The following is a 57,671-nucleotide window of genomic DNA, read 5'->3' on the forward strand; positions in this document are numbered from 1 at the left end:
GAATAGTATCCGTTGACTGATCTGGATAAGTAATCGTCACATTCCCTTTGTCATCAACTGTTACATCAGTATTGTTCGGGAAGGTTGGATTTGAAGCCTTAACCGCATCTGCCACCTTAGCTTTTTCGTCCTCTGTCAGCTTATTGAGGTCAGACACTGGTGTTTTAGCTGGGGCTTCAGGGTTAATCTCATCTGTAATTGGCTTACCAACAACCGTCCGATCCGCTGGAATAGTATCCGTTGACTTATCTGGATAAGTGACAGTGACTGCACCATCGTTACCAACCTCAACTGTTGTTCTCTCTGGGAAGTCAGGGTTTGCTTTCTTAACAGCTTCAGAAACCTTACCTTTTTCTTCTTCTGTCAATTTAGTCTTATCTGCAACAACGGTCTTGACAGGATCTTTTGGAGTGAAGCCATCAGTAATTGGTGCTTTTTGCTCAACTGTCTGGTCAGCTGGAATAGTATCCGTTGACTGATCTGGATAAGTAATCGTCACATTCCCTTTGTCATCAACTGTTACATCAGTATTGTTCGGGAAGGTTGGATTTGAGGCCTTAACCGCATCTGCCACCTTAGCTTTTTCGTCTTCTGTCAGCTTATTGAGGTCAGAGACTGGTGTTTTAGCTGGGGCTTTAGGGTTAATCTCATCTGTAATTGGCTTACCAACAACCGTCCGATCCGCTGGAATAGTATCAGTTGACTGATCTGGATAAGTGACAGTGACTGCACCATCGTTACCAACCTCAACTGTTGTTCTCTCTGGGAAGTCAGGGTTTGCTTTCTTAACAGCTTCAGAAACCTTACCTTTTTCTTCTTCTGTCAATTTAGTCTTATCTGAAACAACGGTCTTGACAGGATCTTTTGGAGTGAAGCCATCAGTAATTGGTACTTTTTTCTCAACTGTCTGGTCAGCTGGAATAGTATCCGTTGACTGATCTGGATAAGTGACAGTGACTGTACCATCGTTACCAACCTCAACTGTTGTTCTCTCTGGGAAGTCAGGGTTTGCTTTCTTAACCGCATCTGCCACCTTAGCTTTTTCGTCTTCTGTTAGCTTATTGAGGTCAGACACTGGTGTTTTGGCTGGGGCTTTAGGGGTAGTTTTTTCAGCAGTTGTCTGATCTAGTTCGTAGTTAACTGTTACAATAACTTGCTTAGTATGGCCATCCTTTGTTGTTAGATTAACCAAAACTTTATTGTCAACACCTGATATAGGGAGTGTTTGACCTTCTGCAAGCTTTGCTACAACATCTGTCTCTTTATTAAAGTGGTAGATATTGACAGCATCAGCCCCTGATCGTACAGTTGCTTTAGCATTAGCTAGAATACGCTCCTCTGTAACAGAAGCTTCTCCTTTGGTCACGTTTTTAATATCGATAACACTATCAGCCGCAACAAGTCCCACATAAGCAGATTTATCTGTCGTTGATGTTTTACGATTAGCATCATCAACTACAGTGACTTCACGTGACCACTCACCTGGTTCTGTACGCCCCTGAGCAAGAGTTCCTCTGATTTTTACCTTATCATTTTCCAAGGTCATTACCAAACCGTCTAAACCTTGACGCGCACCTGTAGACGTGGAAAAATATGCTTCTTTAATTGTGGTATCCGCATCTACGTTAAGAGTTTGGTCAATTTTATCATTATTATTAACCCAGAAAACATAAGGTTTCGCAAGATCAACTCGAGGCGGTTGTTCCGGGAAATTTATCGTCACAGTAACTTCACGTCTATGAACAGACTGAGGAGTTAAATTCTTAAAATAGGCGGTTAAATCAGCTCGCTGAGTCTCTGTTAACTCAGCATTTTCAAGTAGATCTTTAACTGTCTCATAATCCGAATGAGTTTTAACAGTAACATTAATTTTTTTATCACGACCTGATGTTGGCCAAGTTGATTGTTCATCAGGTTGGGCAATCAGATAATCTAGAGCTTTATAAGCTTCTGGATTATTCTTATCACTTACAACGGAAGCATTAACTCGCTCAAGCATAGCTAGAACCGCCTGATTAATCATGCTCCGAGTTAACTTTTCCCCTTCCGGTACATTAATAACTGCTGAATTGTCTGCATTTAGTACATAGTAACGGCTCGTATTTGGAGTTATTGTACTATTATAGTTTTCTGCATAGTAAGTTGACCATGTTGCTGGTCCAGAGTGAGCCAACAAACCATCAACATGCGGTACACCAGTACTGTCTACACTGGGGGTTAAGTAAGATTCGCTGTTAGTTGTTGAACGTCCTGGGTACGACTGACCTCCTTCTGATTGAACAAAAACAAGATTCGTTGGCTGACGTCCTTCAGCTTTTTCTAATACCTGGTGTATAGCATCACCATTCCAAGCAACATAAGTAGTAGGTTGAACGAAAGGCAATGAACGCTTAAGCGGAATAGTAACCGTCTTACCAAAACGGCTACCACCAGAATAACTTACTCTACCATCATAGTTGCTTCTTTCTACAGCATCATACCCTAAAGTAGTTGCGGTAGCACCTTGTGCAACAGAGACGGTTGCCATTTTAAGGCTATAATCAGCAGGAGTTAGTCCCTTATAAATAGCTTCCCATCTGATTTCTTTTGATGGGGTTAGGGGAGCGCTATAAACAACGGCTTGTGTGCTGTCACCCGTTCCTCCCCAAGTTTTTGCTAATACATCTGTACCTGTTGAATTAACAGGTGAACCATTAGCTGTCACTGTAGTTGGAGTTATAAGTGAATTCCCGTTATATAGGGCATATCCAATGTGCTGATCTCGAACGTCAGACTTACTACCAGCTTTTGTTGTTGTCGTAATAACCATTTCAAAGGTTCCGTCAGTATTTTCTTTGGTACGAACGACAACATCTCCCATGGTTTTCGTGTCATTTTTTCCCCCACGAACGCTATCTGCTTCATTAAGCGTATAAGTGACCTCACCTTGAAGATACTTACTATTATCTACAGTTGCCCGAAAACTTGCTCCCTCAGGAAGATTAACTTGTGCATCAGATTTCGTAACACTGAAGGTTAGAAGTTTACTACTACGCTGTCCATAAATAACATCTTGAGTAATGGTTTCTGCTTGACCTTCAGCAAGTTGGTAGCCTGAAGGTAATTCAGCCACTTCAGTTACTGTCGCACGAGGAACCTCCCCATCATAGACATCAGCAGTAGCGACTTTAGCAGGACTAGTTGCAACTAACAGTCCTGTATTAATATCAACATATTGTACCTTATAGCTAATCGCTTTTTGACCTTGAACGGGTTTAGCTTCGGCAAACTCAATAGAGGTATCGGTCTCTTCAGCTTTGTCATTCCCAACAAGCGGTTTCGCATTAGATACTGTAAAAACAAAATATCCGACTTCACCTTCTTTCAAGTCCTTTGTTTGATTCCTTGCTGAAATAACATCATATGACTCAGACTCTTTTGCTGTTTCCGTAATCGTAATACTTGCGATATCTTCTGCAGTCGTAACCTGCACTGACTTCTCTTCACTAGCAATTAATTGACCGTTTGTGTCACGATATTCTATAACATAATTAAACGTTGCTTCTCTATCTGCCTCACGCGCAGTTACTAAGGTTGAATATTGACTTGACTCACCTTGAGTAGCAATCTCCTCGGCAGACGCACTGGCGCCGCCAAATATCCAAAAAGCAGCAATTGCGATTGAAGCCACACCAGCCTTAAATTTGCGGATAGAAAAACGCAACTCCTTAGTCTGATTGTTGTTAAATGTTTTATTCTGTTGCATAAAAACAACTCCTTTAAATACTTATTTTCTATGTGTAAAGTATGTGCAGAGCACAATACGAAGAAAACAGATTAATTGTACTCCTTCCTCCCCCAAAAGTCAAGGTGAAAAGGCAACGAACCACGCCGTACGCATGAAGAAACCATCGTTTTTAACATCTTTCACAAATTACTTTCCCTCTTTGTTAGCTATAATAGTTAGAGGAGGTATTTTTATGCCAGAGATTGTCAAGTTCTTAATGTCTGTTCACGACCTGAGTGACCATCGCAAAGTCCATCACCTGTTGTCTGATATTATCCTCCTCATCTTCTTTGCTCGTCTAGCTAGGGCCGAGTACTGGGAGGAAATCGAAGATTTCGGTAAGGCCTATGAGTCTTCCTTGCGTGCCCTTCTTAAACTGGATAATGGGATTCCCTCTCATGACACCCTGCAGCGTGTTTTCGCAACCTTGGATCCTCAAGTCTTGGTAACCGTCACGTTAATATGGTCAAACCTACTTGAAGAGGCTAGACTGTCTGCGACCACTTTTCCGACCTTTGCCAAAAATCTTCTGGCTATTGATGGGAAAACAATTAGGGGCAATGGCAGTGCCACTCAAAAATCCCTTCACATGGTGTCTGCCTATGCGACAGAGCAGGGCATCTGTTACGGTCAAGTCGCAACCGATGAAAAAAGTAATGAAATCACAGCTATTCCAGCCCTATTAGACAACATTTCTGTTAAAGGTTGTCTGATTAGTATGGATGCTATGGGAACCCAAAGTGATCAAGGGGGGCTCTGCCAATAAACAGAAGTGCCGTCGCATCAAGAAACTTCGCAACCAATTGAAGAAAGATTACCTCCCTCGCAAACAGCGTTATGAGGAAGCTAGAGCAATCCTCCAAGAACGTCATTCCTTTTCCAAAACAGACCATGATGCCACTTTTATGCGAATGAAAGAAGATCATATGCAAAATGGTCAGCTCAAACCTGGATACAATGTCCAAGCAGCTACCAATGCTCAATATGTTCTTGCCTACTCCACTTCGCATTCTTCTTTCTAGGCTCAGGCTAAAACAGTCCACTGGACTGTTTTACTCCCAAACCCAACAGATACTAGAACGTTAAAGCCTTTCCTCGAATCCATCCAAACTCTAGACTTGTTTCAAAACATTGTAGCTGATGCAGGGTATGGGAGTGAAGAGAATTATAGTTTTATCATTGATGAGTTGGAGAAAACACCTCTGATTCCATACAGCATGTATCAGAAGGAACGGACTAAGAAATATAAAAACAGTCCTCAAAACCAAAACAACTGGACTTACCTTGAAGAAACGGATCAGTTTGTGAAACCAGACGGGGTTGTGTATTCCTTTAAACACTATTCTCGTCGAACGGACAAGTATGGCTTTAAACGTGACTTTAAAATTTATGAGGCGGATAAGGTTCAAGACACACCAGGGTTGGAACAACTAGCTAAAACCGAGTGTGGTCGTCAGAAACAAATCCATTACAATCCGACTTGGCATTACTTTAAAGAACTTATCAAGGAAAAATTACATAGCAAAGAAGGCTCTCATATCTACGCCGAACGGAAAATCAATGTCGAACCCGTTTTTGGCCGATTGAAGAGTGTTTTTGGCGTACGCAGGGTTCACGTTAGAGGTCACCAAGCTGTCCAAACAGAGATTGGCTTGCTCTTCATGAGCATGAATCTCACAAAATTGGCTAAGAATTTGGCTGCTAAAACAGCTAAACATCAAAAACCACACTATGATTCTTACTTCTTGATTGTTTCCAAGACAGAATTCACTGTGTGGTTTAATTTTGAAACTAGTTTTTGCCCAGCTTCGTCTGTCCCAGACTCTTCTTCTTTTTCGTTTTTACGTCAACTTAACCGCTGTGCCGCTGCAGGTCACCATGAGCATGCCGTTGTCGGCGCCAAGAACTTCATAGTCCATTTTGACAGCAATAACGGCATCAGCTCCCAGACTCCTAGCGCGCTCTTCCATTTCTTTTAAAGCGGTCTCTCTAGCTTCTGTTAACTCCCCTTCATAGCTTCCTGATCGCCCGCCAAAAATATTGCGCAAACCCGCCCCGATATCCTTGAACATATTGATACCAGTGATTACTTCACCAAAAACAATACCCTTATAGGCTGTTACCTGATGGCCATCTATGCTTTGTGACGTTGTGATCATCATAACGATATACCTCTTTCTAATGACTGACAAATAAAGTCAGCGTTTTCTTTTATTATACCTTAATGCGCTTCGATTTTCCAACCAAAGCAGTACACCTCCATGTTAGATTTTATGACATGGTTTTCCAAAAAATTTGCCTTTAGCTTCAGAATTTGCTATAATAGACCACATCTTCACAAAAAGGAGTTCACTATGAAGAAAAAAATACTAGCAATTATGCTAACCTTATTCCCTATATGGAGCCTATTTTTAGGTCAATCCGCTAAGGCAGACGATACCATTGATATCGTTTTCGACTCTACTTATGCCCCTTTTGAATTTCAAGATACTAACGGAGACTATAAAGGGATTGACGTTGCTATTATCCAAGAGATTGCCAAACGCTCTGGTTGGAAGTCCAAGAACACCTATCCTGGATTCGATGCTGCAGTCAATGCTGTTCAAGCAGGCCAGGCAGATGCCATTATGGCAGGGATGACGATTACCGAAGCCCGTAAGGACGTCTTTAGCTTTTCTGACCCTTACTTTGAGACTTCTATCGTTATTGCAACTCTATCTAAGAATAAAATCAGTCACTATTCAGACCTCAAAGATAAGACCATCGGGGTCAAAAATGGGACTGTAGCGCAAAGTTTTTTGGAAGACTTAAAGGACGAACATGGATTTACCATTAAGGCCTTTGATACTGGAACAGAAATGTATAACAGCCTCAGCGCAGGCGCTATTGATGCTGTGATGGATGACACTCCTGTTATTCAGTACGCCATTAGCCAAGGGCAAGATTTAGCCATCAATATGGAATCCGAATCCGTTGGTTCTTTTGGTTTCGCCGTCAAAAAAGGGAGCGCCAATGAAAGCTTGGTTACAGATTTCAATAAAGCCTTAAAGGCAATGAAGGCCGACGGCACTTATGATAAAATCCTAGCAGAATACATTGGAGAAAACGACAACAGCACAGAGACAAGTGCATCGTCATCACTTACCTTGACCGGCAACGTCCTCAACAAGGCAACCCCACTCAAAACTACCTATACCATTGTCAGTGATTCCTCCTTCGCCCCCTTTGAATTCCAAGACGATTCCAATACCTATGTCGGAATTGATATGGACATCATCAAAGCGATCGCTGAACACCAAGGTTTTGACCTTGAGATTCAAAATCCTGGATTTGATGCTGCACTAAATGCCATCCAGTCAGGCCAAGCTGATGGGATGATCGCAGGGATGTCTATTACAGATGAGCGCAAGAAAACCTTTGATTTTTCAGACGCCTACTATACTGCAAATGCCATTCTAGCGGTTCCTAAAGACAGTGACATTAAAACCTATGAAGATCTCAAAGGCAAAACAGTCGGGGTAAAAAACGGAACTGCTTCTCAGAGTTTTCTAGAAGAATACAAAGACCAGTATGGCTATAGCATCAAGACCTTCTCAGAAGCATCAGCCATGTACGATTCCCTCAATACTGGAGCCTTGGCAGCTGTCATGGATGATGAACCTATTGTTAAATACGCCATCAACCAAGGGCAAAATTTAGCAACGCCAATTGCAGGAACACCAATTGGACAATATGGGTTTGCTGTCAAAAAAGGAAGCAATCCTGAACTGATTGAGATGTTTAACAATGGTCTTGCAGCCCTTGTTGAATCCGGTGAATACGACAAGATCCTAGCCAAATATTTCTCTGAGACAGAGGAAAGCACTAATCAAGGCGTCGATGAAACAACCATTTCAGGCCTCCTTAAAAACAATTGGCAACAACTGCTAAAAGGCCTCGGTATCACACTTTCATTAGCTTTAATTTCCTTTGCCATCGCCATCCTGATTGGAATCCTTTTTGGCCTCATGGCTGCTAGTCCCTTTAAAATACTTCGTTTGATTGCCTCTTTCTTCGTGGATGTTGTCCGTGGGATTCCACTAATGATTGTCGCCGCCTTCATCTTCTGGGGCATTCCAAACCTGATTGAAAGCTTAACGGGTCAACAAAGTCCCATCAATGATTTTGTTGCAGGTGTCATTGCCTTATCCCTCAACTCCGGTGCTTACATTGCAGAAATCGTCCGCGGCGGAATCGAAGCCGTCCCTGTCGGTCAGATGGAAGCTAGCCGAAGCTTAGGTATCTCTTACAGCAAGACCATGAAACGGATCATCTTGCCACAAGCCACTAAGATCATGTTACCAAACTTTATCAACCAGTTTGTCATTACTTTAAAAGACACCACCATCATCTCAGCCATCGGCTTGGTGGAACTCTTCCAAACCGGAAAAATTATCATTGCTCGAAATTACCAATCTTTCCGCATGTATGCTATACTAGCAGTATTGTATCTCATCATCATTACCCTACTAACACGTTTAGCCAAAGGCTTAGAAAAGAGGAATAAGTAATGTCAAAATTAAAAATTGATGTTCAAGATTTACATAAATACTATGGTGAAAACGAGGTTTTGAAAGGCATTACTGCCCAGTTCTACGAAGGTGACGTGGTTTGCATCATCGGACCTTCTGGATCTGGAAAATCCACCTTTTTACGCAGTCTCAATCTACTGGAAACAGCTACTAGCGGCCATATCATTGTCAATGGTTATGACTTGACTGATAAAAAAACGAAGGTCGATGAAGTTCGGGAAAATATCGGTATGGTTTTCCAACACTTCAACCTCTTTCCCCATATGACCGTCTTAGATAATATCACTTTCGCTCCCAGAGAACACAAGCTCATGACCAAAAAAGAGGCTGAAGCATATGCCTTGGAGCTCCTAGAGAAAGTCGGACTCTCAGACAAGCGCGACGCCATGCCAGAAAGCCTCTCTGGTGGCCAAAAACAACGTGTCGCTATTGCTCGTGCCTTAGCCATGAAACCAGATATCATGCTCTTTGATGAGCCGACATCAGCCCTTGATCCCGAAATGGTTGGTGATGTGCTCAATGTCATGAAAGACCTCGCTCAGCAAGGGATGACCATGCTGATCGTAACCCATGAAATGGGCTTTGCTAGAAAGGTGGCCAACCGTGTCATCTTTACAGACGGTGGCGAATTCCTAGAGGATAACTCGCCAGATCAGATTTTTGATCATCCGCAACATCCGCGTTTGAAGGATTTCTTGGACAAGGTCCTCAACGTCTAACATTCAACATCTCCTGCTCTTACTTCCGTTTTTCTGAAGAAGAGGGGGGATTTTTCTATTATCCAGAACACATTTCGATAACCTATGAGATGTATTGCTAACTCCCCTTTAATCAAAAATAGTTCACTCTATAACACTTTTCTTAGAGTGTATAAACGTTTGCAAGGGAATCGTCACGAACTCTGAGCAGCCAATCTAGACCTAAAACCGACAATTGAATTGAGTCTGGGACAAACCTCCTAACCTCTCAAGTGATTTTTAATTTTTAAACAAGGCGCAGTGGTTGAGTGGCTCCTAATTCGCTGATTTTATCAGCTTTTGCAGCCCTAACGAATGAGGGAAATATCTTTCCCAAATTTCCAACCTCAAACAGTCACTTCCCTGACTGTTTGAGCTATGCGGAGGTGGGCTAACGACTCATCGAATTCTGGCGAATTGCCGACTTTTTTATACGAAAACTAAAAAACATGCAAAAAATCCTCCCCTATGATATACTCAAAGTGAAAAAATTTATATGGATTGTTAGCTCGTCTCTAACAATCTTTTTTGGTGTAGATATTCTTCGTAAGTTAAGTTGTTGGCAATTAGGAAATAAGCAAGTTTTAATAGCTGGTGTGCGGTGGCGATGGTTGCTTTCTGCGGACCTCGTCTGGCTTGTAACTGATAAAATCGTTGAGAAATCGGACTCCCTTTCTGTCGCCTGGCCGCATAAACAGCTTGGCAGAGACATTTCTTCAAGTAGGCATTCCCGTGTCGAATCTTGGTGTTTCGCTTTTTACCAGCACTCTCATTGTTTCCTGGACAAAGCCCTGCCCAAGAAGCAAGATGGCCCGCTGTTTTGAATTGACTCATCTCTACTCCGACCTCAGCTATAAAGACGGAAGCTGTAATGACATCAATGCCTGGGATGGAATCCAATAGTTCTACTTGGTCTTCATATTGCATTAAATAATAATTGATTCGATTTTCTAGTATCTCAATCTGTTTCTGATAGAAATCATAAAACTCCAAAGACTGAGTTAACATAAAGCGGTGATGGTCAGAGAAATAACCGTCCAAGGCTTCCAGAAGCTGCGGCACTTTCTTCTTCAAGCTGGTATAAACGGATTGATGAACAATGCGAGCTGTAATAGGCGTCCCATCAACCAGTAGCTGAAGGAGATTACGACCAGAGAGTCCCATAATATCTTCGATATAGGTCGTTAGCTTAATACCGCCTGACTGAAGAATTTTATGGATACGGTTGGTTTCTCGATGACGACTTTCCACATAATGTTTTCGTTGTCTGGTCAACTCCCTCAATTCTTGAATGGTTTCATCGGGAACGAAACTCCGAGGAAGCAGACCAATCCGTGTTAATTTGGCAATCCAGTGAGAATCCTTCTTGTCGGTTTTCTGACCTAGAATAGCCTTCATATGGTCCGGATGAGCCAATATCAGCTCAAAGTCGTTCACAAGGGCATGCCATACAGGTTTCCAGTAAACACCTGTACTCTCCATGCCAACAGCTTGAACGTGGAGGGACAGAAGAAATTCTCGACATTCTTTCAAACCAGCGGTTGTTGTGTCGAATCGTTTTTCCTCACGTTTTGGACGAGTTGAAGTGAGGGGACCGTGCAAGACACAGACTGCAATCATCGCTTGATGAACATCGATACCAGCACAAGATTCATAGAGAATATCCATGATAGAGACCTCCTTATACATAATGAGAGGACTTGTCTACCTAATAAAAATCGTAATTTTATACTCATGCCTCATAATGGCGATATTTCTGGGTGCTCGTAGGTAGAGTGGATTAGTTTGTCCCTCGATTGGCAAGTAGCCATCAGTAAATCATCAACCACAAAGCCCTCACTAGGATTATACACCTAATGAGGGCTTTGCGCTTAGTTTTCATTGTTTGTGGGTGAGGACGAAGTCGTCATGGACGTCTGTCCCACTCTCATCTGTTTTGCCCACTACTGCTTGTTTGAACTGTTCTAACGTAGGACGCCTAGGTCAAGAAAGAAAGTCAAACATTCCAAGCCCCTCCACAACAAACATTGGCTAAATCACCTGTCTTCACACTACTAAGGGTTGCAGACTCCCTAAACCAACGATTTACTCAGCATAAAACCACCACACGATGCGCCAATCTGATAATGCACATCATGTAGTGGTTTGTTTTCTATCTATAGCGGAGTGTTTAAGTCATTATCATTGATATCTTCTGCTTCAATCACATCCACTAATGGTTTGCTGGTATCTTTTTTCAAGAAACGATCAAGTAATTGCTTCCCCTTTTGCTGGAGCGCCTGTTTGTCTTCCTTGCTCAGGGAATTGTAGGCAATACCCGCCATGGTTGCCATTGTTAAAATCTTTTGAAGCCCGTTAGCTCCTTTTTTGACGCCTTTTGCCATAAACATTACTTCCTTTCTCTCTTGTCCGCCTTATAATCTTGAATCATGCCTCTAACAACCTGAATGGCCGGAAGTACAATGGTCACAATTTGGATTAAACGTGTTAATTTACTTGTTCTTGGTACTCTTTTTCCCATGGATTTCCTTTCTTATTACATCTCTTTAGGGAGTGGTGACATTTTTTGTGTCAATTGTCCCACCAAATGCTTTAACTTATCCAAGTCGGATTCCTGTTGATGGATCATGCCAGAAATTTCGTTATAAATAGCTCTGATTTCTGTTTGTTGCTGAAAATCGTCCAAGAAAGCTCTTGCGCTCTCTCTAGAAAGTACAATCACCCCTCTACCATGCTGAAGAGAGATAACATCGCCATCAGCCAACAACTTCAAGCCATTCCTTACCGTCTCTCGTGAGACACCAAACTGTTTTCCGAGTTTGACCATTGGCGCTAACTTCTCACCAACCTTGATTTCTTCACGGTGAATCGAGCATGCAATCGCCACTGCTATTGTCTCATAACTTGAAACTCTAACCCTATCATACAGAATAACCACCACCTTGACTTTATTTTGACTAGTTAACTAGAAAGAAATTGTTCCTCCTAATCCTAACAGATGTTGATTACATTCTAATATCCTTAGCGAGATCTTCCAAGCAAGAAAGAGACAACGGAAACAACGATAACCGCTCCTAAAATAGATGGCACCAAAGCCATACCAGCCAGACTAGGTCCCCATGTTCCAAAAAGCGAATGACCAACTGACGATCCAATCAGACCAGCTAGAATGTTCGCAATCCAACCCATTGAGCCACCTTTTTTAGTAAGCGCCCCTGCAATGGCACCGATAAGTGCTCCGACAATAATTGACCACAACATAATGATTCCCCTTTGCCACCAAACAACATCTTTTATAAGAAGTGTAGTCTTCTAAATGTGACAACTTTCTTTTTTATTTATATTGTCATTATAGAATAATTCCCATCTCTCGTCAACTACTTTGCTTAGTTGACAACATATTTTTTTATCCTTGTTGTCTTTTATGGTGTTTATTTCATTTTTTACCTTTTCTAAAACACCTGTAATATGGGATGATTTTATTCCTAAAACATGCTACAATAGGAGAAAGATTACTTTACCGCATAAAACTAATGATAAAGGGAGCCAAAATGCCCAATCGTAAAATTATAAAAACGTCAAAGTTTCAACAAATTGCTATTGAAGTCGCTAAAAAGATTGCCATTGGTGATTACCCTGTTGGAGAAAAAATAAAAGCTCGCTCAACGTTAGCAGCCAGCTTTGGTGTCTCCCCTGAAACGACACGACGAGCATTGAATATCTTATCGGACTTGCATATTGTAAATCTTAAACATGGCAGTGGCGCCGTAGTTCTGTCCAAAGAGAAAGCCATCGAGTTTATTGAGGATTTCGAGAGCACTAACGATATAGAAACCCAAAAAAAGCGTATCTTGGAAAAAATTGATGAACAAGAATTGCAACTCAAAGAATTAAAAGGCCTTGTCTCTGTCTATGTTGAGCAAACCAAACTTGTCAATAAAAAATACCCACTGGATCCCTACGGCCTCAAACTCTCCAATGACTCTGATTTAATCGGCATACCGCTGCAAGAAGCCCAAATCTGGCATAAAACAGGGGCGACTATTGTCGCTATTGAGCGCAAGAATGAGTTAATTCTCTCACCAAGTCCCTACCAATCTTTACAGAAGGATGATATTGTCTATTTTATCGGTGATGAACCTAGCTATGCTAGGATGACTAATATTTTTAACCTGAAATAAGCTAAAGCCACTGAACTAATTACAGTGGCTTTTTGACTGTTAGAGTTAGAACAATCCTACTCCGAATGAGTGACAACTATTTTTCAAAAAAGAGCTGTCTTTTGATAGTTTTGCATTGACAATTCCTAAAATTTCGATATAATGACACTATAAATAATATTTCAAGTTGTCACTGAGGTCATTTTAATCACGGAGACAACCCCTAAAATGGAGGACAAGCTATGTCAGCAGAAAATATTTCCGAACAACTTGATCAGGTCATCCCTGATATCACCGAAACAGTTCCTTCTCAAGCTAAGGAGGTCATAACTCCTGCTACTCATTTGGATGAGCAAATTCTCAACGAGGTTAGCTCCCGTTCTAAAGAAAATTCAGACAGCGATCTCGTTAGTAGTGAAAACGCCAATCGCTAAGTAACCTCAATAGCAGTGAACGGATTTAGTTCTGTATTGCACAGGATTAAGTCCTTTTATTTTTGTCTTTATGCGTTTGTAAGTGTCGTAAAAATAGAGTCGCTAATGGCTTGTTCGCGTTCGTCCAGAGATTGGCAACATTCTCAACATCATAAAACATCTTAGACTTGAGAATACCAAAAAAGAATTCCATTCCCCCTTTATCAGGACTAGTGCTCTTTCGACGCATCCTAGGCAGTCCCGCTCTCACTTTCTCAAGAATAGTCTCCCCGTTTTTTCTTGTATTGCGCTATCCAATTGGAAAGCGCAATAGGATTTGACATGACCTCCTGCTTTCTCAAGCAATCATCCCCTAGGACTCTATCAAGTATTTCTTCTTTTAATTTTGGCAAGTGGTAGAGATTCTTAGCTATTTAGCCACCTCACAACCACACTTGTTTATGAGTTTGAACAGGTAATTGATACTGAAGCTGTTGACTGCATACTGTTCACTAAGGGGGCATGTCACCCCATTTTTCTCAGCCTATAACTCTTTTGTCTCTCTTCATGGCTTAATGGCATAAGAAAAGCACCTCAGCGTTAGACTGTTTCTGCCTGACTTTTGGGGTGCAGTTAACAAACAGGGCAGGGTTCTTTAATTATCTAGAGACAGTAACCGCATAGCACGCGCAAAATAACTATCATCCTCCTGGATATCTTCTTTTTCTGCTTTAAAAAGAGCCAAGTCGTCGGTAATAATGCCATTAACAGGACTCTGGAGATAATTGGTCATCGTTGAGCGTTCATTGATCGTCCAAACATAGACTTCCTTGCCTTCTTGTTCCGCTTGCCACATGCTGAGATCATTATAGGAAAAATCTTCAATCACATAGAAGTCCACTTTATGTTGGTCAAATACGCCAAATTGCAAAGGAATCACATAACCTGTCTCAATTTCAGGTGCTTTACGCTCCAACTCTTCCATAACAGCTAGATTCAAGGACATGACTTTGTCACCTGGTCTTAGACCTAGAGCTCTTAAGCGTTTAATCACTAGGTCCACATAATCTTCAGGCTCATGCCCGTATGGTTTTAGCTCGATTAACAAGGGTTGATTGAGAGCTTTGGCCTTCTGGAAATAGGTCTCAAAACGATCAATTTTGCTGCGGAACTTCCCTTGATGGATTGGAAGGCCTTCCAAATCAGCCAACTGGCTCTCAGATACTTTCCAGTCAACACCTGCTAACCGTCCTAAGTCATTATCATGAATGACTACCAGCTCTTGATCAGCTGTCATGACCACATCCATCTCCACCAAGTCTGCTCCTTTCTGACGAGCTGACTCTAAGGCTTCGATCGAATTTTCAACACCTGCTGTTACATCTCCCCGATGGGCAATCATCAGGGTATGCGGATTCAAACTTGTAAGATAAAGCTGCAAACCATTGCCCACTAAAAAGGCAAGCAAAGCGAATCCTAAAACTAGCCTGGTCCACTTAGGGTAGATCATAGGAGTAGCTTCCTTAGCCTCTAAGCCAACATAGGGATAATCTGCTTCTTCTTCATCCTTCTTAAACAAGAAAACGAGTAACACCTCAATGATGATCAATTTATTAGCAAAGATTAGCACATAGCGGCTCAACCTAATCAGTGAATAAAACAGCGTTTGCAACGCAATGTTACTCCATGTACTATCTAGCCAGTTAAAGATAAGGGTTACTGGTAGAAAGAACAAGGCGCCACCTAACAGTAAAATCACGGTTAAACTAAAAATGGCAAGCATCCAATAGCGTTTATCCTGTCTAGTCAAACGCCAGCTTTCCTTCATGTTTTGCCAAGGCGTTCGAGCATTGACCACTGACAGAGGCAAAACATAGATAAGACGAATATTGAGATAGAATACAAGCGCCATAACCCCATAATAGAGCAAACTCCCTTGAGTCGATTTGGTCAATTCACCTGTAATAAAAGCTGGTATCCTAAAACGGTCTAAAAGACTTGACGTCAATCCCAAGTTCCCTAAAGGAATCATCAGAATCAAATAAGCTAAAAAGAGAAACAGCTGTGGGCCACTCAACCATTTGAGTTTGATCAAACTGGTATACATCATCTGCTTAAGGGGGAAATAACGGTAAGACCGCGTCACCATATAAATCAAGCAGATAAATTCAAAAAAGATAAAACCGGCTAGCAACAACAGGTAAAACAGCAAAATAAAGAAAGGACCGGTTTGGCCAAGAATATCCAAAATATTATCCTTGGTCAAATTGGTCACGCCAGCCATCCGTAGAGCCAGTCGAAACACGGCTGCTAGGCTATATCTCCCCACCGTCGCCAAAAAGACTTGGAGAAAAAAGATGGTTACCAGATAAAAATATTTGTTTTGCGAAAGATTTTTTAGAGAGGACTTGATTAGTCCTGACACAGAATACAACATAAAACCCTTTCTAAACAGTCGTCTCAAGAATTAACAATTCTTGCAAAACCTGCCTTCAATTCTTCATTGGCTGTTTCTTTCATGTAATACTTATCATCTGGCATGCCACCTTGATTCTGAGCGCTATAAAGTACAATCGGCGCACCATCTGCTCGGATAGTAAAATAATAGGTATGAACCTGATTGCCGTTGTAGTGGTAACGGTAAATGGCAAGAACCTGGTAATCGGAATTCCCTGTTCCATCTTGAGAAAACTCTGTTGTAACATCCTGTACCTGATTTAAACGGACACGATTTTCTAAAACAAAACCGGTTTCTTGATTCGTGATTTCTTGATAACCTGGTTGGTTCATGGCATTCCCCCAAGTAACCATGAAAGAAGCTAGCTGATCTGCTTTCTGACTAGACCAGAGGACTAACGGTTGGCGTTTTTCAGCCAACTTTGCCAAAAGCCCTTCAACCTTGGCGGTATCCTCTGCATTTAAGGCCAAGCTGACATTGTCTAAGTCAGAAGCCCTGGTCTGACTAGGCTTCGTCTCAAACACTTGGTCTTTAACCTTGAACGTTGCCTTAACCTCTAAATTTTCCCAGTCAAAAGTTTCGATTTCAGCTTCTAGGCCACGAGCAACCTCATTCCCATTGATATAAAGACGGATTTCTGCCAGATCAGCGGTATCAAATGGCAAATGAGCCACTACGGTCTGACGGCTTAATTCAAGTGGCAAGTCCAGCTGATTATGGCTTGCCTGATCTAAATCAAGAGAAATCTCCGTCTTGACAGGGCCATGAGCTGTCTCACCCTCTACGGTCACCGTTTGAGGGATAAACGGTAGACTGGCTACCGGAACCATTTCTCCTTGTTCAATTGTCTTTCCAGCGATGCGTAGTGTCTCTAAATCACTGGTCGCTGTTAGCTCTAGTGGGTAGGTCACAAATTGATAGTCCGGGAATACTAACCACTTCTTCCCCTGTTCCAGTAAGCCCAATAGCTTATTGCCCTTAGCATCATTATAAGGTGTTTTAAAGTGGTCTGTTGCCATACTATCCAAGATTTCTGGCAGGGTTTGTTCTTGTTCCTCTAAATAAGCAATAAAACGCTTAGCATCCTTTTCTGTCCAAGTTTGGCCCGATGCTGACAATAAATCTGCTACCGTTTCATAGTTGTTGTTATTTACTGCTTCTACTAGTGCCTCTGCTTTTACTTCTGGCTTAGTCTGGGATTGCCCGTAAAAATAACCAGCCAAAGCCACAAGAGCTAGTAAACCGAAGCCAAGTCTTACAAAAGTGGTGGTTTTGCTTGTCGATTTTGCTTTATTGGGCTTAACCGAAGTCTGTTCCAATTTCGCCTCTTCAGAGCGGACTGGCTCAGGATTCAACAGCGGAGCAGCAACTTCCTGTTCTAACTCCATAGCTCCTTGTCCTGCGATAGCCCTGATCTGTGTAAAATCAAACCCACTAGCCTTGCCCTTTTGAAATTCTTCTGGACTAGGATTTCGTCCGACAACCTCTTTAAATAAAGCTACCCATCTCGCTTGCTTAGGCATTGTTTACTCCTCGTTTCGTTATTTCTTGTCCTTATTATACCAGATATCGTTTAAACACTCTATCTCTTTTTAAAAGTTAGGAATGTGCACAAAAAAGGCTTGGAGAAATCTCTCAAGCACTTTTAGCCGTTCTCCCCTCTTTAAACACGCTCGTTAAACTCAGCTCGCTCTTTTATTTTTCCACTTTTAACAATCGTTCTCTTTCTAGGCGCAGAACACGCTTAGGATTCAATCGGTTGAAAAGTTCTTCTAGCTTCTCAGCGTTCCACACGTCAGCTGCCGAGACAAAGTTTCCGTCCTTGTCCTTGAAGGATATCGGTTTATCGCCCATGGTTCACCTCCTGTTTTTATGGTAAATGGCTGAGCAGGTCATCGATTTCTTGACTGCCGATGTTCTCACCTGCTTCTTCAAACAAGGCCTTAGCCTTGATTAAGTGCTCAGCACTAGACTGAATTTCTCCTAATCCTCGATAAGCACAGGCCTGAGCAATCAAATCGTCTGTTTTTAAGGCATGTTCTAAACTTCTGCCCATATCTGATACAGCTTTATCGTGATCGCCCAGCAAATGCGACACATAACCAACCTCGTAAAGATGTACCGCCCAGACCAAGTCATCATCCATAAAGTGCTGACTAATAATGGCTCTCTCCTTATCTAACTCTGCCATTGCTGCCCCAAAATCCCCCTGCTCCCGATAGACCATACAGAGTTGATGATGGGCACGGTGCTGGTGAAGCCTATCTCCCTCAGCCACAGCCTTGTTCAGATAGGCTTCGTAGGCTTGGACAGCTAAAATATAGTCTTTCCTAGCCGCATGCACATAACCGTAGGTGGACAGGTAGTCATAATAAACAGAATCAGCTTCTGGCACCACCAAACTGTCCAATAAGGCCAAAGCAGCATCCAGTCGCCCTTGCTCCATCAGGTCAAAAGCGCTATAAATGTGATCTAACATAGATATCTCCTTAACCTAATGCTCCCCTTGTATCCAACCATGTTTTGTCCGATTCACCCGTAGGCTCTCGAGCATTATCCAGCACAAATCAGCGTAACCGAATCGTCACTAGCTAACGTCTAGGCTCGCCCCTAAAACTCCCCACTGGACTCCGTACCTCGCTTTTTCGTTTTCAGGCTCGGGTTGATAAGATCCCCTAGACCTTCCTAGCTTTCTTATTGTCAGACTCGGGTTGATAAGGGCATCTGGACCTTCCTCGCTTTTTCGTTTTCAGGCTCGGGTTGATAAGGTCCCCCAGACCTTCCTAGCTTTCTTATTGTCAGGCTCGGGTTGATAAGGTCCCCCAGACCTTCCTCGCTTTCTTATTTTCAGGCTCAGGTTGATAAGGTCCCCCGGACCTTATCAATCCACAAACTCAAATTCGAAGTTGCCGATGCGGACGGTATCACCATCTTTGGCACCACATTCTCGGAGGGCTTCATCAACACCCATACCACGCAACTGGCGGGCAAATTTCATGATGGACTCGTCGCGCTCCATGTTGGTCATGACAAAGAGGCGTTCCAGTTTTTCACCAGACAGCACCCAAGCGGCATCGTCATCACGGCTGATGTCAAATGGTCGCTGGTCCTCGGTGAAGCCGTAGTAGGCTTCCTCGTCCAACATCTCCTCCTCGTTGTAAAGGAGGAACTCGTCTGTCTTGGCCAATAAGTCAGCGGTAGCCTCTAATAGAGCATCCAAACCTTGGTGGGCAATCCCTGAAATAGGAAAAATCTGTGGCAAGTCATCAAATTCATCGTAGTTGGCAGCGAGTTGCTCTTTGAAGAGGGCTAGATTGTCCTCAGCCTCTGGCATGTCCATCTTGTTGGCCACAATAATCTGAGGCCGCTCCATGAGGCGCAGGTTGTAGGTCTCTAGCTCCTTGTTGATGGCAAGGTAGTCTTCATAAGGGTCGCGTCCCTCGCTAGCAGACATGTCAATGACATGAAGGATGACCCGTGTCCGCTCGATGTGACGGAGAAACTGGGTACCCAAGCCCACACCCTGACTAGCACCTTCAATCAGGCCTGGCAGATCGGCCATGGCAAAGCTGTCGCCAGACTTGGTTCTGACCATGCCAAGGTTAGGCACGATGGTGGTAAAGTGATACGCTCCAATTTTAGGTTTGGCGGCAGAAACAACGCTGAGGAGGGTTGATTTACCGACAGATGGGAAACCTACCAGACCAACATCAGCCAAAATCTTCAATTCCAATTGTAGCTCTCGTTCCTCACCAGGCTCCCCATTTTCGGCAATCTCAGGAGCAGGATTTTTGGGAGTTGCAAAGCGAATATTCCCTCGACCACCGCGCCCCCCTCTGGCAACAACGAACTCCTGCCCATGCTCAACTAGGTCCGTCAAAACTTTTCCTGTCTCTGCGTCTCTAACAGTTGTCCCCTGTGGCACACGAATCACTAAGTCTTGTGCCCCTCTGCCATGCATGCCCTTTGTCATGCCTTTTTCTCCAGCTTGAGCCTTAAATTTACGGTTATAGCGGAAATCCATCAAGGTTCGAAGGCCTTCATCAACCTGAAACACAACTGAACCGCCTTTACCACCATCACCGCCCCAAGGACCGCCATCTGGCACATATTTCTCACGGCGAAAAGCCACCATACCATCGCCACCCTTACCTGCCTTGACCGAAATCTTGGCTGTATCTAAAAACATACTCATTATATTCTATTTCCCTTCTGTCAGAAAGCCTGCAATAAGCCTTCTATTCTGAAAAAACAGGCTGATCCATCTTTAGATTGCTCTTTGGCTGATCTACAACTGGCTCGCCTGTTTTTTCTATATGATCCCTAAAATAGGGTATTGATTGCTGACACAACCAAACTAAAAATGGTCACAAACACCATGACTACGACAACCGCCATTGTCAATTTCTCAAACGCTGTTTTTTTCTTCTTTTGCTCACCAAAAGCCATAGTTTTTTTATTCTCCTCTAATTTCATCAGGCACCCAAAACCACTGACTACTTTTTAATGATTAGTAGCTAGTAAGTATTTCCCGAACCTTTACAATAGCCTTATTTTATCATGTTTTTAGCGATTGTTCAATCATTTTTCTTAAAAGTTAAGGGCAGGAGCTCCCTAGTTTAGGTCATCATCCTGCCCATTTTTTAATCCAGTCCGATTTCTTGTTTGACCACAGCTGCAATGGTATCCACATAATAGTCCACTTGAGCATCTGTAGGAGCTTCTGCCATAATACGAAGAAGAGGTTCTGTACCACTTGGACGAACTAAAATTCGTCCATTTCCATCCATTTCTGCCTCCATTTTCTCAATGATGGCCGCAATAGCTGGAACTTCCATGGCCTTATCCTTCATGCTGTTTTCCACGCGGATATTGACTAACTTTTGAGGGTAGATAGTGACTTGCGCAGCTAGTTCTGACAGCTTAGCCCCTGTCTCCTTCATGATTTTGGTCAATTGCACAGCAGTTAACTGGCCATCTCCTGTCGTATTGTAATCCATAAGGATAACATGTCCAGACTGTTCCCCACCAAGATTGAAGCCTGATTTTCGCATTTCTTCAACGACATAACGGTCGCCAACAGCTGTCACAGCTTTAGAAATTCCTTTCTCATCCAGAGCCTTATGAAATCCCAAATTAGACATCACAGTTGTCACAATCGTATTCTGGGCTAAAAGGCCTTTTTCAGATAGGTATTTCCCGATGATAAACATAATCTTATCCCCATCGACCAACTCCCCATTTTCATCTACCGCAATCAAGCGATCGGCATCTCCGTCAAAGGCCAGTCCCAAATCAGCGCCTTTTTCTTTGACCAGCTCTTGAAGGGCTTCCGGGTGTGTTGAACCAACACCGTCATTAATGTTAAGCCCATCCGGTTTATCGCCAATCCCTGAAATATCAGCCCCTAAATCGGCAAAAACCTGACGCGCACTAGTTGATGCAGCCCCATGAGCTGCATCTAGCGCAACTTTCATACCCTCCAGATTCTGACCTGTAGAGACCAAAAACTGTTGGTATTTGCGTAAGCCTTCTGGGTAGTCCACCAAGGTCCCTAAACCTTGAGCGCTCGGACGAGGCAAGTGGTCCTCATCGGCTTCAAGAAGTGCTTCAATCTCTGCCTCCTTCTCATCGTCCAATTTAAAACCATCATTGCCAAAAAACTTAATCCCATTATCCTGAGCAGGATTATGGCTAGCTGAAATCATGACACCAGCACTAGCCTTCTCTGTCCTGACCAAATGAGCTACACCTGGTGTTGCGATAATCCCTAAGGTATATACTTCAATTCCGACAGATAAAAGACCTGCAATCAGAGCAGATTCTAGCATCTCACCAGAAATACGAGTATCACGTCCCACAAAAACACGGGGCCGATTTACTTCGTGCTGACTGAGCACATAGCCCCCAAAACGGCCCAATTTAAACGCTAATTCCGGTGTTAACTCACGATTTGCCTCACCCCGAACGCCATCTGTTCCGAAATATTTCCCCATTATTAAATCATCCTTTTTCTTGATAGTATTGTACTGATAATATTATATTAATCAATTCATCATAACATAGCTTTATCTCATCACCTGTTACATTTTAAGACAATTTAGTGACAAAATAACAGATTAATTACTTGCTTTTTTGACCTTAATCACCATAGTAGTCTCTTCTGGTGATATTATGGCTGGCAAAAGATTCCCCTCAGCGTCAACAGCTTTTAACGTGACTGTACTCGTGATATTTTCAGAAACAGTCTGGTCACTTGGCAGGGTCGCTAAAATATGATCAATCTTGGCCATCGTTGACTCATCGGTCGTCACTTCAGCTTCAGTTACCTTGGTCGCTAAACTTGAGATAGTAACGCCTTCTTCAATTTGTTCTGCCGCAATTTCAGCTCGAATCGGAAGGGTACTTGTCACACGTTTCCCAATCTTAGCTGTAATTGAAGCAGGAATGACCGTTGCATTAACCCCAGTTGGGAGGTTCTCAATTCTTAGAGGAATATCATGACTCCCTGACTCAAAGTCATTCAAGTCTGCTGTAACGATAAAACTACGCGTCGCTTCTTGACTTTCCTTTTGGAGGGTCACACGATTAGATGACGTCAGCTGGACGGTAACATCGGATGTAAAGCCTGAGATAAAGTAAGCCTCATTGTTATAACTCAAATTAATCGGAACATTATAAATGGTATTAGTAAAGGTTTCCGAACTAGAGGTTTTTGCTAATGATGTCGTCTGAAAATTACTGAGTGAAGCATATACGAAAAGAAAGAGTGCCAAGACAAATGAAACAGCCCAGTAATAGCCACGTTGTCGCTTGCTAATCATTTACTTCCCCCTTTCCAAAACGGAGTCCAACGGGTTGAGCGGCCAGAAGACTCTTCAGAACCAAAAACACGCTCCAACTCCAGCTTAAACTCATCTCTAGTCAAATCATGCTTGAAGATCCCTTGATGAGTGACCGATATATTTCCTGTTTCTTCCGAAACGATAAAGGTAAATGCATCTGTCTGCTCAGAAAGGCCGATGGCCGCCCGGTGGCGTGTCCCAAATTCTTTTGAAATCTGACTACTATCTGAGAGAGGCAGATAAGCACTCGCTGCTGCTATCTTATTATTTTTAATGATCACTGCGCCGTCATGGAGCGGGGTATTGGGAATGAAAATGTTTATCAAGAGTTCACTCGATATATCCGCATCTAGTGAAATGCCGGTATTGATAAACTCGGCCAGAGGCTTTGTCCCTTCTACAGAAACCAAAGCGCCAATTTTACGAGGTGCCATGTAATCCGTCGCTTTCACAAAGGCTTGAATCAATTTTTCCTCGTCCGTCAAACTGTTGCTTGAAGAGAAGACCGTCGCGGTCCGTCCTAATTTTTCCAAAGCGGCGCGAATCTCTGGTGCAAAAATAACCACTGCTGCGATAATTCCGTAGGTAAAGATTTGGCTGAGCAAGAATGAAATAGTTTGCAGACCAAAGATACTAGCAATAATTTGGGCAAGGATAAACAAACCTACCCCACGAACCAGAGTCACCACACGACTTCCTGCTAAAGTCTTGATAAAAAAATACAAAATGGCCGTCACTAGGGCAATGTCCACAATATTCATCAACAAGCGCCAAGGACTGTCTACTAAGGTCTGCCAAAATTGTCCATTATTTTGCCATAATTGACTAAAACTCATTAACCGCTCCTCTCTAACTCATCTCTTCATCTGAAAAGTGTCCTTCTCCATTATATCATTTTTTCTAGATGATGGATATGAGAAATTGTGGTAAAATAAGATTATGAAATTACAAACATTATTTGGTCTTTTAGCTGGTAAAACCAGTCAATTTTTATTGCAAAAAATGGGGCGCGGCTCTACTTTCCCAGGAAAAATAGCCCTGAAATACGACCCTAAAATCCTAGAAACCCTTTCTAAAGACTATGAAATCATTGTTGTGACCGGGACCAACGGCAAAACCTTGACCACTGCTCTGACGGTTGGTATTCTTCAAGAGGCTTACGGCCAGGTCCTGACTAATCCTTCTGGAGCCAATATGATCACAGGAATCACCGCCGCTTTTTTATCTGCCAAAACAGGAAAATCTGGCAAGAAGGTCGCAGTCCTCGAAATTGATGAAGCTAGTCTTCCTAAAGTAACGGAATTTTTAAAACCCAGCCTTTTTGTGTTTACCAATATTTTCCGTGATCAGATGGACCGCTTTGGAGAGATTTATACCACCTACCAGTTTATTTTAGATGGCGCTGCCAAGGCTCCGGAAGCTACTGTTTTGCTCAATGGCGATAGCCCCTTGTTCAACTCCAATCCCATGGTTAATCCTGTTAAATACTACGGATTTGCAACGGCAGAAACCGATCCAAAACTGGCTCATTATAACACCGAAGGTGTCCTCTGCCCGCATTGCCATCACATTATCCAATTCAAAATGAATACCTACGCCAACCTTGGCAGCTACCTTTGCCCCAACTGTGACTTTAAACGGCCACAGCTGGACTATGCCTTGACAGAGCTGAGTGAATTAACGCATACTAGCAGCAGTTTCAGCATTGACGGCCAAAATTATCGCATCAATGTAGGTGGTCTCTACAATATTTACAACGCCTTAGCTGCAGTTGCTGTTGCTGAATATTTGGGAATCGCTCCGGAAACGATTAAAAAAGGCTTTGAGAAAAGCAAGGCTGTCTTTGGCCGTCAGGAAACCTTCCAAATCGGTGATAAATCTTGTACACTGGTACTCATTAAAAACCCTGTCGGCGCTAGCCAAGCCTTAGAAACGATAGCACTCGCTCCTTATGACTTTAGTTTGTCTGTCATTTTAAATGCCAACTATGCTGACGGCATTGATACGAGCTGGATTTGGGATGCTAATTTTGAACGCGTCTGCGATTTGCCAATCACAGAAATCTACTCAGCAGGTGACCGAGAATCTGAAATCGCCCGTCGTCTAAGAGTAGCTGGTTTTGATGAAACCAAGATGACCAGCTGTCAGTCTCTAGAGGATTTACTCAACCAGATTGAGCAGAGCACGACGCCTAACGCCTATATTCTTGCAACCTACACGGCCATGCTCCAACTCAGAGAACTTTTGGCTCAGAGACAAGCGGTCAGAAAGGAGATGATTTAATGGTTTATACTTCTTTGCAAAGTCCTGAAGGTAACTATCCTTACCGTCTCCGAATCGCCCATCTTTATGGGGATTTGATGAACACCTATGGAGATAACGGCAATATCCTTATGCTCAAATATGTAGCAGAAAAACTTGGGGCTTATGTGACAGTTGACATTGTCTCCATACAAGACAATTTCCAGCCGGAAGATTATCAAATTGTCTTTTTCGGTGGTGGCCAGGACTACGAACAAGCCATTATCGCTACGGACCTCCCTTCTAAAAAGGAAACCCTTAGCCACTATATTGAAAACGATGGTGTTCTTTTAGCCATCTGTGGTGGTTTTCAGTTTCTTGGCCAATACTACATCGAAGCCAGTGGAAAGCGTATTGAGGGCTTAGGGATATTAGGGCACTATACCCTTAACCAAACCAATAATCGCTTTATCGGGGACATCAAGATTCATAATCCCGAATTCAACGAAACCTACTACGGCTTTGAAAACCATCAAGGACGCACCTTTCTTTCAGACGATGAAAAACCGCTTGGTCAAATTATTTATGGTAAGGGAAATAATGGCGAAGATGGTACAGAGGGATTGCACTACAAGAATGTCTTTGGCTCCTATTTTCATGGTCCTATCTTATCGCGCAACGCGAATTTAGCCTATCGTTTAGTAACTACAGCACTTTACAAAACCTATGGGCCTGAGATTAGCTTAGCGCCATATGAGCAGATTCTCCGTAAGGAGATGCCTGAAGAATATGCAGATGTCAAATCTAAGGCAGAGTTTGATGCCTGAGTCCTCCACCTAAGGTCAATACTTGAAAAAATAGTGAAATCTTGCTATAATTTTTCAGAAATAACCGTTTGAGGTAAGTAAGATGAGAGACGACATCAAAATCAATGACCGCGCTGCTAAGATTAGTGCTAAACTAATTGAAAAACTAGAGGCTATTTACGACCCTGACATCGAGCTAGATATCTATAACCTCGGACTGATCTATGAAATCACGCTAGATGAGGAAGGGACCTGCCATCTCATCATGACCTTTACCGATGTCGGTTGCTCGTGTGCGGACACCTTACCGGATGAGATTATCGCCTCCCTTTCAGAAATCGACGGCATTAAAAAGGTTCGGGTAGAAATCGTCTGGTCACCAGCCTGGAAAGTCACCCGCATCAGCCGTTATGGGCGAATCGCGTTAGGAATTAGTCCTAAATAAGCTCCATTGAGTTTGAATTTAAAAATGCCTCTGTACCGCTGAAATCATGGGAGTGAGTGAAATTCTTCTTTACTTAGTTGAGTTTTTCTCACTCCTTTTCAGTATCCCAATTCCTCTATTGGCAGTCATAATATTCTATCAGGAGGGGCCATGCCTAATCAATCCCTTAAATCGGTGGCGATCAACTGGAAAATGCTCAGCCTCGTTCAGTTTTCCTTAGCCATTCTCGTCATACTGCTCCACGCTGGCCGGATCTTTCCCCAAGACAGTCTCCACTTTATCCAAAAAAGCCTTTTTAGCCGAGTCGCAGTCCCCTTTTTTGCCATCAGTTCCAGCTTCTTCTACCAGTATCAACTGGCGCAAGGGTATTGTCGGCTCAAAGATCTCATCCTCTCTCTCAGGAAAACCTACCTCTTTTGGTCATTGATCTTCCTCCCCTTTGCCCTAGTCTATCTAGCACAGAAGTCTATTCCCTTAGACCAAGTACCTCTGGCACTCCTCATCGCTCTTTTCTACACTGGAACCTGTTACCACCTTTGGTACATTCCAGCTTTTTTAACCGGATATAGTTTGATTCACTTCTTTCGAAGGTTTCTGTCACTCAAGACTTGCCTCTTCATCAGTCTTATCCTCTATAGTTTTGGACTTCTTGAGACCTACTCTGCCTATACAGCAGGTACTCTCATTGGGCATTTCTATCAAACTTATCAACATATTTTCTGGACAGCTCGCAATGGTATCTTTTACATGCCAGTCTTTGTTTGTCTTGGTGAGCTAGCTTATCAATTTCATTTAAAGAAGTTAAAGTACAGTCAGTTAAAAACTGGCCTCTGCCTCTCTCTCTTAACTTTTGCCCTTGAAGGATGGATCGTTTTCCGACATCAAGGGATAGATAAGAATTTTTTTCTAGGCCTCCTTCCTTTATCCTTGTTTCTCTTTACTTGGACCATCCAAACACCCCTTCTCAGTTCAAAAAATGATCAGACACTTAGAGTTCTCAAGTCACTCAGCCGTTACTATTATTTCATCCATCCAATTTTCATCGAAATAGGCTTTCTCTGCTTTCCATCTAACCATCGACAAGATTGGCAACAAGGGATCAAAGTCTTTGTCCTGACCTTAATCCTGACGCATGTGGTGAGTTGGCGAATGGTCAAGTACCTTTCCAAAAAAACTCTAGACTCGTAATCCAAACCTAGACGGTTATAGCCCTGTTATCGTAAAAACGATCTTTAAGATAGCCTGTGGCTAAACTTGGTCAAAACAAGTCGCGTCGAGAACAATCGAACACTTATACCTAAGCCATCACTGATAAAAACGCCCAAAATCAAGATTTTGGACGTTTTTTAAGTAACATCTTTGACAGATCTAAGTTCATACTTCCCTTTTTCTCGCCTGAGGACTTTTGGCATGAACGAGATCTTCCATAAACATTTTAAGCTTTTCCAGTTTTATCCAGACGCCAGAAATCTGTAACTGCCCCCTTAGCTGCTGAAGAAACCGTGTGAGCGTATTTCCCGAGAACACCACGTGAGTACAGAGGTGGCAAGACTGTCTCAGCCTTACGGCGCTTAATTTCCTCGTCTGAGACATGCATGGTGATTTCTTTTGTATCTTGATCGACCGTCACGAGATCTCCCGTATGGAGGTAAGCAATAGGACCGCCGTCTTGTGCTTCAGGCGCAATATGCCCAACCACAAGACCATAGGTTCCGCCAGAGAAGCGCCCATCAGTCAGAAGAGCTACCTTATCGCCTTGCCCCTTCCCAACAATCATGGAAGATAAGGAGAGCATCTCAGGCATACCTGGACCTCCTTTAGGTCCCACAAAGCGTACCACAACCACATCGCCATCAACGATATCATCATTCAGAACCGCCTCAATAGCCTCTTCTTCCGAATCAAAGACCTTAGCAGGTCCGGTATGACTACGGACCTTAACCCCAGAGACTTTTGCAACGGCTCCATCCGGTGCCAAGTTCCCTTTGAGGATGATAAGCGGCCCATCCGCTCGTTTTGGATTATCTAAAGGCATAATGACTTTTTGACCAGGTGTCAGATCTGGAAAATCAGCCAAATTTTCAGCAACAGTCTTACCCGTACAAGTGATACGATCGCCATGCAAGAAGCCATTGGCCAATAAATACTTCATGACAGCTGGCACACCTCCGACTTCATAGAGGTCTTGGAAGACGTACTGACCAGATGGCTTCAAATCAGCCAAGTGAGGCACGCGCTCTTGGAAATCATTAAAATCTTCCAAGGTCAAATCAACATTCGCCGCATGAGCCATGGCCAAAAGGTGAAGGGTTGCATTGGTAGAACCACCGAGAGCCATTGTCACTGTAATAGCATCTTCAAAGGCTTCACGCGTCATGATATCTGACGGCTTGATCCCAAGTTTCAACATCCGAACAACTGCACGGCCTGCTTCTTCTATGTCAGCTTGTTTATCTGCAGATTCCGCTGGATTAGAAGATGACCCTGGAAGGCTAAGGCCGATTACCTCAATCGCTGTTGCCATGGTATTGGCAGTGTACATCCCACCACAACCACCAGGTCCAGGACAGGCACTACACTCAATAGCCCGAACTTCTTCTTCGGTGATATCGCCGTTATTCCACTTACCGATCCCTTCAAAAACCGATACCAGGTCAATATTCTTCCCATTTAGATTTCCTGGCGCAATAGTGCCACCGTAAGCAAAAATCGCTGGAATATCCATATTCGCCATGGCAATAGCAGAGCCGGGCATGTTTTTGTCACAGCCACCAATTGCAATAAAAGCATCCACATTGTGACCACCCATAGCCGCCTCAATCGAATCAGCAATGATATCCCTCGAAGTCAGCGAGAAACGCATCCCTTGTGTTCCCATGGCAATCCCATCTGCAACTGTAATCGTTCCAAACTGAACTGGCCATCCGCCTGCCTCTCTCACACCTTCTTTGGCCAACTGACCAAAGTCATGGAGGTGAATATTACAGGGTGTATTTTCTGCCCAAGTCGAGATCACACCAACAATCGGTTTGTTAAAATCCTCATCAGTCATACCTGTTGCACGAAGCATCGCTCGGTTAGGCGACTTGACCATCCCATTATAAATATGACTTCTAATCTTCAACTCTTCTGACATCTGACTCTCCTCTATAAAGTCTTATTTCCTCTCTATTATAGCAAAATTTCCTGAGTTTAAGAAGTATTTTGGAAAATTATTTTCTGAATTTTACAAAACATTCAGACATTAATACAACAAAAAGAGAGCAGGTCCTCTGCGCGAAACCTAAAACTAGCACCGTATAGACTTGACTGCGCTGCTCTGAACATCACTATGACATCCTATAACTCTATCCTAAAGATGAACTCTCTGAAATATCCTCAAATGCCATCAATGTCTAAAAAAGTGACCCTCTTCTATCAAACAACATCGTAAGATCAAAAAAAGAAAACGGTGATTGCTCAACGTTTTCTTAGCTTATCGGAAGCAATGATGGAACCTAGGGGGATCGAACCCCTGACCTTTTGGCTGCCAGCCAAACGCTCTCCCAGCTGAGCTAAGGCCCCGTAAATACTATAGAAACATATCGCACAACGCTATCGCCTCACCATTTCAGTGAACTGGCGCTGCCCCTGTCGTGCAGTCACGTTGTGACTTTCGACAAAGCTCGACTAAAGCCTCGCTTAGCTGAGCTAAGGCCCCTATACAATGTCTCACCACCCTAAAATAGGATTACCACTGGTGATTGATAATCCTATTCTACCTAAACGACCTTAAGTTGTCAATACCTTTATTACAGTTTAGGACCTCATCGATAAGAAAGTTTCACTCGGATACCATCTGGATCAACGATAAAGGTCTCCTGCTGCTCCAATTCAATCTCCCAACCAACCTTTTTAGCTCTTAAAAGACATAACCTATAGTCTGTTTCCCTATCAAAATAAATACTGTAGTAGGCAAGCCCTCTCATTCCCACTCGGCGCTTCAGCAGTTTAGGCCCTGCCCACTCATTGACTGCCAAATGATGATGGTAAGTGCCTGACGCCAACCAAGCACCAGATGGAATAGAGAACTTGTCTGCTACTCCAAACACCTCTTGGAATTGGTGGGAAGACTTCTGACTGGATGGACTTTGAAGGTGAATATGACCCATCCGAGCTTCTTTGGGCATCCGATACGGTCCTGAAAAATCGGTCAGCTCAAAAAGCCCTTGTTCATCTAAAGCTTCTGTCTTGCCGATGATTTTTCCATCAGGACGAATATCCCAAGTTTCCTGAGGCAGGTCTCGATAAATTTCCAGACCATTGCCTTCAGGATCTTGCAGATACAGAGCTTCGCTATAACCGTGATCAGCCCCTCCTATCAGAGCAACCTTATTGACTAAAAAATGGCGAAAAATCTGGGATAAAGCTTCTCGGCTAGGCATCAGAATCGCTAAATGATACAAGCCTGAAGTCTCAGCTGACAAGGTCTGATCCCCCGTTTTTATCAAGCGTACCAGTTCGTGATTCTCTACTCCTAAGCTGACCCCTGTCTCGCTCTTAGCTAAGACAGTCATTCCAAGTGCCTCTTGATAAAATAAGACTTGGCGGTCTATATCAAACACGTTCAACGCCACATAACCTAATTCAAAATCTGATTGGTACAGCATAGTAACCCCTCTTTCTATGCTGTTAATTTATCACTAATTAGTAAATAAAGCAAGAAAAAGAACTTATGAATCATCCACAGAATAATCTTTCTCTGACGAAGTTGCCTTTTGCTGCAATACCGGCTATAGAGAAAAGTAGCGAAGTAGGTCCTAAACCTTAGACAAGTACTTCTTACTGTAAAGCAGGCTTAAAAGGGCAAACCCTGCAATACCTAGTCCCAGATAGAGAAAACTAGATAGGGCCACACTGTAGGGAAGTAGGGTCATTGTCAATGTTCCCACAGGCATGAGCAAAATAGCTAGCGTAAATATGGTACTGAAAACGCGCCCCAAATACTGATTAGGCACACGGATTTGAACCTGACTGAAAAAATGAATATTAAAAATCGTCAAAAAAGCCTCAAAGAAAAAGTTGGCAGTCTGAGCCAGATAACTGGAGACAGGCAGATCAAAGAGCACTAAGCTGAGCCCACACAAGGCTAAACTCAACAGTAACGTTTCCATATTAGATGGTATTTTGGGGGCTAATAAAGCTCCAATAATCGCCCCAACAGCCCCTAAACTTAAAATGCTTGCATAAGTCCCTGGTCGCTGGTAAAGCTGATCTGTAAAAGGGAGAAGGTAATTAAATCCCGCAATAAAGGCATTGACTCCGGAAGCCACCAAGAGCAGGAAAAAGACCTCTCTTTCTCGGACAATAAAGCTGACTCCTTCCTTGATATCCAGCAAAATACGCTTGACAGACCCAGGATCTGGACTTCCCTTTGGCTCTGGTTCTGCTGCGTCAATCCACCAAACCAACAGAAAGGAAAGGGCAAAACTAAATCCATCAATGAGCAGGGTCAACTGAAGACTGGCCAAATGAGCCAAAATAAATGACAAAAGCGGTGCGGACACACTGATGATTTTGAGCACCACTTCTAAGGTTGCGTTATAAGAGACTAACTCCTCTTTAGCAACGACTGTTGCAATATAAGACTTATTCGCCGGACTCGCAAAGGCAGACGATATAGCTAAAATAACATTAACCAGCAAGAGAGCATACAGCATGAGTCGATCACTTGAAATCAAGGCTACACAAAAGCACAGAAGGGCACAAAGAGCATCTGTCACCAAAAGAATCTGCCTGCGCTTGAAACGGTCTGCAACTGCTCCGCCGAAAGGATTAAATAAAAGGGACGTTACCTGCTCGGCCAACTGGTAATACCCCAAAAACTTCTGTCCAATCGCACCCATTGAAGCAATCCAAATGGTGTTCCCATAATCATAAACGACATTTCCAATTTTATTGACTGCCCTACTAGTAATCAATTTAAATATAGTTTTATTCATTATCAAAACCTCCTTTTCTCCTGAACCTATTATAGGGCATTTGAAAAAGAGGTTTGCTTTTTTTGCATATTTGGAAATTAAATCTTTTTAATCCATCTATCAAAATGTGTCTGGTAAGTCTTTGCATGATGGGTTGACCCCATCCAAGAAAAACTTTGAATGGCGTGCTCCATATCGCTTATGCCAGTTCTATCCCCTTGCGCCTGCTTGAGGAAGCCCTTGACATAGAGATAGATTAGACGATGATAGGCCTTGCGCTCATTGGTAATCAGTGGTGAGAGTACCTTATCGTAACGGCTTGCATCATCCAACTCCCCACGCTCCACCAAGGTTTCCATCACATTCAGCAGAGTGGTCTCTACCAGATTTCTATGGGTGGAAATCTCTTGGTAAAATGGCTTGCGCTTGACGACCTCGTCGACCATCCGACAGATACTGGCTGTGTCATAGAAACGGTAAAGGTTGCCGATCAAAATTAACTCGCTAATCTGCCACTGCTCGGTGCAAAAGAGATGATCGGACACAAAATCCAAATCAGCCTGCACCAATGGCTGACTGCTGTCCAGTTCTGCAATGGCTCCCAAAAAGAGAATCCGATTTAACTTAGCCCTGCGATTATTGGGGGTTAGGGTCAATTTTGTTTCTTCTGTTGCCACCATTTGAGCCAGACCTGCCAAATCTCTTTGGTAATGATACTTAGCCATCTGCGCCATGAGACCAATTTGCTCAATCCGCTGGTAGTTGTTTACACGGTCCATGAACTCGTCTGCCGTCAGTCCGATTTTGTCTAAGATGTGGAGAAAGCGACTCAGAGAAAGATCCGTTTGACCGCATTCAAAACGCGACAATTGAGCAACCGAAATCATCTCATCAGCCACATCCTGTAAGGTCAGCTGACGGTTACGACGAAACTCACGAAAAATAGAACCGTAGTTAGGCATAGGACATCCTTTCATGTGTATCAGGGGGTGAAAGGGCTAGCTGCTCTCTCTGGAGCATTGGATTGCTTGACTCAGTAAACTGGGCAAGGCTACTAATCAGTCTTTCAAGAACGACACTCTTTCATCTACTCCCCCAGTTCCTCACTCAAGTTTTCCCACTCCTCCATGAGTAGCATCTGCTGCTCGTCTAAACTTTCCAGCTCTTTTTGGAGGTCGGTCAGTTGGCCGAGGTCGTTGGTGGTCAGCATGGCTTGGTTAATCTCTGCTTGGCGGTTTTCTAGGGTTTCTAGCTGGTTTTCAATCTCGTCGATCCGGCGGGCTAATTTGCGGCGTTCTTTTTGGTCTGCCTTTTGGGACTGGTAATCGCTAGCGCCAGCTGATGGGGTGTCAGTTGGGCTAGCTGCTGTCAGCTGAGCAGCTTGGTGTCTAGCTTCCTGCTCTGCCTTTTTCTCCACATAATAATCATAATCGCCCAGATAGAGGGTCGAGCCGTCTGCTGAAATGTCAAGGATTTTGGTGGCGACACGGTTGATAAAGTAGCGGTCGTGGCTGACAAAGAGCAGGGTGCCGTCAAAGTCAATCAGGGCGTTCTCCAGGACTTCCTTGCTATCGATGTCCAAGTGGTTGGTCGGCTCGTCCAGCACCAGGAAGTTATTATCCTCCATAGATAGCTTGGCGAGGAGCAAGCGCGCTTTTTCACCGCCAGACAGCATGGCAACAGACTTTTTGACATCATCGCCAGAAAAGAGGAAGGCCCCCAGACGGTTGCGAATCTCCACCTCCGGCGTGGTCGGAAAGGCATTCCAGAGCTCATCTATGACCGTATTGCTCTTGGTCAGGGCTGATTGGGTCTGATCGTAATAGCCGATCTCAACATTGGCGCCAAGAACAGCTTCTCCAGCAACAAAAGGGAGTTGCCCGACCATAGACTTGATCAGAGTGGTCTTGCCAATGCCATTTGGACCAACGATAGCAATAGCGTCATATTTTCGGACGTCTAGGGAAATGGGCTGAGCTAAGACCTCATTGCCATAGCCTATGGCGACTTGATCAAGGGTCAGGACCACATTGCCAGAAGATTTCTCTGACCTGAAGGTCATGTTGGCAGATTTTTGCCCAGCTTGGGGCTTGTCCAAGCGTTCCATCTTTTCCAGTTGCTTGCGTCTAGACTGGGCCCGCTTGGTGGTCGAGGCACGGACGATGTTGCGGTTGATAAAATCTTCCAGCTTGGCAATTTCCTTGGCCTGCTTCTCGTAGTTTTTAGCCTCGGTCTCTAGTTTTTGAGCCTTGAGTGCTATAAACTGGGAATAATTTCCAACATAACGGTCAAGAGAATGCGGAGTCAAATCCAGCGTGATAGTGGCAACCTTGTCTAAGAAATAGCGGTCGTGACTGACGATGATAAGCGCCCCTTGATAGTTCTTTAGGTAATTTTCTAACCAAGCGATAGTCTCAATATCCAAGTGGTTGGTCGGCTCGTCCAAAATCAAGAGTTCTGGTTTTTCTAACAGCATTTTGGCCAGAGCAAGTCTGGTATTCTGACCACCAGACAGCTCCGCAATAGGGGTTTCCCACATGCTCTCGTCAAATTTAAAACCGTTAAGGATCGCACGGAGGTCAGCCTCGTAGGTAAAACCACCACGACTACGGAAGTCCTCCGACAGCTGGTCATAGTCGACCATCAAGCGGTCAAAAGCAGCACCTGTCAGCTCTGCCATTTGCCCCTCCATAGCCCGCAAACGGCTCTCGGTCTGTCTCAGGTCGTCAAACACCGCCAGCATCTCGGCATAGATGGTCTTATCCGACGAAAAGCGACTATCTTGTGCCAGATAAGAGAGGGAAAGATCCTTCTTCTTGCTGATGTCACCAGAAGTCGGAGCTTCTTCTCCCACCAAAATCTTAAGTAGAGTGGACTTGCCAGCACCATTTCTGCCAACCAAGGCAATGCGGTCACGCTCATCAACCTGAAGGGAAATATTATCAAAAAGGGTATCGCCCGCAAAAGAGCGTTCAATCTTATTGGCTGAGAAAATAATCATGGCTCTATTATAGCAAAAAAACAGGGAAAAATCCCTGCTTATTTACAGTTTATCCGCTTTTAAAGCCTTGACGAGACCTGGCGTCATTCGTCTGGTACTACGGATTGCTTTGATGCCATGTTCTTGCAAGAAGGTAATAGGAAACTGGTTGTCTGAAAAGGTCGCGAAACATTCTAGCACCATCTCCTGTCTCTCCGCACGGAGCTCAACTACCCGGCAAGCATAGCGCAAGCAGCGATAAGGCGCTGTCAAGTAGATGTAGACCTTATGTCCAACACCGATTCCCTTTTTCTGGGGCCAGGACACAAAACGGTTTGCTGAAAATTCCTGGTCAATATCATATAACTTAGGATTGGCAGGAATCAGCCAGTAGCCATCCGCTACCTCTGTTTGCCCCTTGCCTTGGGCAACCAACTGACGACTATCAGCCACCAAGGCAAACAGTTCCTCATCTGGTACCTCATCGTTCAAGACCACCGTCACCCAGTGAGTCTTGTTCATGTGGTAGCTAGGATAAATGCCAGGCTTAGCCAGTAAGCGTTCCTTATCTTCTGGATGGATTTTGAGATTGAGCACTTCAACAGTTGCGTCCAACTGGTCCTTCGAATAGGTTTCCGGTCCCAAGTCCAATTTCCCGAAGGGCATGGCCATGGCAAGCGCATACCATTTCTGATTGGCTGGGTGACGAAAGGTGAAAATCCCCTTAAATCGCCCAAATTCCTCTGGCGAATCATTATAGCTTGCAGATAGGTGAGCCTCTAAGCGCTGTCCTTGAGGAGAGTGAAGGGCGTTTTCCTGGCAACAAGCCCCTGCAATCCGCTCTAAAAGTTCCTGATAAGCTTCACGAACCTGCCCAACAAAAGCTCCCACCTGGTTGGTCCGAAATGCAGTATATTCTTCGTCTAGATCTGTATCAATCAATTGACCAGATAACTGTCCTTGCTCTGTTATTTGTATGTGCGCCTCAAACTGGCCCTCTAAGATACGTTCTCGGTAGCAATACTGTGTTGATCTTTTTTCAAAACCAAAGGCTAATAACTGAGCCTTGTCAAAGGTTTTAGCTTGAAAAATCTGTTCTTCTAAAACCATCTCTATAAAATATTATCAAACTCTTGACGCACAGCAGTCGGCCAAACACTGGATTGGACTTCACCGATATGTTTTTTACGAAGTAAGAACATAGCTAGACGAGATTGGCCGATACCACCTCCGATGGATAGAGGAAATTCTCCCTTTAAGAGCGATTGATGCCAGTCAAAGTTCAACCGTTCGATATCACCTGTCAGTAAACATTGATGGCGCAAAGCGTCCTGATCAACTCGAATGCCCATAGAAGATAATTCAAAGGCGGTTCCAAGTTCTTCGTTCCAAACCAAAATATCCCCATTTAAGCCTTTGTAACCTGCTTCAGACGGCGTCGTCCAGTCATCGTAGTCAGGCGCTCGGCCATCATGAGGTTTACCATCTGCTAACTCTCCTCCAATCCCAATCAAAAAGACAGCACCATGCTCTTTAGCAATAGCATTTTCCCGTTCCTTGCTGGTCAAGTCCGGATAGCGCGTCACTAAATCTTCTGTATGGACAAACGTAATCTGCTTGGGAAGGACCGACTCGATGTCATAGCGAGCTTCAACGGCTAACTCCGTTAAGCGAATAGCCTTGTAAATCTGTTCTACGGTTTCTTTGAGGTAAGCCAAATTTCTTCGCCCTGTTGGAATGACCTTTTCCCAGTCCCACTGATCCACATAGACCGAATGCGTCGGATCTAGTGAATCTTCATCAGGTCGAAGAGCCTTCATGTGAACAAAGAGACCTTCCCCTTCATTGAATCCGAATCGTGCCAATGTATGGCGTTTCCACTTGGCCAAAGAGTGCACAACCTCATAAACCGCGTCAGGAATCAGTTTGACATGGACGGTCACAGCATTTTCTACCCCAGATAGATTATCCTGCATACCATCGCCAACTCGGCTAAGAATCGGTCCCTGCACCTCAACGATATCCAACTTATCAATCAAGTACTGGGTAAAGGTATTTTTAACAAATGAAATTTCTTCTTGCTGATCAATAAAACTTTTTTTCATAGGTAGCCTTTCAAAAATAGATAGACCTATTGTACCACTTTTCAAAAAAAAAGAAAGATGAAACCAGCTGATGAGGCTCATTTCATCATTTTTCTTACTTAAATGCCCCTAAAATCCCTAATCCTTTTTAAAGCTGTTGCCAAACTTTCGCTTTGTAAATCAACCAAACAACAATAGCCAACAGGGCAAGCAAAAAAACAAACCTGATCAAGCGCGATAACCATCGCCAGAGGATTATAAGGATCAGGCTAGCTACCAACCAGGCCCAAGAGGAAGTCTTTAAGAAGGTTTCAAAGGCTAAAAAACTGTTGTTAGTCAAGCTTTTTAACCAATCTGGTGCATAGAGTGCATATTTTTCGGCAATCCCTGAAGTCTCTAAAAGATTTGAAACGGTAACTCTCAGCCAGATAAAGAGGCTACTGTTGAGCAAGAGCAACAGTAGCTGCTGTGGATAAAGATGCGCTAAATAACGTAAGGTTTTCATGAGGTATCTCCTTAAGCGATTAGTTGGGGTAACATAGGTGTGGCTACACTGCTTTCCTCATCAAGGTTAAACGTAGCCCTACAATCACAGCTTACATCTTAAACCACCAATCTCAAAAAAATCTTAAAATCTCTATCCACGAATCATCTCCTGAATACGGCACCTGGCTTGTTCAAGGAAGCAAGGGGTTACCGTAAGCCTCATCAGCGAACAACCTAGGAATGAAAGCTCTTCAGCTTAAGATAGCCGTTCTTCCTTGACATAGTTAATCGGAAGACGCTCCAAGAACACATTCAATTGCTGTTCCCAGTAATACCATTCATGGCGACCCGGCGAAGTCCGATAATCAATCTCTAAGCCCAATGCCCGTAAATCCTTGACCGCCTTTTGATTGGTCTCAAAGAGAAAATCCTGCTCACCACACCAAGCATATAACTGGGTCTTTCGGTCAAAATGTTTAGCTGCAACCAGAAGGTTATTATCACTGGCTTCAAAGATGTCATCCTGACCAAAAATCCCTCTCCAGTAGGCCATTTCTTTCTCGCTCTCTCCCCGTAGACTAACGTCAAATCCTAAAGCACCTGAAAATGAACCCGCATAAGCAAAGCGATTGGTCAAAAAAGCCAATTTAAACGCACCATAACCTCCCATAGACAAACCTGCAATAAAGGTCTTCTCACGTTTTTGCGTCATCTGAGGAAAGAAACGTTTCAAAATCTGAGGCAACTCTTCAGCAATGGCATCGTAGTAATTTACCCCATATGTGGTATTGGTATAGAAACCATTTTCCGTATTAGGCATCACAACAATCAAGTTGGTTTTTCGAACCAGCCGTTCCAAGTTAGTCCGAGACCGCCACGACTGGTGGTTCCCTCCCATACCATGCAAGAGATAGAGCACTGGGATGTCGGTATCTGCCTCCCCTACCTCAAGATAATCCCTATCTGGGTAAATCACACTGACCTGACGATACTGTCCCAGCACTTTAGACGAATACTCTATTTCAAAAACAGCCACAACTCTTTCCTCCTTCAAAACTATGGATAAACGGAGAACCTGTATCCTAAAGTAACACGTCAAACAGAAGAATAGAAAGCACGGCTTCTATGAAGGCCTTTCTAAACGCCACCTCAACCCTCTAAGCTTAGGCTGATCTCAGAAAAAGCCCTCAATCTCTTCAACATTCGTTGCTACTTTTATGAATCCAGGTCCTTTTAATCGCTAGCGAACTTCCATCAATACAGGCAGTACGGCTGGCCTACGCTTGGTCTGATCAAAGAGGTATTTACTCAGTTCATCACGAACCAAGTTTTTCAACTCTGCCCATTCAAACTGATCTTTGGTCAAGTAATCTTCCACGGAACGGTTGGCCAATTCAGCCGCCTCACTCAAAATATCCTTGCTTTTTTTCACGTAGACAAAGCCTCGTGTGTGTACTTTGGCCTTTGCAATGAGTTTCTTCTGCTTACGGTTAACGGTCATTGCTACAATAAAAATCCCGTCCTCAGACAGAATCTTACGATCCCGGAGAACAACATCGCCCAAATCCCCAATAGCCTGGCCATCCAGTAAGATATCTCCCGTCGGTACTGATCCGCTGTGCAAGAAGTCGCCCGCCTCATACACCATGACATCCCCACGTTTCATGATGAGAATATTTTCAGGCAAAATGCCCACTTCTTGCGCTGCATCTGCATGGGCAGCCAATTGGCGGTACTCGCCTTGGATCGGGAAGAGGAATTTCGGTTTCAGAATATTGATCATCATTTGTAGATCACGGAAATTGGCATGACCTGATACGCGCAAATTGTTAGTGATAGATTTGACCTCACCACCTGCCTTATAGATTAGGTTTTCTACCCGGGCAACAAAGGCTTCCTTGGCTACTGTCGGTGTCGTTGCAATAAAGACCGTATCTCCATCTTTTATGCTGATATAACGATGACGGCCAACAGCCATCTTGCGGAGTCCTTCCAAAGGCTCACCGATGCGCCCAGTCTCTAAAATCACTAGCTCATAATCCGCAAAGCGACTGAGATCTTTGGGTTTAATAATCAGACGCTCGTTTGAAATCTTAAGTTTGTTAAGTTTCATCGCTGTGCGCACAATGTTTTCCACATCATGCCCCGTCAAAAGCACCCGTCTGCCAGTCACATCAGCGGCATCAAAAATCTGCTGAATTCGTGACAGATTGCTGGCAACCGCCGCAACAATCACACGTCCCTGGCAATCACCGATGACATTGATCACCTCATCTGCCACTTCGCGCTCGCTAGCAATCTGAATTTTACTGTCAGCATTGGCAGAATCACTGAGAAGGGCTAAAACACCTTCACGGCCAATTTCAGCCAGACGTGCCAAATCCGTCTGATAATCTTCAGTCGCTGCCTGATCAAACTTAAAATCTCCGGTGTAAACAATATTACCAGCTGGTGTTTTAAAGACCAGACCCAGACTTTCTGCAATCGAGTGGGTAGTCCTAAAGAAGGATACCTCTGTCACTCCAAAATCAATCTCCGTCTCTGCATTGATGACATGAAAGTCATTAAAGGACTTGGTCGGGGCATAATCTTTGACCACTAACTTAGCCAATTCAATCGTTAACTCCGAACCAAAGACAGGCACCTTGACTTTGGCCAACAAATAAGGTAAGGCTCCAATCGCATCCGCATGCCCGTGGGTCAGAAAGACCCCTGCCACTCGGTCCTTATTTTCTTGGAGATAGTCCATATTGGGAATAACCAAATCTACCCCAAGCTGATCGTTTTCAGGGTACTTGAGCCCCGCATCCATAACGAAAATTGTCTCTTCAATCTCTGCCAAATAAAGGTTCTTGCCATTCTCGCGAACCCCACCCAGCGCCATAATTTTAATCTGTTGCTGCATTGTTTCTCCTTTTTCATCCTTAACTGTCTGAAAAAGCTAGGGCTAGTGCTTGCTTTAGCCTTTCTTCCTCTTAACTCTATCAGACCTGTCCTTGTTTTTTTATCACGGTCCTCGGTCGCCAACGGTTTGACCAAGTCGCTAACAGTCTAATCCCTTCAAACGCAAGATGAAAACCAACTGAAACGGCCTAGTCTAGACATTTCCTAGAGCTGTTGTTTCTCAGTATTCTTCATTCAATCGCCGAGGGACGCTGGCAAGCTCTCCTTGCCTATCTCTACTATTATACCTTATTTTTGGGCTAAAAACAAAAATGGAGAGTTGTCAAAAAAATCTCAGAAAAAACTAGCCCACATAGGACTAGTTTTGGTGAATGGTCGTTTAAATAGACACAGAATCAGTAATCGTTCCTTGTTCTTCCGCATACAATTTTTTATCGTAAGCACGAATGAATGGGTAATAGACAAAGAAGGCTGCTAGCGCACAGATGATGGCTACTGGGACAGCTTTAATATCTGCTGTTCCTAAGAATGCTCCAATACCAACTGGTGTTGGCCACGGCACTTGGGCAATAACCGGACGAATCAAGCCCATCGCATTGACAAAGTAATAAATTGTCGCAGATGTCATTGGCGCTAAGATAAATGGAATAGCCAGCGCTGGGTTATAAATGATTGGAATACCAAAGATCAACGGTTCGTTGATGTTAAAGATACCTGGTACCAATGAGGCTTTACCAATAGCACTCAACTGCTCAGACTTAGCACGTGTTGCTAGCCAAATACAAAGCCCTAGAGTTGCCCCTGAACCACCAGCAATGACAAACATGTTAGACCACTCACCAGCAACTGCAAAATTGGCCCCCGCAGCGTTTTCAGCCATATTTGCTAAAGCAATTGGGTTAACAAAGGCAAAGACGATATTAGCACCGTGAATACCAACTACCCAGAGCAACTGCGTCAACAGGTAAATGATCATGATACCGATCCATGAATTAGTCAACCCTGATACAAAACTAAATGGAATAGCAATTACTTTGAAAATGTCTGTTCCCATAGCGATGAGGACACCATTGAGAATCAAAACAAAGAAAGCTGTTACGAAACTTGGAATCAAAGCTGTAAAACCACGAGAAACTCCTTCTGGAACGGCTTCTGGCATCTTGATAACCCAGTTGTTTTTCACACAAAGACGGTAGAGCAATACCGCTACAACTGCCATGATAATCGCCGTAAAGATCCCAGTCGTCCCAAAACGTGACACACCGTTCCCCATTGCCCAACCATCAACAACAACCGCGCCTTCTTCTAAGTTTTGAATGGCCTTCATCACACCACCATCAAAAATCAACTGAGGCACTGCCATGATAAAGGCAAATAGCGACAGCAAGGCACCGTTAATCGGTGTCAAATTCAATCCTTCTTCATCGGCATAGATTTTAGTTAACTCGTAACCCAAAGCCAAACAGAAGTAAAGCGACAAACATACTAAGATTAGTAGTGAAGAAATCTCCGACGGGAGAAAGTACTCACTGCTTTTCCTTTGTGATAACGTAGAGGTGGCTTGTAAAGTCGTAGGGCTCTATGGCGCTTGACGTCGCGTATGGAAAATGAAATCACTAAAACAAGGAATCATTCAAGACAAAGAGGTAATATCATGCGTGCAGTATTTGGAATTGATGTGAGTAAGGCAATTCAGAGGTGGCTATTGTGGTCAATGGTGAGAAGGTTCATGGCTACACCATGCCTAATGATTCTATAGGATTCCATCGGCTACTTGGTGACTTGAAAACCTTCCACAAGCTAGAGATTGTCTTCGAGGCGACTGGCGTTTATTCTCGTCGTCTTCAAGCTTTTCTCGAGGACAATGGCTATGCTTATACACGACTCAATCCCTTAGAAGCCAAGAAACAACTGGACAGCTTGCGTGTCCGTAAAACAGATAAAATCGATGCTGAAAAACTGGCGCAGTCCCAGTTTATCCTCAATCGCAAAACAACCTACGTTCAGGAGGAAGTCTATCAAAATTTGCGTGATCTCAGCCGTTTCTATCAACATCTGACTGAGGATATCGTGTGCGCTAAAAATCGTTTGCACAAGGTTTTACAGGTTACTTTTCCAGAATTGGAAAATTTCTTGTCTGCCTCAACTGGGGAACAGTACTGGAACTTGGTGATTGCTTTCCCATCTAAAGAATTTGTATTACATTTAACTCAAAGTCAATTGAATAATAGTATTCGTCAATCTACGACCAAACGCATTTCTGACAAGCGAGCTACCTATCTGGCTGACAAACTCAAAGAACTGGCTAAACAAAGCTATTGTGCGGTCAAGAAAACCTCTCCAATACTTGAAGAGGTCCGTTACTATGCAAAAGAACTGCTTAGACTATCTGACCGTCGGAAAGCTGTTTTAGATGACAGGGTCAAACTGGCTCAGTCATTACCAGAATACGAGATTCTCCTCTCCATACCTGGTATCGCAGAAACGACAGCTACAGCTATCATTGGCGAATTGGGAGACATTCGCCGGTTTCGATCTGCCAATCAAATCAATGCTTTTATCGGCATTGACTTGGGGCACTATGAGTCTGGGAACTTCCTTGCCAAGGAACGTATCACCAAAAGAGGCAATCCTTATGCCAGAAAAGATTCTCTTCAAGTGTATTCACAACATCGCTTCTGCCAGCCACACCAAGCCTTGCCATATCGCTGATTTTTACGAGAAACGAAAAAGACAATCGCAAACAGCTTCAACGAAACCGCACACGATTGCCGCCATACATCGCCTCATCAGGACAATGTATTACCTTATGACGCATAACAAGCTTTACGACTACACTTTAGCCAAAAGTCAGTAAAGTCATCTATGCTCTATCATTGTAGCACCTTGTTTCAAAAAATGCTAGATAAGGGGCTCCTTTTGTATGCACTTTTTAAACCAAACTTTGAACCAAAATAAAATAATTTCCTTGTTTTGCCTACTGGGCTCAAATTTTTTTCGTCAAATACCTTGATAGACTTGACAAATGGTAGAAAAAGCCAATAAAAATTAGAACGATTCTTACCTTTATAAGATAATGATGTCAAACTCTTTACTACTCGTTTGACTCGGTTCAACTATTTCTAGCTGGCGTTTTTGGTGGAAGTGATCACCTTCCTCAAGAGACGTCGACAGACCACTCCAGGGTTCAAGGGCAATAAATGGACCTTTATTGGTTGCTGACCAAATGATAAGATTTGAAAAATCAGCAAAATCCACTCTCAGACCCTTATGACTTTTTCTAGATTTGAGGCCGACACTACGAGAAATCAGTTGGTCTAGCGTAATCGCATCATGACTAAATAAATCGTAATCTAAATCTAAAATCTTTTGTCCATTCAAAAATGGTGTACGATCGTTTACATCCAACAAACCAGTTTCTGGAAAGCTCCGTGGAACGGTACAGGTTTCATCAGTCTCGAACTCAAGGTAGTAATCTTCATAAGATTCCCCCTCCAGTAGAGGACAATTGAAACCAGGATGACCACCGATAAAATAAGGCAATTCCTTCTCTGTTTCATGATTGATTACCTGATAAGTTATCCTAATCGTTTTTCCAATTAAGGTATAAGTAATCTTCAATTCAAACCGATAAGGGTATTGTGCCAACATCTCATCAGTTGCTTGAATAGCAAATGTTACCTGATTCTCCTTTTGTTCTACCAATTCAAAGGCACACTTTCGAACGAGACCATGACGTGGCATAAAACCAACTTCATTATCGCTGTAGATGGCTCTGTCATTTCGTAAACTACCACAAATCGGGAACAGCACAGGTGCCTGCCCACTCCAATAAGTGGCATCTCCCTGCCAAAGGTATTCGATACCGTCTTTATCTTTGATTGACGAAAGAGCTCCGCCCAAAGTTGAAAATTCAACCGTCAGCTCATCATTTTTTAATTGAATAACCATCATCTATCCTCCACGCAGAAGAGGGAGAGGCTTTAAGTAAGACCCTCCCGTCAAAAATATCCCTTATGAAATCGTTAACGTTTCAGCTACTTCTTTGTACCAATAAGCCGATTTCTTAGGGTATCTTTCTTGAGTTTCAAAATCAACATAGAACAAACCATACCGTTTTTCGTAGCCGTTTGACCATGAAAAAACATCCATCAGAGACCAGATAAAGTAGCCTTTGACATTTGCACCGTCAGCAATCGCATCAGAAATCACTTCTAGGTGTTTCTTGACATAGTCAATCCGACCATCATCATAAACAGTGCCATCTACAAATTCATCCTTATATCCCAGACCATTTTCTGTAATATAGATTTTTTTATAGTTGGGATAATCTGCTTTGACACGCATGATTTGATCATACAACCCTTGTGGGTAAATAATCCAATCCCAGTCAGTTTTTGGAATATTGCCAGGTGCCTCACGACGTCCTACCCCCTTAATTTGGTATTTAGAACTGCCTTTTTCTCCCTTGCCATTATGAATGATTTCCGTCTCACCATCGAAAGCACGCATCCAATCACTCATATAATAGTTAATTCCCAAGAAATCATTAAGATCTTTGGCTGCTTCTAAGGCTGCAAAATCATCCTCACGGAGATCTAATTCACCGCCGTTAATCGCTAAAATATGATTAACTCCAGCCATGGTTGCTTCAGAATAATGACCCAAATAGGTGGCATCAAGGATAAATTTATTATGGATAATATCCTCTAATTCCGCTGCACGAACGTCTTCTGGTTTTTCAGGATCATAGGGGTATTTAGTCGGCAGGGCATGAACCACTCCAATTTCACCAGTATAACCCTTATCTTTATAGAGTTTAACCGCACGAGCATGTGATACCATCATGTTATGGTGAGATTGGAAGACCTTAGCTAAATCGTACTGGATTCCAGGAGGGAACTTTCCGACCAAGTACTGTCCGTCGCCAATCGGACCAATTTCATTGAATGTTGTCCAGTAATTAACTTCTGGGAATTCTTCAAAGCAAAAGGCTGCATAATTCACAAAGTGGTCAATATTATCACGGTTCAAGAAGTCACCATTTGAATGTAGTGCTTCCGGGGTATCAAAATGGTGCAGTGTGACAAATGGCTCCACCCCGCGTTTATGACATTCCGCAAAAAGATTGTGATAGTATGCAACACCTTTGGGATTGATCTCGCCAAATCCAGTTGGAAAAATGCGTGACCAAGCAATCGAAATCCGAATGCCATTAACACCAAATTTCTCTGCTAACTTCAAATCAACTGGATAACGGTTATAAAAATCGCTAGCTGGCTCTGCAGTGTACCAGTAATTTTCTTCCAAGTATTTATCCCAGGCAACTGGTCCCTTACCGTCTGTTTTTGTTGCCCCTTCTGCTTGATAAGCAGCTGTCGCTCCACCGAAAATAAAGTCTTTTGGCAATGTTTTTGTCATCATATTCCTCTTCTAAAACTAGTTCTTCTAAGCAAATAGAAGGCTGAGTTCCCCCAACCTTCCATGTTTTCTTATTTAATTTTCAAATTGTTGCTTAACAAATTCAAGTGAACCTTGACCATCACGAGTTAAACCAATGTATTGAGCACCTTCAGTCTTAGCCAATTTAATACCAAGTTTATCCGTTTCAATTTTGATATCTTCATAGTTAGAGGCAACCTGAGGAGCAAGAATAACCAATTGGTATTGTGGCAAGATTTCACGGTGAGCACCGTAGCTGCCAGCAGCTGCAGTTACTGGAACACCATATTCTTTAGCTGCTTTATTCAAGGCATTAGCCAGGAGACCACTGGTGCCACCACCTGCACAAAGGACGAGGACATTGGTTTGCTCAGTGATTGCTGTTTCAGATGTTTTTTCTGTCACACCAGCTTTTTCAAGAATGGCATCCGCTTTAGCTGTATTAAAGTTCGCCGCAACTTTTTCTTTCAAGCTATCATTGCTGGTACCAGCCGCTTCCTCTGCTAAAATTTGGTCATCATACACTTTCAAGAACGGATAGTAGATAGCAACATCAACAACAATAAGCAACGCTGCAAGAACAAACGACAGGGCTGCAAACTGTGTTCCCATGATAATACCCAGCGGTCCTGGAGTTGTCCAAGGAAGGTTCACAGAGAAACTGTTCATGCCTAAGGTATCAACGAAGAACTTGAAGATCCAAACGTTTACAATTGGTGTCAAGATAAATGGCACAAAGAAAATTGGGTTAAGAACAAGAGGTGCACCAAACAAAATGGGTTCGTTAACACCGAAGAACGTCGGAACAACTGAGGCGCGTCCAATGGCCTGATTTCGTTTGGATTTTGTCAACCACATGAACATGAATGGGACTACCAAGGTTGCACCTGTACCACCCATGGTCACGATAAACATTTGTGTCCCTGAAGTCAACACTTTGTCGGCATGCTGACCTGCTTGGAGCAATTGCAAGTTGGTTTCAATGTTAGCATAGGTAATGGCTGCAATCGCTGGTTCAACAATTGATGGACCATGGATACCAACAAACCAGAAGAGAGCATAAGCACCAAAGATAATGGTAATACCAAGGTAACCATCTGCTGCTGTAAAGAGCGGGGCAAGTAGCGTACCAATAACTTCAGCAACGCTGGTTCCAATGGTATTGCGGGCAAGCAAATCTAAACCATAGAGCGCAAAGATTGAAAAAGAGAATGGGAACAAGTCTTTAAAGACCTGAGAGATGTTCGGTGGAACCTCTGCAGGCATGCGAATGGTGACATTGTTTTTCACACAGACCTTATAGATGTTAACGGTGATAAAAGCCGCCAGAAAGGCAGAAAGCAAACCCTTCGTACCCAAAAAGCCATTAGCAAAACCACCCTCGATAGAATCAGAAGCTAGCAACAAAAAGCCTGTAATTGATGCCAACATGGTAGACATGTAGTTAATCTGATTGGTACTTTCCAAATCACGGTTAACAGAATCTGTCAATGATTTCGCTGTTGTTCCAGCAACCAGCAAAGCAACAACACCCATCGTATAGCCATAAGGTTTCATCAGCATGCTGACAACATCATCGCTCCATGTAAAACCGAAAATGTTTGGAACAAAAGCGATCAACAGGAAAATACTAGAGAAAAGAATAACTGGCATGCTGGCGATAAAGCCATCACGAATAGCACGGAGATAAATGTTCCGTGAAATTTTCTCAAATAACGGTTTTTGTTTTTCTAACGCGTTAATCAAAGCATTCATTAGCGATTACTCCTTCTGTAAAGTTCAATCATATGTTTCATCATATCTTTTAACAACAGGGTTGTCATCAAGTGATCTTGACCATGCATCAAGGTCACACTAAATGCCAAATCTTCCCCAAGTGCCTCTTTTTGAAGCAAGCTTGTTTGAGCCTTGTGTGCATTTGTGATGCATTCACCAGCTGCTTCAACAAGTGACTCAGCTTTGTCATAATCACCCGCTTGTGCAGCCGACAAGGCTTCCAGGAGACGTGAGCGGGCATCGCCTGCATAAGCAACGATTTCAAACCCGAGTAGGGTAATTTCTTCTCTATTCATCAGAGAATTCCTCCTAAATAATTTCTCTTATTTTTGTTTCCATGAAGTAGCTGAGGTTTCCAAAACTCTATTTAAGGATTCAATATTTTCAGAACCAACTGTTCTTAACCATTGACGTGCAGCCTCTTCACCTTCTTCAATGAAAATCTTGACTGAACCTGCCCATGTGGCTCGACCACACAAGACACCATTAAATTTTGCTCCTGATTCACTGGCAAAAACAAGTGTATCTTGGAATAATTGTGCTGAAACACCTGCACTAAGGTAAATATATGGTAAGTGTGTTGAAGCTTCTTGGTCTCGGAAATATTGAGCTGCTTCCTCTTTAGTATAAGCGACTTCACCATTTCCAAAACCTTCTACAAAGTTCATATTGACAGGAACCTCTACTTTGAGAACATCAATGCCAAATCTTTCATCAGAGAAGACCCGCATGGCTTCATTTACCTTACGTGGTTTAACACGAGCAAACCCTATACTTGAGTTATCCTCAATTTTTTCATCATATGATAGAATTTCCAAAAAGAATGGGATGTCCTCAGCCTTACATTCAGAACCAATTCTCTCAATATATGCCTGCTTCTGCAGATTGACATATGGATCTCCATCGACATCATAATAGAGTAAGAATTTAACTGCATCTGCCCCCTCTTCCTTAAGGCGTTTTGCAGACCATTCTACAAGGCAATCAGGTAAACGGCTTGTTGTGCTTGCATCATACCCTGTTTTTTCATATGCCAATAATAAGCCTGATTCTGCATGTCTTGATTTGGCTGCAGGCAAACCATATTCTGGGTCTAAAAGAATGGATGACGCAAACTGAGTTAACTCCTCAGAAACGATGACTTTCAAACGTTCGATCTGTTCAACAGATGGTTCCTCTGTTTGATACTGACGCATCATTTTTTTCAATGCTCCACGCTGGTCAAAAGCTAATGCAGAGATAATTCCACTCTTATCACTAACCTTTTCCATAAATAAACGTTTATTTTCTGTTAATACCATAATTACACCTCTTCTACCTGAATTTGATCAGCTAATTTCTGATAATTGGCTAAATTGACATAGCCAGTCAATTTTTCTTGTGCATTTAACATTCCTAAAACATTAGCTTTTTTAAGAAGTTCTACATCATCCAAATTCCCAACAATTGCGGAGGCAATACCAGCAACAGTAGAATCACCTGAACCAACTGGGTTTTTAACTTCAATTTTTGGAATACTGACCTTATAATAGTTATTCCAATGCTTAGCAAAAGCACCTTTTGATCCCAGAGATACAATCACCCACTCAATACCTTTGAAAAGTTCGTTTTGCAAACTAAATTTCAATTGATAGATATCATCTGTAATTTCTGAACCAAGTAGTTGGGATAGCTCCTCTGTATTTGGTTTAATTGCTTTTGGTTTTCTATTCGATTTTAAGACTTGTTTCAGAGAATCACCCGAACAATCAAGCACAACAGGAATATTCTTTTCTTCACAAATTGATAACATCTGAACATAGTAATTTGACGGTAATCCTGAAGGAAGACTTCCTGAAATAGTAACTAGAGTAAAATCAGATATGATATTTCTAAAGTATTCTAAAAATCCATTGGATTCCTTCTCGCTAATTTCAGGTCCTTGCTCTAGAATTTCAGTCTGATTTCCATCATGTAAAATGGCGATACAGTTTCTTGTCTCTCCCTTGATATGATAAAAAGAGTGTTTAATAGAGGAATTGTCTAGTTCACTTTCAATAAATTCTCCTAGTTTTCCTCCAAGCAGCCCGCTTGCTACTACTTTATCATCCAACTGATGGAGAACTCTCGTGACATTTAAGCCTTTACCACCTGCTGTCTTAATGGGATTTGCAATACGGTTGACAGTGTCAACTTCAAACTTTTCCAATGGATAGGAAATATCAATCGATGGATTCAGTGTTATTGTCAGAATCATAATACCTACCTACTTAGTCGTGATATTCTCCACGATCCCATTTTTCCAAAAATTCATTAAAGAACTCTGGGTTAGCCTGTTCAGCATTTTGAGTTTCTATCTTACTGATTTTTTCAATCAATTTTTTATTTTCTGGTGTTTCCTTGTATTCGGCAGCAATGAATGCGTCAATAATATCACACATTAGAAGCTCTCCAGTAACTTTTCCACCAAAACCAATAACGTTAGCGTTCAATTCTTCCTTTGCATATACTGCAGAAGACATGTCTCTGACAAGTGCAGAGCGGACACCTGGAACTTTATTGACGGCATTGTTGATACCAACACCAGTTCCACAGATACAAACTCCTAAATCTGCTTTGCCACTTACAACAGCCTCGCCGACTTTCTTTCCATAAATTGGATAATGAGTTCTGACATGGTCATAAGTTCCGCAGTCAATGACTTCATGTCCTTGATTTTTTAGATAATCAACAACAGCCATTTTCTCATCGGTAACGATATGGTCACAACCAACAGCAATTTTCATAAATGTTTATTTCCCTTCTTCTATTTTAACCCATTTTATTGAGCATATCGACACGAATTTGGTGTCTACCGCCATCATATGAACCAAAGACAAACCCTTTTACGATATTTTTAGCTAATGTTGTACCAACAATTTCTGATCCAATAGTAATCATACGAGAATTATTGTGACCTCTCGTCATGTAGGCGGAACGTTCATCCGATACCTCTGCGGCTACCATACCTTTTACCTTCGTAGCAACCATAAAGCTACCTGCTCCATAAGCATCAATAGCAATACCCAAATTCTCGTCGTTTTTTTGAACCTCTTTTGCAACAGCAAGAGTCGTATCGACAAAATCTCTTACCTCTCCTTGACTAACATCAATAACCTCTAATTGATTTTCCTTAAGATAATCAACGATAATATCTTTTAATTTTAGTCCAGCTTGATCTGCACCAATGACAATTGCCATAATATACTCCTTGTAGTTAATATATAGAAAAAGCGTTTACAACCTTTTTACAACTATGATTATATACCCAAAGAAACATTTTGTCAACACTTTTTGTTCAAAAAATGTCTAAAAAATGTTATTTTCTTATTTTTTTATATGCAAAACCAAAAAAACCAACATTTACAGAGGTTTTTGTTGGTTTTTTGTTATATCAAGAAATGACTTCTGTGAAATCTCTAATTTTTTGTAGTTGTTCTGGTCTAAAACTATCTGTAATTACTGCAGTCAATTCTCCTAATTGACAAAATGTTGTAAAATCTTCTTTTCCTATCTTAGTGGTATCAATTAGTAAATATTTTTCCAAAGAATTTCTTAAAGCCATTTGTTGCGTAAAGGCTTCTGCAAAGGACGAAGTCATGACTTCCCCTTCTTTTACACCATTTCCACTAAAAAACATTTTGCTGAATTTCATCTTTTCTAAAATAGTATTCGTAATTTCACCAACAAATGATTCAGTTACTTGCCTCATCTCCCCACCTAAAAGATACACCTTAAAGGTTTCGGTCTTTTTTTCATATAAATGCTTGAAAACGGGATAACAATTTGTCACAACTGATAATACAGTATTCTGGATTTCCGTTGCTAAAAGTTCTACAGTTGTACCCGGCCCCAGAAATATGGTATCACCATCCTCAATCAAAGCTGCTGCTTTCTTTGCTATTTCAGATTTCTCTGCAATATTTTTATCGTGTTTTTCCTGATGAGAACTCTCTTTCAGTGCAAAGGCATTATTACTACGAGCACCACCATGAATTTTTGTCAGTAAACCTCTCTCTTCTAACTCAGATAAATCACGTCGAGCTGTCATATCTGTGATATCGAAGATTTCAACCAGTTCAGCTATTCTAATCGTTCCCTTTTCTTGTACAAGTCGTACTATTTCTTCATGTCTTCTATATTTTTTCATTTTCAACTTCCTCAAATTAGTTACTTTCATTATATCACTTTTCCAACATTATTTGTTTGTTTTATTGTCAAAAAACATTAAATCCATCATTTTTTTTGTTGATTTGGAAATAAATTCTCTTTCCCAGCAATTTGGCTAACAAACTTCTCCAATCTTCTCACTCTATGCTCATAGTCATCTATCAATTTACGAAGTTCTTCTTGGCATTGTTTGACCTCCTGCTCGACTTTTTCAAGTGTAATAACTGCTGTCAGATTCATCTTGGCATAATCATATCGGACTAATTGTCGGTTTTCTGGGTCGGCATCGCTGAGATTAAGCAGGCCTTCAGACACTTTGTTGAGATGAGCGACCTTATCTTGCAAGTCTGTGATGGTCAAATCCAGTTGGGCGATGTCCTTGATTAACTCGTTTTTAACTTCCTGGTAATACTTAACAAAAATCAAATTCTGACCTATAATACTTATATGACATTTACACAAGGTCAACTCACAGGACTCAAATCAGCCCTCAAGAATAAACAGCTCCTTCCTATCACAAACGGATTCAAACCGTCTATCTACGCTCTCAAAAGATGACCTACAAAGCTATTTCTGACTTCATCGGTTTATCTCATGATGCCATTTGGCATTTGGTGAAAAACTAAGAACCTGTATTCATAATAGGAATACTAAGTTACTTAGGCTAGTTTTTGGCCAGCTGAGGACAATTTTTGCGGGCATAATGGCCGTACTACCAGAACATTTGATAGTGAGTAAGCTAAAATTCGCCCATTCTAGTCAGTGTTTCTATTGTGAATACAGGTTCTAAGAGCAAGGAGGTCTCTCTGCCCTTGCCCATGATGCACGAGGAGGCCTTCATCCTTCTGATCTGACTGACGAAGAAGAAAAAGCATTCTTAAAAGAACAGTTTGGTGGCAGTGCTTCAGGACAATTTGTCACCATTGCAGAAATGCATGAGGCTTACCAAACTAAAATCGGGAAAGAGACTACTAGAGAAGGATTCTATGCGCTGTTGAAGCGTCACGGTTGGTACAAAGTGACACCCTAAAAAGGCAGATGCCAAAACGATTTTGGCGTCTAAACATAAAACGAGAGAAGACTAAACTTGTCTTCTCTCGGTCTTAAATTGGTTAACCCACTACAGTTGACAATGAGCCGAAAAAGATTGACATTTTGCCAATCTCAACCTTTTTTAAACCTATTTGCCATTAGAGCCCGTTTTATACTATTCAAAAAACCGATAATAATCTTGCAGGGCCATCTGGGCTTTTTCTTTGGCAGTCAGGTCTTGCACAATCTGCCCATCCTTCATCACAATCAGACGATTACCGTACTGAAGAGCATCTTCCATGCGATGCGTGATCATTAAAGCCGTCAATTGCTCTTCCCTGATAAAATGATCTGTTAAAAGCATAAGAGCCTGACTAGTCTTAGGATCAAGGGCTGCCGTATGTTCATCTAAGAGCAATAAATCAGGACGCTTCAGTGTAGCCATCAAAAGACTGAGCGCCTGACGTTGTCCTCCGGATAAGAGCCCAGCCGGAGTCTCCAAATGCTTTTCAAGCCCATTGCCTGTTTTGGCTAATAGAGCCAAAAAGGCTTCACTTTGGCTGGCCAAGCGTCGGGAAACAAGTCCTCGCTTCTCCCCACGATGCTGAGCAATTAGAAGGTTCTCTCCTACCGTCATACGGGGCGCGGTCCCCATCTTCGGATCTTGAAAAACCCTTGACAAATACTTAGCCCGCTTTTCTGCTGGCCAGTTAGTGACGTCCTCTCCCAGGATTCTGACTTGCCCGCTCGTTAGCGGAAGGGTTCCAGCAATAGTATTAAACAGCGTTGATTTTCCTGCGCCATTTCCTCCTAAAATCGTGATAAAAATCTTGCTCATGGATAGTCAAATTAACGCCATCAAGGATAACCTTTTGTTCGTCAAAGCCATTGTTAACAAGCTTAGTTGCATTGATTAATTCCACTACTGCTGTCATTTGGTGATCCTCACTCCCTTAAAGAATTTGGCCTTAAGCTCAGGAATGACGAGACAGATTCCCAAGATAAGCGCCGAATAAATTCTCATGTAGCTAGTATTGAAACCGAGACGAATAACCGTCCAAAAGAGAAACTGATAAGCAATCGCACCAACTGCAATCGTTATTAAACGCTCCAGCAACGTGAGATTATTAAACATGACTTCACCGATAATCAGACTAGCTAAACCAATAACGATAATCCCGATTCCACGAGAAACGTCTGCACTCCCTTCTTGCTGGGCAATCAGGGCACCTGCAAGTGCCACAATGCCATTAGACAAAACCAGCCCCATCAGCTCCATCTTATCCGTATCAATGCCAAAGGATTTGGCCATATCACGGTTATCCCCTGTAGCAATATAAGCCTGTCCCAAGCGCGTATCTAAAAAAGTAATTTGGAAGCCAATAACCAAAATTAGGACTAAAACGCCAAGGACCAACTCATTCGTCCGTGCGGAAAAAGGCAAGCTATCCTGTATAACAGGAAAATTTAATAACCCTAAATTAGCTCGCCCCATAACCATCAAGATGATGGAGTGGCAAGACGAGGTCACCAAAATTCCCGACAAGAGGGTGGGAATCTTCCCCTTAGTATACAACAAACCAGATACCAAGCCAGCTAAACAGCCTGCCAAGATAGCAATCCCAGTCGCCACCAAGGGACTGACTCCCTTGGTAATCAAGGTCACTGCGACTGCTCCTCCAAGCGGGAAGGAACCCTCAATCGTCATATCTGGAAAATTGAGAATCCGAAAGGTCATGAAAATCCCTAACCCCAATATCGCCCACAAAAGGCCTTGTGAAATGATTGAAAGCATTGTTTTTCTCTCTTAATAATTAAACTTAAAGCAGTCCCTATTCTATAACCGTTGCAGCTTTTTGAAGCAGACTGTCTGGAATGGTTAGTCCCAATTCTTTAGCCACTTTTTGGTTCACCACAATAGTTCCTTGACTAAAGATTTCTACAGGTGTTGTTGAAGGATCTGCGCCATCAAGGATGCTTGCCGCCATCTTACCTGTTGCGACACCTAAATCAAACTGACTCAGTGTCACAGAGGCAATGCCACCCTGTTCTACCATTGTTTCAACTGATGTATAGACTGGTTTTTGCGCTTCCTTAGCGGCTGAGATAACAGCCGGAAAAGCTGAAGCAATCGTGTTGTCTGTCGGCGTCCATACTACATCTACTTTAGGCAGCATGGCTGCTACGGTTGTATTGATTTCGTTGGTTGATGGCACGGCATAAGGGACAACCTTATAGCCCGCTTTTTCTGCTGCTTCTGTAAAGGCGTTAACTTGTGAAAGCGAATTGTCTTCACTGCTAGAATACAAGATACCGATCGTCTTAGCTTCTGGCGTAATAGCCTGAATCAACTCTACTGTGTCCGCAACAGGTGTCGCATCTGACACCCCAGTGATATTACCACCTGGTTTTTTCAGGTCACTGACCAGATTAGCCCCAAGGGGATCGGTTACCGCACCCATAATAACAGGGATGTCCTTAGTCGCATTGGCAAGTCCTTGGGCTGCTGGTGTTGCAATCCCAATCAGGGCAGTGTTTTGATCTGCAACCAGCTGCTCACTCATTTTTTGAATCTGGTTTTGATCTGCTTCTGCATTCATGAAATGGATGGTCAAATTAGCATCTTTTTGATACCCACCCTCTGCTAAACCAGCTTCTATCCCACGGTAAATCTCATCTAGAGATTCGTGGGTGACAAACTGCAACACACCGATAGAGACTTTTTCTCCAGCCTTAGCAGGTTTTTCTGCGTTATTTTTGGTCTGACCCGACAGACCTAGGTAAACCAGGACTGCCATTACCAGAGCTGCTAGCACCAATAACAATTTCTTATTCTTCATGTTGATCTCCTACTTTTTTTCTAAATAATCAGCGATAGCCGCAACGTCTTTATCCCCACGGCCAGACAAGTTAACAACAATTATTTGATCTTTCGATAGGGCTGGGGCTAGAGCAATGGCTTGTGCTAAAGCATGTGAACTCTCAATGGCAGGAATGATCCCTTCTGTTTTGGATAGCAAGAGCAAGGCATCCACAGCTTCTTGGTCTGTCGCTGCGCGATAGTCCACACGGCCACTTTCCTTTAGGAAAGCATGTTCAGGGCCAACTCCGGGATAATCTAAACCAGCTGAAATAGAATAAACAGGTGAAACAGAACCATCTTCCTCAAACAAGGAGATCGTCTTCATTCCATCCACAATCCCAACTCGTCCCTTGGTCATAGTTGCCGCATGAAGGTCAGTTTCTAAACCCTTACCAGCAGCCTCCACCCCAATGAGTTGAACCTCCTTATCGGCCAAATAAGCTGAAAAAGCTCCGATAGCATTTGAGCCACCACCTACACAGGCAATCACTGCGTCAGGAAGACGCCCTTCCTTCTCTAACATTTGCTGACGCGATTCCTGAGAAATGATTTTCTGGAACTCATGGACAATACTTGGGTAGGGATGGGGACCGACAGCTGATCCTAAAACGTAGAAGGCATCCAAGTCTGCCATCCAAGCTCCAAAAGCAGCATCAACAGCATCCTTAAGCGTTTGGGTGCCACTTTCAACTGCGTGAACAGTAGCCCCCATCATCTCCATCCGAAAGACGTTAAGCGCTTGGCGTTTGGTATCCTCTGCTCCCATATAGATATCGCAGGCCATGCCAAATTTCGCAGCAGCTGCGGCAGTAGCAACACCGTGCTGACCAGCCCCTGTTTCAGCGATGACACGCGTTTTCCCCATTCGTTTAGCCAAAAGAATCTGTCCTAACACATTATTGAGTTTATGAGAGCCTAAGTGGTTCAAGTCCTCACGTTTGAGGTAAATCTTAGCACCTCCCAAGTGGTTAGTGAGACTTTCTGCAAAGTAGAGCGGTGTTTCTCGACCAGAATAATCTCTGAGATAATGACGATATTCTGCCAGAAAATCCGGATCCTCTCGATACGTTTCAAAAACAGTCTCTAATTCATCCAGCAATGCTTGAATCGGTTCTGGTACAAAGCTCCCACCAAATTCGCCAAAATAGCCTCTTTTTTGTTCTGTCATCTTATACCTCTTTTCTATTTTTCCATGCAGATTCACTCACAAACCTACGTCCTAAGACCTGCTAAATTCCTCCTGTTCACCTCAACATAAGCTGGTACCATTCTTAGTTGAAGATAAACAAAAACCCTCACTCTCCCTAAGGGAAAGTGAGGGCGAATAGGTCCGCGGTGCCACCTCAATTGATGGAATATATCTAGAGTCATCCATCATCTCTAACTTGTCAAACAACAAGCTGCACGGTAAGGGGTGCACACCGAATTCCTATGTGTTAGAATTCCTTATGAATATCAGCCCAATTTTCATCTCTAGATGCTACTTGTTCGCAATACCCACAAGCTCCCTGAAA

The 57,671-nt window shown here is 42.9% G+C and carries 46 protein-coding genes, 1 tRNA gene and 7 pseudogenes; 11 read left to right on the forward strand and 43 right to left on the reverse strand.

The annotated features are described in order from the left end of the window. Positions 1-3,745, reverse strand: a 3,745-nt coding sequence (locus tag HF992_RS07500; RefSeq protein WP_168549430.1) for a MiiA motif-containing surface protein, incomplete at its 3' end; no start/stop codon positions are given. A gap of 214 nt (positions 3,746-3,959) precedes the next feature. On the opposite strand from HF992_RS07500, the pseudogene HF992_RS07505 reads away from it, so the two are divergent. Together HF992_RS07505 and HF992_RS07510 are read left to right on the forward strand one after the other, a co-directional pair. Then, positions 3,960-4,505 (forward strand): annotated as a pseudogene (locus HF992_RS07505) (ISAs1 family transposase); the annotation flags it as partial. Beyond that, positions 4,498-5,577 (forward strand): annotated as a pseudogene (locus tag HF992_RS07510) (transposase); the annotation flags it as partial. The pseudogenes HF992_RS07505 and HF992_RS07510, both read left to right, overlap by 8 nt. Before the next feature lie 30 nt (positions 5,578-5,607). On the opposite strand, the gene HF992_RS07515 reads toward HF992_RS07510, so the two are convergent. Then, a complete protein-coding gene (locus HF992_RS07515; RefSeq protein WP_168549431.1) occupies positions 5,608-5,928 on the reverse strand; it encodes a putative heavy metal-binding protein in 321 nt (106 codons plus the stop codon). Positions 5,929-6,120: 192 nt separating this feature from the next. On the opposite strand from HF992_RS07515, the gene HF992_RS07520 reads away from it, so the two are divergent. Further along, positions 6,121-8,316, forward strand: coding sequence for an ABC transporter substrate-binding protein/permease (locus tag HF992_RS07520; protein ID WP_168549432.1), 2,196 nt, complete (start codon positions 6,121-6,123; stop codon positions 8,314-8,316). Then, a complete protein-coding gene (locus HF992_RS07525) occupies positions 8,316-9,056 on the forward strand; it encodes an amino acid ABC transporter ATP-binding protein (protein ID WP_168549433.1) in 741 nt (246 codons plus the stop codon). The genes HF992_RS07520 and HF992_RS07525 overlap by 1 nt, the downstream gene beginning before the upstream one ends. Positions 9,057-9,578: 522 nt before the next feature. On the opposite strand, the gene HF992_RS07530 is transcribed toward HF992_RS07525, so the two are convergent. From HF992_RS07530 to HF992_RS07545, 5 genes are all read right to left on the reverse strand, one after another. Beyond that, positions 9,579-10,742, reverse strand: coding sequence for an IS110 family RNA-guided transposase (locus HF992_RS07530; RefSeq protein ID WP_168549434.1), 1,164 nt, complete (start codon positions 10,740-10,742; stop codon positions 9,579-9,581). A gap of 488 nt (positions 10,743-11,230) precedes the next feature. After that, positions 11,231-11,458, reverse strand: a complete 228-nt coding sequence (locus HF992_RS07535; protein ID WP_168549435.1) for a hypothetical protein — start codon at positions 11,456-11,458, stop codon at positions 11,231-11,233. 5 nt (positions 11,459-11,463) lie between these two features. Continuing rightward, the gene (locus HF992_RS12220) at positions 11,464-11,595 is read right to left on the reverse strand and encodes a hypothetical protein (RefSeq protein WP_281346973.1); all 132 of its coding nucleotides are present in this window, start codon (positions 11,593-11,595) and stop codon (positions 11,464-11,466) included. A 15-nt stretch (positions 11,596-11,610) separates the two neighbouring features. After that, the gene (locus tag HF992_RS07540; RefSeq protein WP_343032964.1) at positions 11,611-12,015 is read right to left on the reverse strand and encodes a GntR family transcriptional regulator; all 405 of its coding nucleotides are present in this window, start codon (positions 12,013-12,015) and stop codon (positions 11,611-11,613) included. Between the two features lie 80 nt (positions 12,016-12,095). Further along, a complete protein-coding gene (locus tag HF992_RS07545) occupies positions 12,096-12,335 on the reverse strand; it encodes a GlsB/YeaQ/YmgE family stress response membrane protein (protein WP_168549437.1) in 240 nt (79 codons plus the stop codon). Between the two features lie 290 nt (positions 12,336-12,625). Here HF992_RS07545 and HF992_RS07550 point away from each other — a divergent pair, with 290 nt between their 5' ends. Continuing rightward, positions 12,626-13,255 (forward strand): GntR family transcriptional regulator, encoded by a 630-nt coding sequence (locus tag HF992_RS07550; protein ID WP_168549438.1) that lies wholly within the window; start codon positions 12,626-12,628, stop codon positions 13,253-13,255. Positions 13,256-13,476: 221 nt separating this feature from the next. After that, entirely contained in the window at positions 13,477-13,668 is a 192-nt protein-coding gene (locus HF992_RS07555) for a hypothetical protein (RefSeq protein ID WP_168549439.1), read from the forward strand. A gap of 6 nt (positions 13,669-13,674) precedes the next feature. Here HF992_RS07555 and HF992_RS12030 read toward each other — a convergent pair. The 10 genes and pseudogenes from HF992_RS12030 to cdaA form a co-directional block, all read right to left on the reverse strand. After that, a pseudogene (locus HF992_RS12030) lies at positions 13,675-13,897 on the reverse strand (IS3 family transposase); the annotation flags it as partial. Between the two features lie 405 nt (positions 13,898-14,302). Then, positions 14,303-16,084, reverse strand: a complete 1,782-nt coding sequence (locus HF992_RS07560) for a glycerophosphoryl diester phosphodiesterase membrane domain-containing protein (RefSeq protein WP_168549440.1) — start codon at positions 16,082-16,084, stop codon at positions 14,303-14,305. A 23-nt stretch (positions 16,085-16,107) separates the two neighbouring features. Beyond that, positions 16,108-17,628 (reverse strand): DUF4767 domain-containing protein, encoded by a 1,521-nt coding sequence (locus tag HF992_RS07565; protein ID WP_168549441.1) that lies wholly within the window; start codon positions 17,626-17,628, stop codon positions 16,108-16,110. Positions 17,629-17,800: 172 nt separating this feature from the next. Further along, complete coding sequence (locus tag HF992_RS07570; protein WP_168549442.1) at positions 17,801-17,959, reverse strand: hypothetical protein; 159 nt, start codon at positions 17,957-17,959, stop codon at positions 17,801-17,803. Between the two features lie 16 nt (positions 17,960-17,975). After that, entirely contained in the window at positions 17,976-18,584 is a 609-nt protein-coding gene (locus HF992_RS07575; protein ID WP_168549443.1) for a tetratricopeptide repeat protein, read from the reverse strand. A gap of 402 nt (positions 18,585-18,986) precedes the next feature. Next, on the reverse strand, positions 18,987-20,300 hold the full coding sequence (obgE, locus tag HF992_RS07580) for a GTPase ObgE (RefSeq protein ID WP_168549444.1): 1,314 nt from the start codon (positions 20,298-20,300) through the stop codon (positions 18,987-18,989). 128 nt (positions 20,301-20,428) lie between these two features. Then, a complete protein-coding gene (locus HF992_RS07585; RefSeq protein ID WP_168549445.1) occupies positions 20,429-20,554 on the reverse strand; it encodes a DUF4044 domain-containing protein in 126 nt (41 codons plus the stop codon). A 194-nt stretch (positions 20,555-20,748) separates the two neighbouring features. Beyond that, positions 20,749-22,101, reverse strand: a complete 1,353-nt coding sequence (gene glmM / locus HF992_RS07590; protein ID WP_168549446.1) for a phosphoglucosamine mutase — start codon at positions 22,099-22,101, stop codon at positions 20,749-20,751. 123 nt (positions 22,102-22,224) lie between these two features. Beyond that, on the reverse strand, positions 22,225-22,929 hold the full coding sequence (locus HF992_RS07595) for a CdaR family protein (protein ID WP_168549447.1): 705 nt from the start codon (positions 22,927-22,929) through the stop codon (positions 22,225-22,227). After that, positions 22,926-23,786, reverse strand: coding sequence for a diadenylate cyclase CdaA (cdaA, locus tag HF992_RS07600; RefSeq protein WP_168549448.1), 861 nt, complete (start codon positions 23,784-23,786; stop codon positions 22,926-22,928). The genes HF992_RS07595 and cdaA overlap by 4 nt, the downstream gene beginning before the upstream one ends. A gap of 103 nt (positions 23,787-23,889) precedes the next feature. On the opposite strand from cdaA, the gene murT reads away from it, so the two are divergent. From murT to HF992_RS07620, 4 genes are all read left to right on the forward strand, one after another. Then, positions 23,890-25,233, forward strand: a complete 1,344-nt coding sequence (gene murT, locus HF992_RS07605; RefSeq protein WP_168549449.1) for a lipid II isoglutaminyl synthase subunit MurT — start codon at positions 23,890-23,892, stop codon at positions 25,231-25,233. Further along, a complete protein-coding gene (gatD, locus tag HF992_RS07610) occupies positions 25,233-26,018 on the forward strand; it encodes a lipid II isoglutaminyl synthase subunit GatD (protein WP_168549450.1) in 786 nt (261 codons plus the stop codon). The genes murT and gatD overlap by 1 nt, the downstream gene beginning before the upstream one ends. Before the next feature lie 82 nt (positions 26,019-26,100). Next, positions 26,101-26,442 carry a metal-sulfur cluster assembly factor gene (locus tag HF992_RS07615; protein WP_168549451.1) on the forward strand — a complete coding sequence of 114 codons (342 nt, stop codon included), beginning with the start codon at positions 26,101-26,103 and terminating at the stop codon, positions 26,440-26,442. A gap of 150 nt (positions 26,443-26,592) precedes the next feature. Continuing rightward, positions 26,593-27,630: an acyltransferase gene (locus tag HF992_RS07620; RefSeq protein WP_168549452.1), complete on the forward strand. Its 1,038-nt coding sequence runs from the start codon at positions 26,593-26,595 to the stop codon at positions 27,628-27,630. 247 nt (positions 27,631-27,877) lie between these two features. Here the strand turns inward: HF992_RS07620 and ilvD are convergent, their stop codons facing one another. The 12 genes and pseudogenes from ilvD to celB all read right to left on the reverse strand — a co-directional run. After that, on the reverse strand, positions 27,878-29,578 hold the full coding sequence (ilvD, locus tag HF992_RS07625; protein WP_168549453.1) for a dihydroxy-acid dehydratase: 1,701 nt from the start codon (positions 29,576-29,578) through the stop codon (positions 27,878-27,880). A 355-nt stretch (positions 29,579-29,933) separates the two neighbouring features. Then, positions 29,934-30,006: transfer RNA gene (locus tag HF992_RS07630), tRNA-Ala, on the reverse strand. A 242-nt stretch (positions 30,007-30,248) separates the two neighbouring features. Beyond that, positions 30,249-31,091 carry a VOC family protein gene (locus HF992_RS07635; RefSeq protein WP_168549454.1) on the reverse strand — a complete coding sequence of 281 codons (843 nt, stop codon included), beginning with the start codon at positions 31,089-31,091 and terminating at the stop codon, positions 30,249-30,251. A gap of 150 nt (positions 31,092-31,241) precedes the next feature. After that, on the reverse strand, positions 31,242-32,423 hold the full coding sequence (locus HF992_RS07640; RefSeq protein ID WP_168549455.1) for an MFS transporter: 1,182 nt from the start codon (positions 32,421-32,423) through the stop codon (positions 31,242-31,244). Positions 32,424-32,500: 77 nt separating this feature from the next. Beyond that, the gene (locus HF992_RS07645; protein WP_168549456.1) at positions 32,501-33,364 is read right to left on the reverse strand and encodes an Rgg/GadR/MutR family transcriptional regulator; all 864 of its coding nucleotides are present in this window, start codon (positions 33,362-33,364) and stop codon (positions 32,501-32,503) included. 125 nt (positions 33,365-33,489) lie between these two features. After that, positions 33,490-35,403 (reverse strand): ABC-F family ATP-binding cassette domain-containing protein, encoded by a 1,914-nt coding sequence (locus HF992_RS07650; RefSeq protein ID WP_168549457.1) that lies wholly within the window; start codon positions 35,401-35,403, stop codon positions 33,490-33,492. 42 nt (positions 35,404-35,445) lie between these two features. Beyond that, complete coding sequence (locus tag HF992_RS07655) at positions 35,446-36,492, reverse strand: MmcQ/YjbR family DNA-binding protein (RefSeq protein WP_168549458.1); 1,047 nt, start codon at positions 36,490-36,492, stop codon at positions 35,446-35,448. 2 nt (positions 36,493-36,494) lie between these two features. Then, positions 36,495-37,487: an aspartate--ammonia ligase gene (asnA, locus tag HF992_RS07660; RefSeq protein WP_168549459.1), complete on the reverse strand. Its 993-nt coding sequence runs from the start codon at positions 37,485-37,487 to the stop codon at positions 36,495-36,497. A 127-nt stretch (positions 37,488-37,614) separates the two neighbouring features. After that, complete coding sequence (locus HF992_RS07665) at positions 37,615-37,971, reverse strand: hypothetical protein (RefSeq protein ID WP_168549460.1); 357 nt, start codon at positions 37,969-37,971, stop codon at positions 37,615-37,617. 237 nt (positions 37,972-38,208) lie between these two features. Continuing rightward, positions 38,209-38,988: an alpha/beta hydrolase-fold protein gene (locus tag HF992_RS07670; protein WP_168549461.1), complete on the reverse strand. Its 780-nt coding sequence runs from the start codon at positions 38,986-38,988 to the stop codon at positions 38,209-38,211. A 204-nt stretch (positions 38,989-39,192) separates the two neighbouring features. Then, entirely contained in the window at positions 39,193-40,857 is a 1,665-nt protein-coding gene (locus tag HF992_RS07675; protein ID WP_168549462.1) for a ribonuclease J, read from the reverse strand. A 378-nt stretch (positions 40,858-41,235) separates the two neighbouring features. Beyond that, positions 41,236-42,336 (reverse strand): annotated as a pseudogene (celB, locus tag HF992_RS07680) (PTS cellobiose transporter subunit IIC); the annotation flags it as partial. Positions 42,337-42,510: 174 nt separating this feature from the next. On the opposite strand from celB, the pseudogene HF992_RS07685 reads away from it, so the two are divergent. Then, positions 42,511-43,713, forward strand: a pseudogene (locus tag HF992_RS07685) (IS110 family RNA-guided transposase). Between the two features lie 209 nt (positions 43,714-43,922). Here HF992_RS07685 and HF992_RS07690 read toward each other — a convergent pair. The 14 genes and pseudogenes from HF992_RS07690 to trpB form a co-directional block, all read right to left on the reverse strand. After that, a complete protein-coding gene (locus tag HF992_RS07690; protein WP_168549475.1) occupies positions 43,923-44,807 on the reverse strand; it encodes an aldose 1-epimerase family protein in 885 nt (294 codons plus the stop codon). A gap of 63 nt (positions 44,808-44,870) precedes the next feature. Further along, positions 44,871-46,277 carry a 6-phospho-beta-galactosidase gene (gene lacG, locus HF992_RS07695; RefSeq protein WP_168549476.1) on the reverse strand — a complete coding sequence of 469 codons (1,407 nt, stop codon included), beginning with the start codon at positions 46,275-46,277 and terminating at the stop codon, positions 44,871-44,873. Between the two features lie 75 nt (positions 46,278-46,352). Beyond that, on the reverse strand, positions 46,353-48,053 hold the full coding sequence (locus tag HF992_RS07700; RefSeq protein ID WP_168549463.1) for a lactose-specific PTS transporter subunit EIIC: 1,701 nt from the start codon (positions 48,051-48,053) through the stop codon (positions 46,353-46,355). Beyond that, a complete protein-coding gene (locus HF992_RS07705; RefSeq protein ID WP_168549464.1) occupies positions 48,053-48,370 on the reverse strand; it encodes a PTS lactose/cellobiose transporter subunit IIA in 318 nt (105 codons plus the stop codon). Before HF992_RS07705 ends, HF992_RS07700 begins: the two co-directional genes overlap by 1 nt. A gap of 27 nt (positions 48,371-48,397) precedes the next feature. After that, positions 48,398-49,375: a tagatose-bisphosphate aldolase gene (lacD, locus tag HF992_RS07710; RefSeq protein ID WP_168549465.1), complete on the reverse strand. Its 978-nt coding sequence runs from the start codon at positions 49,373-49,375 to the stop codon at positions 48,398-48,400. A gap of 2 nt (positions 49,376-49,377) precedes the next feature. Continuing rightward, positions 49,378-50,310, reverse strand: a complete 933-nt coding sequence (lacC, locus tag HF992_RS07715; RefSeq protein ID WP_168549466.1) for a tagatose-6-phosphate kinase — start codon at positions 50,308-50,310, stop codon at positions 49,378-49,380. Positions 50,311-50,323: 13 nt separating this feature from the next. Further along, positions 50,324-50,839: a galactose-6-phosphate isomerase subunit LacB gene (gene lacB / locus HF992_RS07720; protein WP_168549467.1), complete on the reverse strand. Its 516-nt coding sequence runs from the start codon at positions 50,837-50,839 to the stop codon at positions 50,324-50,326. 25 nt (positions 50,840-50,864) lie between these two features. Next, positions 50,865-51,293, reverse strand: a complete 429-nt coding sequence (gene lacA, locus HF992_RS07725; protein ID WP_168549468.1) for a galactose-6-phosphate isomerase subunit LacA — start codon at positions 51,291-51,293, stop codon at positions 50,865-50,867. Positions 51,294-51,486: 193 nt separating this feature from the next. Further along, positions 51,487-52,242 carry a DeoR/GlpR family DNA-binding transcription regulator gene (locus HF992_RS07730; protein WP_168549469.1) on the reverse strand — a complete coding sequence of 252 codons (756 nt, stop codon included), beginning with the start codon at positions 52,240-52,242 and terminating at the stop codon, positions 51,487-51,489. Between the two features lie 86 nt (positions 52,243-52,328). Continuing rightward, a pseudogene (locus HF992_RS07735) lies at positions 52,329-52,676 on the reverse strand (helical hairpin domain-containing protein); the annotation flags it as partial. A 793-nt stretch (positions 52,677-53,469) separates the two neighbouring features. Next, positions 53,470-54,229 (reverse strand): annotated as a pseudogene (locus tag HF992_RS07740) (ABC transporter ATP-binding protein). Beyond that, entirely contained in the window at positions 54,226-55,089 is an 864-nt protein-coding gene (locus tag HF992_RS07745) for an ABC transporter permease (protein WP_168549471.1), read from the reverse strand. The pseudogene HF992_RS07740 and the gene HF992_RS07745 overlap by 4 nt, the downstream one beginning before the upstream one ends. A 37-nt stretch (positions 55,090-55,126) precedes the next feature. Beyond that, a complete protein-coding gene (gene trpX, locus HF992_RS07750; RefSeq protein WP_168549472.1) occupies positions 55,127-56,134 on the reverse strand; it encodes a tryptophan ABC transporter substrate-binding protein in 1,008 nt (335 codons plus the stop codon). 9 nt (positions 56,135-56,143) lie between these two features. Next, on the reverse strand, positions 56,144-57,325 hold the full coding sequence (gene trpB / locus HF992_RS07755; protein WP_168549473.1) for a tryptophan synthase subunit beta: 1,182 nt from the start codon (positions 57,323-57,325) through the stop codon (positions 56,144-56,146). Positions 57,326-57,671 lie beyond the last annotated feature (346 nt).

This window comes from Streptococcus ovuberis, from assembly GCF_012396585.1.
GTDB lineage: Bacteria > Bacillota > Bacilli > Lactobacillales > Streptococcaceae > Streptococcus > Streptococcus ovuberis.

Excerpts from the sequence above, each read along its gene's own strand:
- HF992_RS07515 (WP_168549431.1), bottom strand. The coding sequence starts at position 5,928 with ATGATGATCACAACGTCACAAAGCATAGATGGCCATCAGGTAACAGCC.
- HF992_RS07520 (WP_168549432.1), top strand. The coding sequence starts at position 6,121 with ATGAAGAAAAAAATACTAGCAATTATGCTAACCTTATTCCCTATATGG.
- HF992_RS07525 (WP_168549433.1), top strand. The coding sequence starts at position 8,316 with ATGTCAAAATTAAAAATTGATGTTCAAGATTTACATAAATACTATGGT.
- HF992_RS07530 (WP_168549434.1), bottom strand. The coding sequence starts at position 10,742 with ATGGATATTCTCTATGAATCTTGTGCTGGTATCGATGTTCATCAAGCG.
- HF992_RS07535 (WP_168549435.1), bottom strand. The coding sequence starts at position 11,458 with ATGGCAAAAGGCGTCAAAAAAGGAGCTAACGGGCTTCAAAAGATTTTA.
- HF992_RS12220 (WP_281346973.1), bottom strand. The coding sequence starts at position 11,595 with ATGGGAAAAAGAGTACCAAGAACAAGTAAATTAACACGTTTAATCCAA.
- HF992_RS07545 (WP_168549437.1), bottom strand. The coding sequence starts at position 12,335 with ATGTTGTGGTCAATTATTGTCGGAGCACTTATCGGTGCCATTGCAGGG.
- HF992_RS07550 (WP_168549438.1), top strand. The coding sequence starts at position 12,626 with ATGCCCAATCGTAAAATTATAAAAACGTCAAAGTTTCAACAAATTGCT.
- HF992_RS07555 (WP_168549439.1), top strand. The coding sequence starts at position 13,477 with ATGTCAGCAGAAAATATTTCCGAACAACTTGATCAGGTCATCCCTGAT.
- HF992_RS07560 (WP_168549440.1), bottom strand. The coding sequence starts at position 16,084 with ATGTTGTATTCTGTGTCAGGACTAATCAAGTCCTCTCTAAAAAATCTT.
- HF992_RS07565 (WP_168549441.1), bottom strand. The coding sequence starts at position 17,628 with ATGCCTAAGCAAGCGAGATGGGTAGCTTTATTTAAAGAGGTTGTCGGA.
- HF992_RS07570 (WP_168549442.1), bottom strand. The coding sequence starts at position 17,959 with ATGGGCGATAAACCGATATCCTTCAAGGACAAGGACGGAAACTTTGTC.
- HF992_RS07575 (WP_168549443.1), bottom strand. The coding sequence starts at position 18,584 with ATGTTAGATCACATTTATAGCGCTTTTGACCTGATGGAGCAAGGGCGA.
- obgE (WP_168549444.1), bottom strand. The coding sequence starts at position 20,300 with ATGAGTATGTTTTTAGATACAGCCAAGATTTCGGTCAAGGCAGGTAAG.
- HF992_RS07585 (WP_168549445.1), bottom strand. The coding sequence starts at position 20,554 with ATGGCTTTTGGTGAGCAAAAGAAGAAAAAAACAGCGTTTGAGAAATTG.
- glmM (WP_168549446.1), bottom strand. The coding sequence starts at position 22,101 with ATGGGGAAATATTTCGGAACAGATGGCGTTCGGGGTGAGGCAAATCGT.
- HF992_RS07595 (WP_168549447.1), bottom strand. The coding sequence starts at position 22,929 with ATGATTAGCAAGCGACAACGTGGCTATTACTGGGCTGTTTCATTTGTC.
- cdaA (WP_168549448.1), bottom strand. The coding sequence starts at position 23,786 with ATGAGTTTTAGTCAATTATGGCAAAATAATGGACAATTTTGGCAGACC.
- murT (WP_168549449.1), top strand. The coding sequence starts at position 23,890 with ATGAAATTACAAACATTATTTGGTCTTTTAGCTGGTAAAACCAGTCAA.
- gatD (WP_168549450.1), top strand. The coding sequence starts at position 25,233 with ATGGTTTATACTTCTTTGCAAAGTCCTGAAGGTAACTATCCTTACCGT.
- HF992_RS07615 (WP_168549451.1), top strand. The coding sequence starts at position 26,101 with ATGAGAGACGACATCAAAATCAATGACCGCGCTGCTAAGATTAGTGCT.
- HF992_RS07620 (WP_168549452.1), top strand. The coding sequence starts at position 26,593 with ATGCCTAATCAATCCCTTAAATCGGTGGCGATCAACTGGAAAATGCTC.
- ilvD (WP_168549453.1), bottom strand. The coding sequence starts at position 29,578 with ATGTCAGAAGAGTTGAAGATTAGAAGTCATATTTATAATGGGATGGTC.
- HF992_RS07635 (WP_168549454.1), bottom strand. The coding sequence starts at position 31,091 with ATGCTGTACCAATCAGATTTTGAATTAGGTTATGTGGCGTTGAACGTG.
- HF992_RS07640 (WP_168549455.1), bottom strand. The coding sequence starts at position 32,423 with ATGAATAAAACTATATTTAAATTGATTACTAGTAGGGCAGTCAATAAA.
- HF992_RS07645 (WP_168549456.1), bottom strand. The coding sequence starts at position 33,364 with ATGCCTAACTACGGTTCTATTTTTCGTGAGTTTCGTCGTAACCGTCAG.
- HF992_RS07650 (WP_168549457.1), bottom strand. The coding sequence starts at position 35,403 with ATGATTATTTTCTCAGCCAATAAGATTGAACGCTCTTTTGCGGGCGAT.
- HF992_RS07655 (WP_168549458.1), bottom strand. The coding sequence starts at position 36,492 with ATGGTTTTAGAAGAACAGATTTTTCAAGCTAAAACCTTTGACAAGGCT.
- asnA (WP_168549459.1), bottom strand. The coding sequence starts at position 37,487 with ATGAAAAAAAGTTTTATTGATCAGCAAGAAGAAATTTCATTTGTTAAA.
- HF992_RS07665 (WP_168549460.1), bottom strand. The coding sequence starts at position 37,971 with ATGAAAACCTTACGTTATTTAGCGCATCTTTATCCACAGCAGCTACTG.
- HF992_RS07675 (WP_168549462.1), bottom strand. The coding sequence starts at position 40,857 with ATGCAGCAACAGATTAAAATTATGGCGCTGGGTGGGGTTCGCGAGAAT.
- HF992_RS07690 (WP_168549475.1), bottom strand. The coding sequence starts at position 44,807 with ATGGTTATTCAATTAAAAAATGATGAGCTGACGGTTGAATTTTCAACT.
- lacG (WP_168549476.1), bottom strand. The coding sequence starts at position 46,277 with ATGACAAAAACATTGCCAAAAGACTTTATTTTCGGTGGAGCGACAGCT.
- HF992_RS07700 (WP_168549463.1), bottom strand. The coding sequence starts at position 48,053 with ATGAATGCTTTGATTAACGCGTTAGAAAAACAAAAACCGTTATTTGAG.
- HF992_RS07705 (WP_168549464.1), bottom strand. The coding sequence starts at position 48,370 with ATGAATAGAGAAGAAATTACCCTACTCGGGTTTGAAATCGTTGCTTAT.
- lacD (WP_168549465.1), bottom strand. The coding sequence starts at position 49,375 with ATGGTATTAACAGAAAATAAACGTTTATTTATGGAAAAGGTTAGTGAT.
- lacC (WP_168549466.1), bottom strand. The coding sequence starts at position 50,310 with ATGATTCTGACAATAACACTGAATCCATCGATTGATATTTCCTATCCA.
- lacB (WP_168549467.1), bottom strand. The coding sequence starts at position 50,839 with ATGAAAATTGCTGTTGGTTGTGACCATATCGTTACCGATGAGAAAATG.
- lacA (WP_168549468.1), bottom strand. The coding sequence starts at position 51,293 with ATGGCAATTGTCATTGGTGCAGATCAAGCTGGACTAAAATTAAAAGAT.
- HF992_RS07730 (WP_168549469.1), bottom strand. The coding sequence starts at position 52,242 with ATGAAAAAATATAGAAGACATGAAGAAATAGTACGACTTGTACAAGAA.
- HF992_RS07745 (WP_168549471.1), bottom strand. The coding sequence starts at position 55,089 with ATGCTTTCAATCATTTCACAAGGCCTTTTGTGGGCGATATTGGGGTTA.
- trpX (WP_168549472.1), bottom strand. The coding sequence starts at position 56,134 with ATGAAGAATAAGAAATTGTTATTGGTGCTAGCAGCTCTGGTAATGGCA.
- trpB (WP_168549473.1), bottom strand. The coding sequence starts at position 57,325 with ATGACAGAACAAAAAAGAGGCTATTTTGGCGAATTTGGTGGGAGCTTT.